The organism is Cohnella mopanensis (genome assembly GCF_022352055.1).
GTDB lineage: Bacteria > Bacillota > Bacilli > Paenibacillales > Paenibacillaceae > Cohnella > Cohnella mopanensis.
The window spans coordinates 1-57,671 of sequence record NZ_JAKRWM010000010.1; the positions used below are offsets into that span (position 1 = coordinate 1).

The following is a 57,671-nucleotide window of genomic DNA, read 5'->3' on the forward strand; positions in this document are numbered from 1 at the left end:
AGTCCTCGTCTTCATCCTAGAAATTTAAGTTTTGCCGGATACGGGATGCTGGTTCTAATCATTTTTTTCATAGTCGAGGCTATTGTTATAAGTAACCGTTAATACAGCCTACCAAAGCGTTAATTGCCTCCCGGCGTAAAAGCCTATATTCACGCCCAACTTATTAGGGCAAGCATCATGATCTTGTTTGTGTGAATAGGTTGGTATCATCAAAATTAAGGAGGAGTCAATCTTTGGCACTTGACCCCCAACATGGACCACATCAACATTTTCATCACGAACCACATCATGTAATTCACGTACACCATTTCCATCATCATTTCCATCATTCGTCTGGTTGGCAAGGAAACGGCTGGCAGGGGCAAAGATTAGATGGCATGAACTTTAATCAAGATTTGCAAAGTTACAATGGCCAAAAAATTGAAAATTTGAATCGTCATAGGTGACTGAGTAAGGAGAAAGAATGAAAATTCTTTCTCCTTCTTTCTTGTTCCCTGTACCGCTCATATGACAATCGACGACCGGCTCCAGTACAATGCTCCGGAAGATTTGCCCTGACTAATGCTTCCGAAAAGACTGGCGGAACCGAGTTTCCGCACCGCGCTATCTGGTCTGCCTTGGTGACCGGCATCGTCCCACCGCATGGCCGGGTCCGCAAAATCAAAAAGGCACAGCGGAATCGTCTGAGGTTTCCCTCTATTCATTCCACTGTACACCTATTAAACGTGCATATTAGTCGCATCATAAGTGCATTTCACGCGCAATTTACGTGCAACTTTTTAGCTGTCGAACAGTTTAATACTCTCCTCAACTGATTCAATACCATCCTTGAGCTTCCGGTCAACAGTTGATTGATCCATATTGCTAAAGCGCATTACCGTATACTTATGGCGCTCGCCCCGGATATATCGGTGTTCGACTATTTATCGGACTTCCGGATCCAGTATCAACCGAACAGCGCGCTCGATGCTTTCTCCCCCGTGCTCAAAAGTTGGACTTATCCCCCCACACAATTATGAAAAATGACCATACAATAACTATTAAGAAGAGGGGAGGTAAATTTATTGGAAGATTTACTACCCATATGCCAACGCTGTTTGAATCAGCGCGTTCGTGTTTCTACAGCAGATGGGCGGGTCCATGAAGGCGTACTCGTTAATTTTGACAGAGATAATATTTATATGGATACTTCTGCCGCCTTTATCTCTAGTAAGGCACGAATAAAAGGATTTGGATTTGGATTCGGAGGTGCCATTCTCGCTCTTGCTCTTTTCGACATATTAGCGATAGCTTTAGTTGCTGGCGGTGCATTTTGGTAATAGCTTAGTAACTTTTCACCCCTCACCTAAGAGGGGTTTTTCTCTGTTAATAAGCGTCGTGGATAACAAATAAGATTAGGTAACGTAAATCTTTCATTCCCCCTCCCCCTTAATAGGTGAGGGTGTTCGTATATGTTGCCGATGACTTCAAGCTGCCGGAATCCGTTGTGGTAACATTCGTCCAAATGGAATAACGGGATATTTTCGGTCGTATATCTCCTTGCCGTTTCGGTCGTGGTGCCATAAATCTAAACGCTACCGGATTTAATTATGAATATTGTTCCGCGGGCTTCTGCCCATTTTCCTCGTATCTCCCAAGTCTTTTCGCCTGAGTGGATTAAGTCAGCCCATTTGGGTTTTATGATCATTCCTTTCATCCTTCTATCCTTCCTATCTACCTGAAATTGGTGCTAGCTTTATGAAACCTTGTCACCAGTCAGACCGTATTCTTTATAAACATTTATTGGAGGTTATTTCCATGAATTCCGCACTTTACGGTATAGCTTCGATTTCTATTTTCATCATTTTTGTATTATTACTAGGAATTGCAATTCTTAAGAAGCTCAGTAAACTTCCCACCTCGCATTACAATTACACTCCATTTGATAACATAACAGGTCACTCATCAGTTGAGTTCCACGAAGAGAAAGAAGAACATGAAGATGAGGATGACCAGGGTGACGATAAGGATAAGTTTCGATATAAGTTAAAATAGGGTTAATTGCCTTGTTGCTCGCCGAACAATCCAATCGGTGCAGATAAAACAAAAAGAGCAGAACGGCTAATCCGGCTGCTCTTACTCTTATGAAACTTCGATAAGGCTGCCACTAACCCAAAAACGATAAATCTTTTATAAACCAAGCGTCTGTAGCATTATGCTCTGAGCCATCTAGTGGTCTTTCAAGTTGTTGGAAACCTAATTTGATGTAAAGGAGATTTGCTGCTTGAAGTTTCTTCAATGTTTCTAAGTAACAGTGTGTATAGTGCTCCTTGGCGAAGTCGAGAGCTACTTTCATAAGATCCTTCGACAGACCCATACCTTGAGCTTCGGGTGTAATGTATAGCTTTTGCAACTCACAAATTCCCGGTTCCTGCCCAAACGGTGCAATCCCCACACCGCCTACCACTTCATTTTGTTCATTCACTGCAACCCAATACTTTGAATTTGATTGTTCCTTGTAATATTGAGCCAGACTGCTGAGTTGAGGGTCAAAATATGCTGTTCCCGGAATGTTCAGGTTAAATGATTCTAAAGAGCGTTTAATAATTCGCTCTATTGTTTGATTGTCCTTTTCTTCAATTTCACGAATTTGCATTGTTTCGTTCCCCTTCGGTTAGAACTCTTCGATTATATTTTGAACTCATGTCTAAGGATAGACATTACTGAAAGTGATTCGTAATTTTGTCCATTATAATAGCTATCTCTAAGTGTGCCTTCATAAATAAAACCAACCGATTCATAAACATGCCGTGCCCTCAGATTAAAATCTTTTACATCTAACCAGACTCGATGAGTATCAGTATGTTCGAAAATCCAGTTAACAACAAGTTTCATTGCTTCTTTCCCGTATCCTTCACCCTTAAACTTGTTAGTTATACGCTTTACACAAACAACCTTGTTCCTGTCTAAGAGCCCTGTTAAGATAATGTAGCCAATCCTGCCTACCTGTTTATTCTCGATGATTAAATGGATTACGTCATTGTTTTCAAGAGCTTCTATATGTTCTTCGAAAGTCCACTGCCCAATGAAAGGGGTATTATCCGTTTCTGTTTCAGTAGCTAAAACAAAGTTAAGGTCTTCTTTTTCAGTTTTACGCAAGTTAAGCATCTCAGAATAAGCGATCAATAGTAACTCCCCTTCTTGTTAACCATGTACTCTTATTATAGTAGGCTATCATAACAAGGACTTTAAATGAATATTCTCCACACTATCCTGCTCGTTAACCTTTTTCACGAATGCGTCAGCGGTTTCCTGTTGCATTGGGGGTCAATAAGCAGCACTCAGCACATGAAAAAAGCATCCACTTGGGATGCTTTTCCTTTAACGTTTATTTTGTTACTTTGAACGCATCTACTTCATCGTCGAAAGCATCATTGTATTGCGAAAACAATCCGGTATCGAACTTCGATTCCTTGTCATTTGCAACGGGGGGCTTATCCTTTAATTGCCCGTACAAATGATCGATTTCGGCTGAAAGCTTCGTCCATACTTTCTTGACGGAATCGTATTTAGCATCTAAACCATTTATGTACTCGTCGTATTCCGCTTTCTTCTCGACAGCTTTTCCTAATCTCTCCATGGTGAAATCTATGTCAAGAGTTTCGCCCGTGCTGCTCGTTCCGCTTCCAATATACCAACTTACGTCTACGAAACCATTATTCCATAGATTCTTGGTTAAGTAATTTCGGACTTCGAATAACTTCTCTTCTGGGGATGCGCCTTTTGATCCCCCTTCTTTGTTCGAACAGGCAACAAGTAATAGAACGGCAATCAAAGCGATTAAAGATAAACTCTTATTCCATTTCATCGAAAAGCCCCTCTCTTATATCCGTACATAATACGACATATTCTATCAAGGAGCAAGAAAATATTTCCTATTATGGTGGGGCCTTAGACCAGTTACACGCAGCTCGAACAAGTATTAAGCGGCAGATTGTCCACAGCGTTAATTGTCTTACCGGCGCTACTTGTATTCCCTGAATAAAAAGTAATCTAAATGAACATGATTACGTGGTAATCAATCCCACCAAAAGGAGACTTACCCATGACCGAAAGAAACATCGATGATCTTGAGAATCATACGTACGAAGAACAAATTGCAGAGCTTGCGGCTGAAATGGCCGATGCCCCCGAGCAGTCCGACAATCTTCAAGAGATAATGGAGAATGAATTCCGAGGGCCTAACAATAGAAACCTTCCCACACCAGATGTGACTTAAAATAAAGTTGGCTATTGGTAATAACATCCATAAAAGGAGCCACTCTAAATGACTGAAAATAATCAATTCCTTGATCCGCCTATAGCTCCGCAAAACCGAAGCGACGAGCCTAAGCAAATTAATGATGATGAAGAAATTGTTGAAGATAGTGAAATATTCGACCATCAAAATGAAGGGTACAGATCAATCTGCCGAGAATAAACATTCGACAAGGAGGCGGCGTTATTTTGAGCCAAGAAAGAGATCACGAACCAACGATCGCTCCAAGTATCGACACCCATAACACCCTTGAAGCAGAAGCGACAGAAGAAGAGAAGAAAGTCGGAGATACTACTGAAGTTACCCACCTTTATCTCGACCGGACACCAGAGGACTAAACTAAGGGTAATTGCCTTGGGTAAATGGGCCATCAAGTCATCCGCCCAATCACAACTTAGGCATTCGCATATAATGCTCTAAGTTTTGAACCTTTCCCAAGGAGTGGATGAGTTGAATCAATACCAACCCAATCAGATTAGTCCCAGCCAAGTACAAATGGTGTCGCAAGTAGATCCTTATGTCGTAGCGGCGCTATGTCGTTTAGTTGGGCGATGCGTGTTATTCGAAACGACGCGGGGGGCCATTGAAGGTACGATCGTCGACGTCAAACCGGATCACGTCCTTTTGCAGTTGCACAGCCGCCAAGCATGCGTACGTATAGCCGAGATTGTTTGGACGATGCCTTTATAATGGTGCTGGAACTGCCAAGGCAGTTCTTTTTTATTATTCGAACGAAGATGCGGAACAGGTTTGAATTGGACACAACAAATAAACCTCCTGAAGTTTCAGGAAGTTTATTTGTTGTACATGCGCCCTCTCGGCTGCTAGATTTTACTTGAAGTAAACCGCCATTTTACGATCCGTCAGCATAATATGATTTGCAATGGTCTCTATTATCCAAAGCCACCTTCTCGCCGTACATTCCTCCTGATTACAGGAGCAAGGGAGCTCTCTAACCGACTATGCAATTATCCTTTCACTGCGGAACCGACTGTCATCGCTTTTTCTACCTGTTCACTGAATAGGATATAGACGAGCACGGTCGGCAAGGAAGCGATCGTCATCGCCGCGCCCATTGCGCCCCAATTCGTCGTAAATTGCCCTTGGAAAAATTGAAGGCCTAAAGGTAACGTTTTGAGCGCTTCATCCGAGATCAGCATTAGCGCGATCGGATATTCGTTCCACGCGGCGAGAAAGACGAAGATGACCATCGTCGCAATCGAAGGCTTCACAAGCGGCAGCATGATCTTGTAGAACGTCTGGTATATATTAGCGCCGTCAAGACAAGCGGATTCTTCCAGTTCGTTCGGTATCGTGCGGAAAAAGCCATAAAACACCATCGAGGAGAAGGAGATGTTAAACGCGATGTAAGGAATGATCAGTGATGAATAAGTGTTCGTCAGATTGAAATCGCGGACCAGAATGGCTAGCGGAATCATGATGACCTGTACGGGAACGAACATGCCGATCACGATGTACATCTGCGCGATGGTTTTCCCGCGCCAGCGAAGCCTCGCGGCCGAGTAGGCGAACATGACAGCCAATACGATCGTGCCAACCACCGTAATGACCGTTACAAAAACGCTATTCATGAAATACTTAGGTACGTTAAACTGCGAAATAGCCGAAGTATAATTTTCGAAGCGCAAGTTCGTCGGAAAACCGAACGGATTCGTTACGAAAATCTCGTTATTGTCTTTAAGGGAATAGAATAGCATCCACACTAATGGATATACGGAAATGATTGCGTAGATCCACAGAAACAGCTTAAAGATCGGATTGCCCTTACGAATTTTAGACCACATAACGTGACCTCCTTTCTAATACACGATGCGATCGCGGGCGATTAACTTGTTGATCGCGAACGTCACGATCAAACATTGGATGACGAGGAACGCGGCCGCGGTTGTGCCGTAACCGAATTCGCCGACCCGGAACGCCGAGCGGTACATCATGTAGGTCAACGTGTAAGTATCCGTGCCCGGTCCGCCGCCCGTCATGATTTGCATGTTGGCGAACGCGTTCAAACCTCCGGTAATCGCCAGAACGAAGCAAAACTTGTAGGTTTCGGCCATGAGCGGGATCGTCACTTTCCAATGGGCTTTCCATTTCTCGGCACCGTCGATTTTCGCGGCCTCCAAATACTGCTCGGGAATCGAATTTGCCGCCGCGAGAAGCAGCGCGAAGTGATAACCCATGTTCTGCCAAGCATTAACGGCAGCCACGGCATATATGGCCGTCTTGCCATTCGATAGCCAATCTTGGCGATAGGGAATGCCAAGCGTTTCGAATATTTTGTTGATGAGTCCGTATTCCCCGTTATACATCGCCAGCCACAGCTGGCAGACTACGGTGACCGAGAGGACGACCGGAATGAAATAACTAACCCGTAGAAACTTTCTTCCTCGGATTTTCTTGTTCGAGATCGTTAGCGCAAGTACGGTTCCGATGCCGATTTGCAGCACTGCCAGCATAATGGCGAAGATAATCCCGTTTTTCAGGGAGGTATAGAACAATCGGTCTTCGAACAACCTCTTGTAGTTGTCCAGGAAAATAAATTTGCCAGCACTCAAGCCATCCCAATCGAACATGCTTCGATAGAACACTTGCATCGTCGGCCACATCACGATAATGGTGAATAGGACAATCGTCGGTAAAGTAAATAAAAGGATTGCGGTTTTGTTCCCCAAAAACTTATTCATGAATCTCGCTCCTTGCTTGTCCGCAAAGAAAGCCACTTATACCCCTGACGTATAAATGGCTTTCTTTGGGATTAGTCTGTCATTCTCGTTGGCTTATTTCATTGCACTCTCAAGGTCGGAGACGAATTGTTCCGCGGTATACGAACCGCTGAGTAAAGCTTGCGACGCGTCTTCGATCGCGGCTTTGAATTTCGTGTTCGATAATCCCCAAGCGAATGCCGTCGTGCTAGTGATGTTTGGAAGATCTTTAGCGAGCTGCTCCATCATCGGATCGAAAGCTTTAACGACCGGTTTATCGACTTTGGTCGAAACGATTGGACTGCCCTTCTGCGTATATTTGAATTCCGCGTATTTCAAAGCCATGAAGCTTGCGACTTTTGTTGCCAGTTCTTTGTCTTTCGTGTTGGCCGATACGGCGTATCCGCCTGGATTACCGCCGCCGCTGAATGCCATTTTACCGCTTTCGTAAGTGGCTGCATCCGTTGCTGGATAGTACATATAACCAACTTTATCTCCAAGTGCCTTAGTCGAAGCTTCGATCTCCCATTGGCCGTTGACGAACATCGCCGCTTTGCCTTCATGGAATAGGGCTGCAGCTTGATCATAGTTCAAGTTGGTTACACCCTTAGGAAGCATTCCGGCTTTAACAAGGTCGATAATGTCTTGCGCTGCTTTCACGTAAGCCTCGTCGGAAGGTTTCGCTTCGCCTTTGTCTAAGGCGCTGATACCCGCAGGATTATATCGTGTCGCGAACATATCGTAAAATGCGACGTCCGGCCATTTTTCTTTCGCGAATATGGAAAGAGGAGTAATACCTTTCGCTTTGAACGTTTCGATCGCAGCTTTCATCTCTTCGAATGTTGTCGGCACTTTTACGCCGTTTTGCTCGAAAAGCTCTTTATTGTAGTACAACAGGATCATTTCGTTACCCGCGTACGGGAATGCATATACATGGTTATCGTCTGTGTAAAGCGTATTCAAGGCGCTTGGCTGCATTTTATCCTTGAATCCGAGCTTATCTACGTACTCGTCCAACTCCAGAATATTGTTGGATTGACGGAAGACGTTAATCTGGTCCAGAGCTGTATTGAAAACATCGGGCAAATTTCCAGTCGCAGCATAAGTTTTGAGCTTCTGGCCATCGTCCTGCGCTTGGATCTCGAGATCCAATTGTACGTTCGGCATCTCCTTGGCCAACTCGGCAACTGCGTAATCGTAATAACCTTTAGTATCCTCGTCGGAATATTGAGCGTAAATCCGCAATTTCGTTTTACCTTCTTGGGCATTGCTCGAGGAGCTTTCCGCTTCATTGCCCTTATTGGAACCGCATGCCGCGAGCGCCATTGTCAAGGAAAGAACCAAACCTAGCGATAGCGCTTTTTTCATCTTCTTCATCTGTTAAACCCCCCGAAAAATTGTTTAAGCTAGTATTGCTAGTCATCTCTCACTGGAGACATGTTTAGTATATCGGGGCCGCTGCATGATCTAAATGGACTAACCGCACAACAATTGGACTATCCGCGCATATTCTCGTAGTCTCTTGGCGAAGTTCCGTAATATTTCTTGAAGGCGCGACTGAAATATGCCGGATCTTGAAATCCGACCCGCTCCGCGATGTCCGAAAGCTTATACTGACCTTCCAGAAGCAAAGAGCGCGCTTCCTGCATCCGCTTTTGCGTAATGTAGTCCGTAACGGTCATTCCGTGAATTTTCTTGAATACTCCCCTTAAATAACTAGGGTTAATGTATACCTGCTGCGCGAGGACTTCCACCTTCAATTCCGAATCCATATACTGCTTGTCGATCAATTGTTTGGCCGTTTCGGCGATTTTACCCGATTTGGTCTGTTTATGGTGCTTCATGTACTCGATTGCTCGTAAATACATATCAATAATCCAGCGCTGCACTCCGTCGATGGAATGTTGTTGCATAATATCGCTATAGGGGTAAAATTCTTCTCCGAAGCAATCCTCGATCGGATGACCATTCTCTGAAACGCAGGATAGACAAATCGATACTAGTCCCATGCATATCGTATACACGTAATCGATAGATAGCCGATCTTCGCGAATCCCTTCGAATATCGTGTTGATTTTTTTGTTCACGCCATCGGAATCGCCCATTCGAAGGAAAATAAGCAACTCTTCGTTCATTTGGGAAGGGATAAATCCGCTGGCGAATCCTCTTACGCCTTCCACGCTATCGTCATATACGATCACCCGATCGCTGCCTATAACAAACTTATACCTTAATGCGTGAAGAGCTTCTAAATAGGAGGCGCGTATGCCGGAATAGCTCGTATGCAAAGTCCCTAAGCCGATCGTAATCGCGAATTTCAAATATTTCTTTATCAGAATACAAAGTTGTTCGAATCCTTCCTTAACCCTCGCAGACCCATTGTCCGATTCCTCGGGCTCATAAATGCATATGATGCGGCCTTCAGGACCGTTGAATACGATGAAATTCCCGTTCAAATGAATCGTGTCGGACAAAATATTGGCGACGGCGAATTTCCATAGCTCCCTGTCGCTTACGTTTCTCCACTTCGCATCCATGTGATCGATTTCTATGCAGGCGACTTGAAAGCAGCTTGAACCATTAGAAAAACCGAATTCCTCTAATCGATTTCGAATATCTTCGATCTTGAGATACTCGCTTTCAATCAAACTATTATAAAAACTTTCCTTAAGCATGATTTCATTAGCTTTGAGCGTTAATTGCCTGTCTTTCGTTTCTTGAATCTCGGATTGCAGTTTCAGCAGCGTAAGCAATAATTCTTCCTTAGTAAAAGGTTTAAGCAAATAGTCTTCCACTCCAAGCTTGATGGCCCGTCTTGCGTACTCGAATTCATTGTGACCGGTGACGATGATGATTCCGATATCAGGGCTCATCTCTTTTAACTTCTCCGATAGCTCAAGCCCATCCATAAAGGGCATATTAATATCCACCAAAGCAATGTCCGGCCGAATCTGCTCCGCCATCTGAAGCGCTTCGACTCCATTACGCGCTTCACCGTTTATTAAGAACCCGTATTCTTCCCACGGCAGCAAGATTTTTAAGAAATCGCGAAAAATAGCCTCGTCATCCACGATCATCACTCTAATCATTGTTTAGCCCTCCAAATGTCCCACTTGATGGCAACGTTATCGTCACGGACGTCCCTTTGTCCAATTCGCTCTCAATGGTCAGACCGTACTGCTCTCCGAATGAAAGGCGAATACGCTCATTAACGTTACGCAAGCCAAATGACATCTCATGTTTCATCGTATGGTTTGAATCCGTTCCTTCGGTTCGCGACCGAAGAAGCATCCGAATTTTCTCGGGCGACATTCCGACCCCGTTGTCCGTTACTTTGATGTAAATAAAGCCCTTCTCTAGATAACCCCGCACATGGAGATGGCCCTTACCCTGCCTAAGCTTCAATCCATGATAAATCGCGTTTTCGATCAACGGTTGAACCGTTAATTTGAGAATCGAATGGGGGAGAATCTCTTGGTCCACATCGATCGCATACGTGAACACATCCGAATAACGAATATGCTGAATGGCTAGGTAATCCTTTAAGATGCGCACCTCTTGTTCGATCGAGATGAGTTCTCTCCCTTGATTCAAGGTCAATCGATAGAAGTCGGCCAAAGCTTTGGTCGTCCTCTGCACGTCTTTAATTCTTCCCATTTCGGACAGCGCATAGATCACGTCCAGCGTATTGTAGAGGAAATGCGGCTTGATTTGCGATTGGAAAAGCGCAAGTTCATATTCCCTCTTCTGCTTCTGTTCGAACTTGATATTCGCCAGCAGACTCTTAATCCGCTTTGTCATCTCGTTGAATCCAGCCGCAAACAGACCGAGTTCGTCCTTGGACTCGATCATTAACCGTCCGTCCAGATCGCCTTCTTGGAACCCCTTCATGCTCTTGGCAAGCCTTACGATCGGATTAGCGATCCAATTCGAGAGATAAGTTACGCCGATCACGGCAAATAAAACGCATAACCCCGCTATCAACAGCAATGTGACTTTGATCTGCTTCAGATCCGTCGTGAGCGCTTTAAGCGGAGTAACGCTAACTAACTTCCAGCCTAGCTTCTGGAAACTTCGGATCGTGAGCAGCGTTTGTTCCTGATGAATATCTCTTATATCCGTAGCTTGCGCATGGCTATTCACCCATGAAAGCAAATCGGAATCTCCGATGGGAAGCAGAAGTTCATCTTGTTTGCTTGACGAAACCACGTTCCCGGAAGCATCTACGATGGAATACTGCGCGGACGGTTCGGCGTTCATCGTTTGCAGTACGGCCGATACTTCGCTTTCTTGCAGGTTCAGAAGTAAAATGCCTAACGTTTTTCCCGAGTTGATGTCGACGATTTTCTTCCCTACGGTCAATACGGGGGTTTGTACGTCGGTTACCCAATAATCCCGGTATTGCATAGGTAACCAGACATTGATTCCGTTCGTTGCCTCGATCGAATCCAACATCTCGTTGCGAATGTTCTGAGGTAAATTTTGCTCAATCTTCGGATTGGACCCGTAAATCCTCTCTTTCGTGTCTATGAACACGATCGACTCCACGTCGGGAAAGACAAGCCGAGACAGGCTAAGTTGCGTCGTAATCGCCGTATAACGAGACAAATTAAATTCGTTAGAATTATCCGGATAACTGGCGATTACCCGATTTAGATTTAATGAGAGCATATTCGCGTTGTTCTCCACGTTAGACAGCATGCCGTTCAGACGACTGATGATCAACGCCGAATTATCCGCGAATCCTTTCGCAGTCTTGTTGACGACGACCTTGGAATATACCGCGTTCCCCGTATAGCCTAATACGAGAAAAGGAATGAGAAGCAAAGGAAGATAGACGATTAAAATCTTGGTCCGTATTCTGCGATCCCTGAACCAACCGCCTAATGGTTTGTTACGGATAGTCATGTTCAATCTTCTCCTCTGTGCTGGATCGAATAATAATGATAGCTTTGAAGATAGAAGTCAAGCAGAGTGTTAGCGGAGCCAGTACTGATAAATATTTCCTTGGTATTCGACGGTAATCAATGTAAACTTGATCTCATTACTATACCAAGGAGAAGAACTCCCATGCGTAAAATCAGCCTAGTCCTACTAACGATCACAACGCTTCTGCTTAGCACCAACGTCACCACGGCTCACCCAGGACGCACGGATTCTAATGGAGGTCATACATGCCGCACGAACTGCGCGAAGTGGGGACTCAAGGACGGCGAGTATCACTATCACAATGGCAACAACTCGACAACGACGACGCCCTCTACTCCGACTCCAACTACTGAACCCGCCAAACCTACCGGAAAATCGGAGCTCACGGCAGACAAAATCAAACCGCCCGTCAAAGGAAAGCTATCGGTCTATTACTTGAACGTCGGCCAAGGCGACGCCACTTACATCAAGACTGCGGCCGGAGACGATATTCTAATCGATGGCGGTAAGAATGAGGCTGGCGCCATTGTTGTGAATTACCTCAAGCAACTAGGCGTGGACGATATTGAAGTCATGATCTCGACCCATCCGGACGAGGACCATGTCGGCGGCCTTGATGTCGTGTTGGACAATTACAAAGTTAAAGCGGTCTACGCCCCTAAAGTATCACACACGACGGAAACGTTCAAAGATTTCCTGCTCGCGGTCAAAAAACAAGGGCTAACGATCAAAGAAGCCAAAGCCGGGGTCACTATACCTCTGAAAGGCGTAACAGCATCGTTCGTTGGACCGGTCAAGCAATATGGCGACGATTTGAATAACTGGAGCGCAGTGCTTCGACTGTCTTACGGATCCAACTCCTTCCTGTTCACCGGAGATGCCGAGAAAAAATCCGAGAACGACATGATCGCGGCGAAACAATCTCTACAGGCAGACGTCTTGAAAGTCGGGCATCACGGGTCGGTTTCTTCAACGAATTCCGCGTTTCTGAAAGCTGTCTCACCTAAGTATGCGATTATAAGCGTAGGCAAAAATAGTTATGGACATCCCGCCGCAACGATTCTAAATCGACTTAAATCCGCCAAGGTCACGGCATATAGAACGGATCTAAATGGGACTGTCACCGCTGTAAGCGACGGCAAAAAAATACTATTCCTAAAGGTGAAATGATGGAACGAGGAATTGTCGACCGGTTTGAAAAAGAGATCGTAGTCATTGAGATTGGCGGAAAGACTAGGGACTTCCCTAAAGCTGTGCTTCCAAGGAACGTGAAGATAGGCGATTCAGTAATTCTGGAAAATGGGGAAATTCGAATTGATGCCATCGAAACCTCAAAGCGTAAAAAAGAGATCGAGAGTCTTATGGACGAACTGTTCGAATAAACCTTTTAAATCCAGCGCAACCTTTTCCGAATGAGCAGCGTCTAAGGGGTACCAATTGGGAAATGATGCTTAAAAATGCTGGAGGGAACAATATGATCCGTCAAATAAAGAAGCCTTTGTTGTTGCTGTTATTCATTGCGATATTTAGTACAATCGTTAGCGGTTCCGTTATTGCCAAAAATAAAACCGTTACAATCAAGGACCACTCTAAAAACAGTATGAATACAGCTACCGCCGTATCCTTGATCGTGAATGGACTGAAGCTGAACATCGATAACCTTCGTTTTATTAAAGAACCTAAAGCAAGCGATTATTATACGAAGGTGAACGACAATGCCCCCTATGCCGGAGACTTCATCATTGCGCAATTTAACGGGCTCGGGCTTTCGAAAGACGTTAACCCTAAATCCAAAGTGACGCGTGAACAATTTGCCAAATGGCTGTTCGGAGCATTGAGTCATAAGGGCGAATATGCTTGGGTCGACATTTATCAAAGTTTTGCCGATGAGAATCAAGTCACTAACGGTTACATGGAAAGCATACAGAAACTTCTCCTTGCCAAAGTCGTCACCCTGGACGGTAAACAGAAGTTTTACCCTTCTAGACTCATTACTTACGCCGAAGCGAACGCGATGATCAAACGAACGGTTAAGTACATTAAGGATGCGCCGCCAGTAGTATCTCCGAGCGACTCCGTTCTAAGCAACGCCAAGATTTCCATCGAACAAGAAACGGACGCCGTTAAGCGCGTGACGCTTACCGTATCGGCTCCTCATCCCGGATACGGGCTTGAGATTACGAGTATTGAGTTCGTAAAAGGCGAAGCTAAGATCCGCTACAGGGCCGTACAACCCGATCCGGATAAAATGTACATTCAAATGATCACGGAATTAAAAGCCGTCACCTATATCCCTTCTAACTACAAAGCGGTTCTAGGGGACGTTCAACCTACGGCTCCTTTTCCAGGCTAAGCATGAAAAAGGATGGATCTCGTCAAGAGATCCATCCTTTTTCTAATCCTATTAATAACGCAGCCTCGTCCAACTCCGGAATACGCCAATCTATTTCTTCCTGACCGTTCTCTCTGAGAAAAGCATTGCATCGCGAGAAGGGTTTGCTGCCCCAGAAGCCGCCATGCGCGGATAACGGGCTAGGATGCACCGAGTTTAACACGAAATGCTTCGTACCATCGATATGCCGACCTTTCTCTTGTGCGTGTTTGCCCCACAGGACGAAAGCAACCGGAGTCTCCCTGTCGTTCAACAAACTAATAATCTTATCCGTATATTTCTCCCACCCGAGCTTTCGATGGGAATTTGGCAAGCTCTCTTTTACCGTAAGGACACTGTTCAGAAGCAGTACTCCTTGCTTAGCCCAATGCTCTAGGAAGCCATGCTTAGGAATCGGACAACCGACATCATCTTGCAGTTCCTTATATATATTTCGTAGCGACGGAGGCAGCTTCACGCCTGGAAGTACGGAGAAGCTCAGTCCATGCGCTTGATTAGGCCCGTGGTACGGATCCTGGCCTAGAATGACGACTCTGACCTGCTCATAATCGGTTAATTCCAGCGCTCGGAAAATGTACTCGTTCGGAGGATACACCACATTTTCTCGATACTCCCCCCCTACTCTATCAAGCAGCTCGCAATAATACGGTTTATCGTGCTCTTCCTTTAACAGTGTTCCCCAATCATTATTCAATGCCGCTGTTATGTTCGTCCCCATACTCTCCACCTCTAATTCTCATTATAAAGGATAGGAATGAAACATGCTTAACGAAGGTGTCGAATAAGAGAAAAAAGATAGTGCTAGAACATCTTCCAATTATAACCAGTTAAAGGTATGATCGACTTACATCTTGTAAAATGGCGGACAGCTCAATTCGAAAGGAGGCGGCTGTTTATGGATATCTTTCAAACTCTCTCAGTCATCTTCGCTTTTGGTGTGTTCCTCATTTCATTGTTAAATTATATTGAAAAGAGGAAATAATCAGATTGGTTCATGTTGGCTGACGTGAATCCATACTGATAGAGAGCCGCCATTTACAAGATGTCGAACCGGATCACGATCGTGGTCCGGTTTTTGCTATGGTTTAAGTTGTTGTCTATTGTAAAAATATCTCTTATAGTAATGAAATACAGCATAGGAGGTCAGCCACATGAAGAAAATGATATTCTTAGTACTCGTACTAGCTCTAGCACTACCTTCTGCAGCATTGGCTGCGACAAGCACATCATATGTTGAAAAGCTTTACTTCGAGGACTATAAGTCGAAGGTTAAGGAAGTCAAAAGCGCTCAAAACAATCTAGCTAAAAACGTATGTCCGGAGGTAAACGTCTTAAATAAGGAAATAAAGACATTGTCCTCAAAGCTCAACGATCTTAAGAAACAGAAGGCAAGCAAGGCAGCCCAAGAGAAAGCCAAATCATCGCTAGATGCAAAGAAGAAAGCGTTAAACACGGCGAAAAAAGAATGTGCTGCTCAGGTGCAAGAATTTAAAGTCGCAAGTAATGCTACGCTAAAGGAAATCGCGACTCAAAAGGCGGCACTCATCCAATACATCAAAACCCACTTGGATGGTAAAGACAAGGTCAAGGAAAATGACTTCAATACTAAGGTCTACCTGGACTTAAACGAGATCAACAGATCATTCGAATACATATTGGAAATGATGAACGCTCAATAAAGGAACGAAATTGCCACCCCACCGGGTGGCAATTTTTAATCAGGGTTTCATGTTCTCGTTTTTGCTAGATCAAGCCACACCCGCGCGCTTCCGCGAACTATGTATAAGAATGCACTTGCCGGGAATCGATAATTCAGCAATTGTTCGTTCTGTGACATCATTGTACATAAAAAAAAGCCCTGATGCGGTAAATTACCACTCGGGACTCCCTGTGTACTATGTTTAGATATAACGAAACTGCATAAAACTAATGGTGCCGAGGACCGGGGTCGAACCGGTACGGTAGTCACCTACCGCAGGATTTTTAATTCCTGAAGCACTCTCAATAGAACCTATTCTACACTAAAGAAAGCTCGGATACAAATCCTTTAACCATGCGGGTTAAAGGTACTTTTTTATGTTCAGTACTTTCTGCGTTCTGGAAGTTGCATACGGAGCCATGTTAGCATAAATGTTAGCAAAAGTGCTTGGGCAGGAGCCAAGTGCTTCTGCTCCTTGCTAATCATTTTATTGAATAAATCGAGGTGCATTGAGCCGGGCGAAAAATGCAGAATAAAGAATATACATTCTTTCGATTGATTATCTACACGTGTACATCTATGTTATTAAATATTTTCATTTTTGATTTCTACTATAATATTCTCATAACTTGAATCTAATATCGCTTTGGGATTTTGATAATATCCAAGTTCTTCTTTTGTATATATAGATACACTACTAGAAAGATAGTCCTTCAATAACCTATCTGTAATATATTTATTGCTACGTAGAACTTCTAATACATCACCACTTAATGCCTTAACTAAATGATGAGTCCATATTCCATTATTCAAGATATCGCTTGAATAAGAGCTTTGTCCTGGTTGGCAAGATAGAAATGTTGCATAGTACGGAAATTCATTAGTTAGTAATATTAGCTCCTCATCATTAATATCAGTAATTTGGCTACGCTCATTTTCATCCTCAAAGCTTTGCGCACAAGCATCAATAAAAATAAGTGCATTTTCACACTTAGATTTTCGTAAAGGATCAAGTAGAATCTTGCTTAGGGAAATTGCAGTTTCTGCAATATGGTATTGATGCATGTCGTAAGTTGATAAGTAATTCGTGATACCATTATGGAAACCATGCCCAACATAATAGAACACTAAGCGATCTTCTTTTGTCAAATAATTAAATAAACCTCTCAAATCATACTCTAAACTACTTTTCAAAGCCTTTTCATCCATAAACATGTAGATATCATTTTCATCTACATTCATCGACTTAATTAATGCTTCTTTGAATTTAAGTGCATCATTAGTAGCATACTTTACCTTTGATACTTGATTCTCGTCTCTAGGAGCATAGTTTTCTATTGCTATAATAATCGCTAAAGTTTTTTGGGGCCTAGAAACATTTAATTTAGGTTTATATTCTGATTTCTTTTCTTCTAAGACACTATTAGAATCTTCTCTGATATACTTTTGGCTCTCCAACAATATATCATTTTCTGCTTTTTCTGTTTTGATCACGAAAATGGACTGTTCTCCACTTTGTATCCAGTTATAAGTTACTTCTGGGATTGGTGAAAGTAGGGAAATTGCTTTTTTTGTAATTTCAATAACCTGAAAATCAGTACTAAGTCCAACAATCTCGTTTGAAGTTGGTGAATTTTCTTTAAGTCCAAAAATCAATGTTCCACCATTTGTATTAGCAAAGGATGAAATAATTTTCGCTATTTTTTGTGGAACATATGGTACAGGATTAAAATCCAACGCTTCAGATTTAGGATCATTAAGTAATGTTTCAAGTTCATATTTTGTAATAGCAATGTTTCTTATAGGAATCCTATTAATTTCTGTTTTTTTCAGAAGTTGCCCAAATGTTATTTTTTGGGGTGCGTTGATACCATCTTCACACCAAAGTTCAGAATCTACATATTCAAGAACATCAAATTCAGAGGTTCCATAAATTAGTACTTGATCATTATCTGAAGGTCTAGCTACTACAGTTATCTCATTCCCATTTTTTGTAATACCACCAATAATACTATCTGCAATCTTATAAACGTGCGAACAGTCGTACTCCGGCAGTTCCTTTAGGTGTTCTATTACATTAGTTACCGCTCTCGGAATACGCTGTTGTATATACTGTAATCGGCTATATTCATGCTTTGTTAAATGATAGAATTCCGGAGGTAACTTTTTTTCATTGATCGCAGTCTCAATATCTGCAAAAGAATATATTTTTTGATTTTTTGCTTCACCTTCAAAATTACGACTTATTTCAAGAACTTCCTCTGGTATGTTGAACTCTTCCTGCATAAAGTACTTTTGAATCTCATCAACACTAGATCTAAGTAAAAAGTCTAATTTCTTATCGTGTCCTAGCAGATAGAAATAACGACATAAAACTTCAGACAACTTTAATAATACACTATTAGCATTCCAAGGATCCGTTACGTAAAGACTGGTTTCATTAAAATGAATATTCACGCTCTTAATAAAATCAATTTCTTTATACGTAATTTTAAGTTCTTTAGCCTGAAATATCTCTAAGGTTTCTATTTTGTCTTGTAGGTGGTTTAAGCTGTCTCTTGTATTAGCATCACTATGCTCATTTTCAACCCACACTTTAAAATATGGAATAATAATCTTTAATTGTTTTTTCAAGCTCGAACACACTTCTTCTTGAGTGTGAACTAGCTCAAATTCACTTTGTCTCAATAACTTTACTTTAAAGTGCTTTAAGAGTATTTCTAGGTTTGGATTTCTTTTATTTTCTGCACTGAGCAATATAAAACAATACTGTTCTTGAAAAATAGCCTCGTTACCATCTAAGAAATGTTTGAGAGAGCTACATTCTGTGAATTGATTTTTTGTATTTAACAAAAATCCAGTAGTAGCCCATTCTTCCACTATTTCAATATTGTCAGTACTCCAATTAACACATTGGGCTAATAATTCAGAATAGATAGATTGAATTTTTTTGTAATTATCATTCTTTATGTTTCCCTTATCATCAATATCCATCGATATTTTACTAAGCAATTCTAGGTAGTCCTGCAACTCGAACCTCGTTCTAAAATTAAAGAAGGCTTTCCAATTTGACGATAATTCGGGTCCATTGAATACGGGTAAATATTTCCCAGCTATAGCTTTTATCTCTTCTGTATTAAGAAATACAGAAGAGACAGTTTCACATTTTTCAGAAAGAGTTGGAATGCATTTTACGTTCTTAATAAACCATGGGACATAATTTTCGACTTCATTGCCTGTTATTTGTCCCGGTCTATTCTCGTTCCCCCAATATGCAATTGCTGGTGATTTGATCTCATCTGGGGAATAGGTTTCTATATAATCACACCAAAGTTTGTAAGCAAACATAGGACTATTTTCTATAAGTTGAATATAGTTCAGAGTCATCATACCTCTGAAAGAATTCGCTTTAAAAGTAGTTAGAAAGGGGGTGAATTTTTTATCATTAGTTTCAAAATATTCACTTTTAAATTCAACATTGATTAAATCTGATCCAGAAAGTTTATTTGGATATGATAATGTTGAAATTCCTTCTTGAACTCCAAGCATCTTAAAAAAACGTTTCCATTCATCCTTTTCAAGAGCATTTGCACAGTACAATTCATTGACGAAAATATCTTTTACTATTATTTTTTCAATTTCTAGTCTCGGCTTATAAAAATCTGAAAGAAAACAATCTTGAGCTGCCCTCAAAGAACCACTTTGAGTAAAAAGCTTTATTCTCGATAATTGTCTTATCAAATCGTCTTTCAGATTTCCCTTTCTATACAAACTAAATATATCTTGAATTGTCTGTAAGGCATTCTGGGAGGTTATATAACCATCGATTTTCGGGATAATATTCTGAGTTATATAGGTAATATCTGTTTTTTCTTTTACTCCTAAATTCTCTAGCCATTGTCTACTATCTGAATCTTCCAGAAGCCAGTTCTGCAATTCTTGATGCAGAAAAGATAACTCACTATTAGGGTTATCCCAGTTCTGATCATCCGCTGTAGGAAAACATACTTGATTTGGATAATTAATTTTATTCTTGTGATCCCAAATAAATGGAAGCTTCATGAGTGCTTCGTTCGAAATATCTGTAACCCTATCCGATTCACAGAGCTTCTTGAAATATTTTATAAGTTCAATATTATTAGCTGTTGAATGTGTAGAAATAAAATGTGTAGATAACAAAAATTGATGGATTTGTTTCCATTCAAAAAAAGAAGATCCCAGCTTTTTGAATTCAGAAAAAAAGCCATTATTTTTAGCAAATTGTTTAGTAGGGCCTGTCTCTTTTGCTTTGTCCTTATCAATAAATTTCTTAATAGGTTCTTCGCCAATAAAGTTCTTCTCAGATAGATATGTAAAATCAACTATTGTTTCTTCAATTTTAATTAACTGGCCTTCTCTAGAAATAACAAACGGAACATTTTTTAGAGCGTCTTTAATTCCTTCATTAAATTTTTTCCCCAACTCGTCAATGAAGGTATCTTTAGGTATTAATTGATATGCTTGAAAATGAAATTCAGTATTCACTAATTTTGAGATCCACTTAAACATCTCAATGGCAATTGTTTTAAAAAGCCATTGATTCCATTTTGAATCAGCATGAAGCGATTCACGATTAGCAGTGGTTAGAAAACTTGTATTAACAAGCACCGGAAAAGAATACTTAGTTTCATCAGTTGGTAAATATGAGTATAGAAGTTTTTCATGATTAGAAAGCTTTGTAATACTATCATCACTATCCAATTTGGCAGCTAGCGATAACTCTATAGAATCAGCATTCAGTAATTTATCAGGAATATTTCGTTCATCCTTTAAAGCAATCTTTACATCATCAGGAACTGTTAAACTTATAGTATTTATCAACCAGTCTACTTTCGAGCTTTTACCCTTCTTTAAAGATATTCTATCATTTCCTTTTCGATCGATTTCAACGGAAACTAATTCTGTTATATCAAAATTAATTTCAGAGATATTTTTAAGAAATAAGAACATGTTTAAGTTCTGAGATAGGCTTTGAGCAGCCTGACTCGTCTCATTCACATTTTTCATTTGAATTATCGTCGCAACATTTGCATTATTATCTTCAAGAAATTTATTGATAGGCTCAAAAATTTCTTTTAACTCTGTATATATCGGTATTATTTGCCAAGGAAATTGAAATTCTCGGTCATTAATTTTCTCCCAAGTTTCCTTTGGTTCTTCCCATTTCCATTCAAATGAATAGGTAGAGTCAAATCTAAAATATTCATCTTTTGTAAATATCGTTACTTTATCAGATTGTCCAAAAACCGATTTAAAACCAATGCCTTTATAGCCCGTTTTCGTTAAATCTGATTTTTTAGTTCCATTATTTACATTGCAAATTCCTTGAAGATCACGAGTAGTGAATGGTCTACCTGAATGAGCAACGACTAAGTTATCACCAAAAATTTTTATCCATACTTTTACATATTCATCCTCATTAGAAGAGTCATCTGCATTTTGTAAAAGTTCATAAATAAATCGCTTTGAATCTGTATATAAGTCACCTGATAATGCGTTAAGTGAACTAGCCTGGTTTACTGCTTGACTAGGGTTTGTATAATTAGTATTGTCCGAAAAAATTTTTTCAATATCTGTTTTTAAACTCATTTTAATTTTCCTTCCGTTCTTTTGCTTTCGGCGTTACGCCGTGTCAAGATGTTGGATCTTGTTCTTCACTACATTACCCAGCGTGCTGAGCAGAAGTCATTGTCATGCCTACTCATCAATAAGTTGCAAGAAGCTTTTTTCCACAACTAAAACATTTAAGTTATACAGTATTATCCCTCTCAAACTAGAACTGTGAAGAATTTCTTTTCTTACTTACAGAACAGTAAGAACTACATCTCTATTAAGCAGAAATTAGCCATGAACTACAGCGAGGCAGCATCTCTATTATGGTGCAGCAAAACTAATTCATTAATTACGAGAATATTGCCGATTTATTACAACCACTCTTTTGGTATTAAAGCATCGCTAGTATTATTCCTCCACCTAGCTACAATATGAATTTCTTCTTTAGGTAGTCCCCAAGCATCTTCATCAGCGTGTTCTATAACTATTATTTGTGTTGCATACTGGCGTAATTTTATATGAGTTTGTAATGCAGAAAATATCTTTTGTACTCTAATGATATCCTCCGACTTATAATCCCTTTCCTTTCCTAATTTATCTGGAAAATAAACTTGACTTGGTTGATCAAACACCAAAAACTGAGACACAGGATTCCAAAGTAATGATGTGAAATGATCATGCAGAGCAAGCATTGTGGAAACATGGAATCCCATCCAGTTTGCTCCACTTCCGATTTCCCATAAATAATCTTCTCTCTTTCCCGTATTTCGTTTTACAGTAAGATTCTTAATATCTAACTGCACTGGTATTTCAGAATCCTCTACCCCCAGCTTATCTGCATAAAAGGAAATACTTTTAGAGATTAGATTAATAATTGATTTTATTTTTGCATCGATACCTTTAGTGTCTACTTCAATTCGAAGTTTACGTATTCTTGCATCTAATTCGATTAGCTCTTGCAATAAACTATCATCTTCATGGATTAACTTATAATTCTCAAGAGAATTCTCAAGTCGTCCAATAAATCTGAATATCTCGTTTTCAGTCTGTCGAGCATTTCTTAAACTCTCCGACTGATTCTCTAATGCATCTTTTAATCTCCGTATTCGGTTTAAATTTTCCTCTAATTCCTTCAATTTGTTCCTGACTCTAACAATCTCTCTGTCCAACATATCAAATGAATTATTTGCATCATTAGATACCTCACTTAAAACTTTTGCATAATCGGATAATTTTTGGAGCTCGTCGTAAGCACTTGAATTTTGCGAACCACATAATATACAAGTTTCATTAGGCGTAACTGTATTTAAAAACCAGCCCACGGGTTCTAATCTATTTCTTTGAACACCAATTGAATCATGATATTGTTTTTCTGATTCAAATAGCTTGCGAAGCTTAGATAATTTAAGCCTTTGATTCCCAATATCTCTTGCAATAATTATTTCTTCATTGGTGATTTCTTGTAATTCATTAATAGCATTACTAGTTGCCTCTTCTTGTAATACTATTTTTCGATAATTGCTGTTATCGAATACCATTTTTAAAGCATACAAGTATTTCTCTGTAGACCATTCGTTAATATAATCTTGAGACTCCGGAATTAAGCCATACTCTCGCGCCCGCAAATAATACGATTTTAATTGATAGAACCAATTTTCGTTCATTTTTTTTATTTCATTGTATTCCCTTTCCTTTTTTGCATACTCTAGTTCAATTTCTTTAAGTTCTTGCCTTAGAAGTAAGGTTTTCTTATCAATTGCTCCAATAACAAGAGGGAAGATATTTCTTAGTCGTTCCTGGTTGTTGGCTGTGTCAGCTTTATAGAAAAGCGTATAAGGATTTGCAACAATGTGCTGTGGTTGAAACTGAAACGCGGAAAAATCGCGAAAACTTGCTCTTTTTTTTGATGAATCAGCATCTTGCTCATTTGTAAGTGTTAAATACGGCAACTGAACGATTTCATTTAATTTATTTTTTAGATATTCAACATCATTTTCAGCTGAGGGTCTTGGTAATTTCTCGATATCAAAGATACCCTCTTTAATAAACACTGCTGTACTTTGATTATTTTGACCCGGCTCTTTCCTTGCAATGAGCATCTCCGTATTTTCAATTCGTAATATAACACCAAACCATTCTGTCTTCTCTCGAATTAGACCAACAGGAATTGTACATTTTGAACTTCCCAAGCAATAATCAATTATTGGAATAATTGAAGATTTTCCTTTTTGGCTATCTCCGGTAAGTATGTTAATCTTCTTTAAGTCAAAACTTAATATTCTCTCTTTCTTTTCGTGATCTTTAGGCCATAAAATTAAGTGTTGAATTTTTATATTCATGTATTAAAACCTCACTTTTAGCAATGTACATAATTCCTGAAAAGAAGGCTGAGAAAACCATTGACCTACTCGTCTTGATGTTGAGATCATTTCTTTAATCTCACTATTATTAAATTCAGGTGATTTTGAACGTACCGGCAATATTTCGAAGTTTTCCTGATCCATTGTTAACAACTTACTTGTAAAGCCAAGGTTCAATGACCTCATTGAAACACCATGCATTTTCTCAACTCTATCTTGCAATCCCGCAAATATAGACTTATCTTCATTTATGACTTTATAAAGCCCCCCATTAAAGGCTCTCCTATGTGCGTTGCTAACGAAATTTTTATTAAAAATCAACGGTAAAACTAACATACAAAGTGCAATACTTGGTCCACGTAGTTCATCAGTTTTCTTGTAAAACTCATTAGCAAAATTGAAGATTGCAATTGCCCCTATAGCAATATTTTGTACGACATCATACTCGTGTACTAATTTAGAATCATTATTCATAATCCTCAGCCTCAATTAGAATTTTATAATCCGGATGCCAGCCAATCTCCATGGCATCGGCTAATCTATGATAACTACCTCTTGTTAGATAAAATTGTTCCGTTTGTTGTCCAGCTAAAGGCTCTCTATGATTTAAAGTTTGATGCAAAATATCTAATCCGCTTTCTTCTCCAAATGTTATGATATCACTTAGCTGTTTCTGTGCTTTTTTATATTTTTGTCTATAGACAGCATGAATCATTTTCCAACGATCTTTAAGAGCATCATCAAATTTGTCAATATCTTCTTTTGTTATATCTCCCAAAACACTCAAGCGAATGCGTTCAGAGGAACTCATTAAATAATCGTCAATTGCGTCTATTAATAAATTGTCTTCAGATTCAATTGCTAACAAATACAATTGTCTTACAAAAACAGCATTCGCTTGTTCTTGACGTTCCACATTTGTAATTGGTATAAGTGCTTTGGGTCTCTCAACAAAAGAATGTGTTTCATATCTAGATATTAGTTTGTGATAATACTCTATGAATGCATCTCTACCTAACCACGCTTGAATTCCATTTCTCCAACAACTCATCGCCGTAGAATGAACCCAGCCTAACAACGAATTATATACTTCATTGAAGGGAATATGATCTGGAATCATCAAGCGAGTTTTCATCTCACTCAATGACTTATCACCCGAGCTACCCTTTTTCCTATCACATACAACAATTTGCTTAATTAGATCACCAATTATCTGATCATTATAACTAATCACTTTATCTACATATGCTTTAATGCCCTGTGGTGTATTCTTTGCAATATTCCTTAGTTTGGAGATGCATTGCTTAATTTCATCAGGTTCTTTGGCTTTTTCAAGCTCTAAAACCAGACCTGACTCAATTTCCTTATTAGTAACCATTTGAAACTGGGTATTATTATAATTTACTTTCCCTGTAGCAACATCAGAAAGCCATATACCCAAAGTGTTCCATAAGTCTTTACTATGATCACCAAATGGGATGTTTGATGTAATGGAATGCTTAGCTTGTTCTCTAACATTTAGTTCAGCATTCTCTTTAACTTGCCTAACTATATCATCCTCAGTCTCAATACCAATTAAGGAACCATTTCCACTGCAAACCAACCAATAAAGCGCCCTCTCTGGTTGAAACAAATAACCAGCCATGCTACCAGGGGCAGAGTTCTTTGCTAATTTTATAGTCATACAGCCACCTCAATTCAATACAGACATATCTAGGTCCTCATTCGTAAGACTCACGAACTACATCTATTTACATTTCGATAAATAACAACATTTTCCTCCGAAACAAATGTTCGCCATAATTGAGTATTTTGAATGGAATGAAATATATATTATATCCCTGATACCTATGCATGATAGTTAGTCCTCGCGAGAGGCTCTACATGCATCGCATGGCCGTGCACATGCAAATGTGTAAGGCTCTTTTTGTATCCATCAAATCAACGGAGGAAAGCCAATGAACCCTTATCCACCAACAGAAAACATCCACTCTATTTGCTTAAAGTCGGATTCGCTAATCAATTGCCTTGCTTCAGGAAGCGTATAGTAATCCTCATAACCGTTTTCTTATAATAAGAAAGCAACACCTTCTCTGATAACTCTTCATTGGAAAGCTCCAGTAAAGACTTGTCATCGATCCGATAATAATGTTTCAAGTTACCTTATCGTAGAGAAGCCATAAAAGCAGAAATCCAGCGTCTTAGAATCAAGCGTGACGAAATTCTCGAACGCATCATCTGAACCAACAATTGCCGAGGACGAAGCCAGTACAACTATAATGCCGAACATGACGGAATTCTCGAACATACACACAAAAAAGAGCACCGTTAGCAGAATGTTAGCAAAACCGCTCCCCTGACACAAAAAAGGCTCCAGCTCAATGAGCTGAAACCCCTGAATGTTTGATATAAGTGGTGCCGAGGACAAGAGTCGAACCCGTACGGTGGTAACCCACCGCAGGATTTTAAGCTGGGATCTACAGTTTTGACCTACAGCTTTAAAATTTTCTGTTGATCGATAAACAAAGTAATGTCCCCGTCCTCCGAAACTTTGACTGCTATTCCACGTTTCGAGGCAAACTGGGCGGCTGTGGACCCTGTCCCGAAAGTCCCATTGTAACTCTGACCGGGCGAGACAGAAATCGTCTCACCGAAGCTGAGGATGTTTAAGTTCGAATCCAACACAACGGCACCGTCAATAGCGGACAACGATTTGATCAGATAAGGGTCCAGATCAATCAGATTGGCGTTCTTTTTGCCTTTCTTAATCGTCAGCAGACTTCTCCTTTTCCGCTCGGAATGCAGGAACCCCGTTCCCCTCAAGAGTTGAGCCGTTTTCGATTCACCTATTCCATGCAAGATATCCGGAACATCAATAAGTAAATAAACTGAGCTCTTCTGTTCCCGCGACAGATCGATGAAAGTCCTGAACAATCGAATGTATCCTTTGAAAGCCCGTGTCATATGTTTTTTAAACGACTCGGCGCCTAAAACCGCGTAGTACGGAAGCTTCGTGATCATCAGCTTCTGGAGAATGGAAGCGACGAACAGATCGTAATGCCTCATTTTCCAGATTCCATTGACGAGTGAGACGACCATCCTGCTTTGCGTATAAAAGTTCACTCTGTCGTTGTCCACCGAGATATATAGAAAGTCCGGATACTCCCTCGTTTGGTTTGCCAACTGAATAACCTCGATATTTTTGAGTAGCAGCTCCTTGTATACATTAATGACCTGGTTGACGCCTTTGCGTGTGAACTCGGGATGCTGCTTCTTCACCTTACGAAACACTTTTTGTTCAAGATCGCCCAACTTGTCGATCAAGTCCCCATAGACTTGCTCAAGCACGGCGTTCATATTATAAGTGAAAATGAGATCCTCCAACTCCGAGGAGATGCTTCTGCCGTCATTCTTTTTGCGTAGAACGCCGATCACCGCGAAGGTTTCGTTTACTACTAACGCCATCGAACGATTGTCTATTAATCTTAAGAACGCCTTTTCCCCATTAAACAGTTCCATGAACGGCTCAGCAGTGTCTAGCGGAAGGAACTCCATATTTTTGTCCGCGAAGCTCTTACGCGCCTTGTTTTCCGCCTCCTCTTGAAAATAAACAATGCCCAGGGTGACGGGGGCCGATTCATATGTCCGCGAGCTGATCTCGCTCAAATCTTCGATAAATTGAAATATTCTCCATTTGTCTGCAGGTACCGCTTTGTCATACGACTCGAAGATTAGAGATAATGATGTCTCTTTGATATGGGTCAAAAAAAGACTCTGATTGAAGATACCTTCCGAGGTCTTCAATTGGTTCTCCAGAATCCGGTTCGAAGCGTTCAGTAAGTCCCCGGCTATCTTGTCGTTCACAGCATGAATCTGGCGTGGAAAGGATGTGCTGGAATGAACGGTATATTCGTTCTCTCGATCCGTCATTTCCAGCTTCGTGACTACTTCAAAGCCCATAAACCGCGAACGCAGCTCATCCAGCCTTTTTACATTGTCGCTCAGCCATCGGATCTCATCAGTCTCTTGATCCTCCATCTTTCGTCTCTCCTTTGCAACGAATATTCCCTCTATTCTACCATATTCGACTCGAGTAGGTAGACAAATACAACTTCAGTTTGGATAACCCTAATTCATTAATGGTTTGCTGCTGCTCGCCTGACGGTAGTCCCATCAAATCAACTTAATATTAAAGTTACCACTTATACGCACATTGACATGACGATAAAAGATACGGAACATCGAATTAATGCTCTTTCTAAATCGGCTCCGAACGTACCGAAAACCTCGAACAGAAATGATAAAAGAAGCGCCGTTAGCAAACCCGCTCCCATGACACGAAAAAAGGCTCCAGCCCAATGAGCTGAAACCCTTGATATTCTTGATATTATGTGGTGCCGAGGACCGGGGTCGAACCGGTACGGTAGTCACCTACCGCAGGATTTTAAGTCCTGTGCGTCTGCCAATTCCGCCACCCCGGCATATTGAACGATGTTGACTAGAACATGTTCATAAAGTGGGTATGTATTACTTAAGGCAATTCAATTTTTCACTTGGTGGGCCTTGAGGGACTCGAACCCCCGACCAATCGGTTATGAGCCGACCGCTCTAACCAACTGAGCTAAAGGCCCCCGTCTCGGTCCAGAGAAAAGGTTGGTTGCGGGGGCAGGATTTGAACCTGCGGCCTTCGGGTTATGAGCCCGACGAGCTACCGGGCTGCTCCACCCCGCGTCATTTTTAACTTGGTACATTTATTGGCGACAAGTAATAATATACTACATCGGACAGTACTTCGTCAAGAACTTTATTCACTTTTCTTTTCTTCCGTTTCCAAATGTTTCTCGGTATCCGATGTTTGCTCCTTAGCCATCTCCGCCAACTTCTGTAGTAAGATATGCTGAGGCATATGCATGAGATGCTCAAGCGGCACCTTCATGTATTGCGCGAGCTTCACGGCTGTATCTGCCGATAAAGGCATTCTACGCATAGCTAACCCTCCATCCCCATTATTCCTAGCACTCAGCTTAGCATAGGTAATCGAGGATTGCCAATAGCTTAAGGCAAGTAACGAACGCCATACTTTCCCTTTCTCGAGCGAAACACTTCGATTTCCTGGGGAACGTCGACTCCGAACACCCAACTATCGTGCTCCATCCGCTGGACTAGGCATCCTGCCTGAAACTTGCTGTCGTATAACCTTGACCAGTATATCCATTTCATGTCGTTCCCTCCGATGTTTAGGTTGATATCTTCTGATGATGCTCATAGCATGCGCGGGATTATCATTTTTGAATCCTCCTTTCCCTAAAATCAAACAAAAGGGGCTGTCTCAAAAGATTTCGCTTTTGAGACAGCCCCTTATAACTTTAACTTTTTAATCGATAATTTGAACGGACTCTCCGGCCGCTTCCATTACCTTTCTTTTCTCTGGCGATATATCCCCATCATCGAATACCCCAGTAATCTCGCCTTTCGGATTCAACTTGATTTTCTGCAACAAGTCGTTCCCTTTAGTCTCCCATTGCGCCAACGCTTCTTTAACCGTCTTCTTGCCTTGAATGACTTCGGCATACGCTCTATTCCCTAGCTCGGATACCATTTGCAGATTCGGCTTCTCGCGGTACAACTCCTGATCCTTAAGCGTAGAGTTCAATTGCGGAGCAGGCTTCATCTTCGTGAATGCCTCCACGTTATAGCTCATGCCATCGCGTACTTTAACGAAATCCTTACGAGCGGACAATTCATAAGTGCTGCGGGATTTCAGCTTCGCCCAATCTTTTCCGTTCATGAACTTCACGAATTCCCAAGCATCGTCCGGATTAGCTGCTTTTACATTGATTCCGGATAATGAGCTTAAGTAGACGTTTCCTCCGATATCTTCCTTACCGATATGGTAAGGCATCGTAACGACATCCCAATCCAATTTCTCCATCTTCAACTTTTCGCTGTTGTCGTTCAATTGCTGGATTTCGTTGATCAGGCTATAATCGCCAACCGACATAGCCACTTTGCCGTTAAGGAACAATCTTCCTTGGAATGGGTTATAGAATGTGTTCTCGCTCTGCGGTTGATCGTATTGCATATCTTCTTGGCGCGGTGTGACGTGGTCATTATAAAGATCCGACATCGTTTTCCAGACCGATTCCCATTGCGGAGTATTTACCGTCATCGTCTCGGCTTTGTCGTCGAATACTCTCATTTGAAGCGGTGCGGCGTAAGTTTGCATATCCCAATAGCTATCGCCAGCCCCCCATTGGTTAAAGGAGAAGCCGAAAATCGCATCTTTACCGCTGCCGGATTTCAACCTTTTCGCTAACGTAAAAACTTGCTCCCAGCTCATGCCGTCCGTCGGGAAATTGACACCGGCGCTGGTGAAAATCTTCTTGTTGTAATATAACGCGGAAGGCGTAAACGTCGGCGTTAGAGCGTACAAGAAGCCATTGCCGGCGTCTTTAATGCCATCGATAACCGCAGGCACGAACTCAGTCGTATCCATTTTGTTTTCTTTAAGCATTGGATCTAGCTGCTTCAGCATGTTTTCGTTAACCAGCTGGTTAAGCATGCTCATATCGAATATCATTACGTCTACCGGATTGGAGCCCGTCATGATAGCTTTGACTTTTTCTAGCGGATCCGGCTGCTCCCGCTGCTTCGATTGATCTTCGAATTGCATTTCCGAATAATCGATAGCCGGAACGACTTCGATATCGATATTCGAATGCGTGAATTCGAATATATCGGTAAATTGCTGGCGGAACCATGTTTCGTCTTGCTTGCTTCCGTACATCGTTCCGACCCGCAACGTATGCCTGGTTTCCGAATCCTTGCCTTTGGTTGTGTTACAAGCCGCTAATGTAGGAACTAATAAAGACAATGTCAGACCGCTCAGCACCCATTTACGGATGAGTTTACGCTGTTGACTCATGCGGATTCTTCCCCCTCTAATGACTTCGGTTTAGTGATGACGATCTTATCCCCATCGAACTCCATGCTTGCTTTGTCGCCAATCGTTAATGCTTGTAAATACTCTTTAGGAATCTGCAACCGCCCTACGCGGTCAACGACGACGTACGCCTCGTGCACTTCTTCGTGGCTCTGCCCTTCGGATAACGGCAACGACAAGTCGAGGTTGGGGTTACGTTTAATGAACTCCGTACTCGTCAAACCATCTCTAATGGCGACAACCCGATCCACCTTGCCCGCTAGCGACAAGTCATGCGTAACGATAACGATCGTAAGGCCTAATTCCCTATTAAATTTTCTGAAAATGTCCATAATAATGTCCGAAGTACGGGAATCAACCGAACCCGTCGGCTCATCCGCTAGCAGAAGCTGCGGGCGATTGGACAGCGAGATCGCGATCGCGACCCGCTGCTGCTCTCCCCCTGATAGCTGCTGCAGCTTGTTATGCATCCGATCTTTCAGCCCAACCCACTCTAGCAGCTGTTTGGCGTATGGCCGATCTAACTTACCCGAGAACATCATCGGCATCTCGACATTTTCTAGCGCGGTCAAGAAGGGCAGCAAGTTGCGAGCGTTGTTCTGCCAGATAAAACCGACCGTATCGCGCTTGTATTTCACCAAATCCTCATCGTTAACCTTGAGTAAATTCCAAGGCCCAACTTGAACTTGGCCGGCAGAGGGGCGGTCGAGCCCTCCCAAAATATTCAGGAGGGTCGACTTCCCGCTGCCGCTGTTGCCGATGATGGCCATCATTTCCCCAGGTTTGACGGACAAATTAAGCCCTTGAAGAGCAACTACCTCCAAGTCATCGGCTTTGTAAATTTTGACAAGACCTTCGCAATGAATCATGGATTTATCGCTCCTCTCCTAGCTTAACAGCCTGATGAACCTTCAGACGCCTAATATGGGTAATCAGCAAAGCTACGCCGATCGTCATCATGACGGCTACGACGATATACAGCCTCATCGTGTCCGTTGCTTCGAATACGACTCGGAACGGCGGAACTTGGTTCGTAGAATTATCCGACGTCTGTAGGAACGGCAAGAATAGAATACTCGTTAGTTTACCGATGCCGATTCCTAACCCGATCGATAGACCTGCCGTGAATACTTGCTCCAATAGCAGCATTCCGGTCAATTGCTTACGCGACAATCCCATCGCGCGCAATATCCCGATCTGTACGACCCTGCGAGACAGATTGAAAAACCAGAACAGGACGTAACCGGATAGAGATACGATAATCGTAACCAGGAACCCAAGGCTCAGAATTCCGAAAACGCCGCCTCTTGCCGGATGTTTGCTCTGTGTCGCCAGCTCGCTCCGCATACTATTGATCGATGCAATCTCAATGCCTTTTTCCTGAAGTACCGGAATGATGTCGCCAACCTTCGCCTCAGGATCCATCTTCAGCCACACGTCATAAGGGATCATCGGTACTTGATCATAGATGTAATCCAGATTCGCGATCAGGAAAGGCGTTTGGTCCGGATATTGGCTCGGCCAATAAGGGATGACATCGAGAATGATGAACTCGATCGACTGCTCCTGGATGACCGTCGAAACCCGGTCTCCACGTTTGAGATCGAATTTCTTGGCCACGTTGGAGGAAATGAAAGCGCCCTCCGGTACTTGGCCTAACCACGCCAGATATTTGTATGGATTCGTATCGTACATATCTTTGCGCAACCAGCCGACACGGGCGAAATCGACGTTATCGATACCCATAATCATCGTCTGGCCCGCCGTCTTGCCGGAGATCGTCAAGCTGTTTTTCGTTTGCAGTACCCTTGCCGCATGTTCTACACCCGGCAACGTACGGAACACTTCAAACGGCGGTTCGTTATAATTGTACTTCGTCGGCGTCGGACGCGACCCTTGGCCGCCGCCGCTTCCGCCTCCGGAGCCGCCACCGCCTTGCGATTTAGTCGGCTGCTTTATTTCAGCTTGGCCTTCCCATACCGTCTGAACGACGACGTCCGCTCCGTATTTGTACATGATTCTCTCTTCGGAATTCAGTCCGATCGTGCGTGCCGCGGAAGAATTATATACGCCTAATCCGAGCGTTAAAATGAGCAAGATCATAAGCGGATAATAGGATTTCGACGAACGAGACAACTGCGTCAGCGTCAAATAGAATGGAACCGGCAAAATCCGTTTCCAGATCAAGTTGACCAGCTTCAGAATGAGCGGGAATAACCTTAGGAATACAAGTCCCGCTGCGAAAATGCTTAGCGCCGGTACGAAGAACAAGAATGGCTGGACGTTCAACTGATCAGTCGTCATGCCGGTCTTGAACGACACCATTTGGCGTTCGTTGAACAAATACCAGCCGTAGCCCGCTACGCCCAGTAGCAAGACGTCAAGGAACCATTTTTGCCAGAAAGGCTTCTGGTCTCCCCGCGCCATCTGACGCTTGTAATCGACAATCGAAGTCCGAGTGAAGATCAACGCCGGAATGACCGTCGCCGCGATAGCCACGACGACCGCCGCTACCCCAGCTAATACGCCATCCATAGAGAATCCTACCGGAATCGCTTTACGGTCCACGAATTGCAGGAACCCGCTCGCCGACCCGATACTTTTAGCCAGGAACCATCCGAAGAGCGGTCCGATCAGCAACGCTACGATGCCGAGCAAGGTCCCCTCCAGCAGGAATAACATGAAGATTTGCCTTGTGCTCGCTCCACGGCTTCGCAGCACCGCAATATCGGAGCGTTGCTTCTCGAGCGCTTGCTGCGTATTCATCGTGATGAAATAGAAAACCATCGCGATCATCGGCGCTGCCAGCGTAAATAACATCGTCTGCAATTGGATGCTATCCCGACGGAAATCGCTAAGCATATCCGCGAAGCTAATCTCCAGTCGAGTATCCTTTAACTTTTTGTATACATCGATGTCTACGCGATTAAGCTTGCTCGACAACGGGGAAAGCTGGCTTGTTTTGATCTCCCGAAGATCGAAGGCGGAATACCAACCTGCCATTTGAATCGGAATTTTCAGCTTGCCGGCCAAATCCTCTTGAAAAGCAGGTTCGGCGATATACAGATTGTTCATGAGCCCTTCCATCCCTTGGTACCAATAAGGGCTGCTCTCGTCGAGAGCTTTGAAGGAGCCGACGATCTGTACCCGGAGTGTCAGGTTCAATCCGCCGGATACCGGGTATAGCAACACGTCGCCGACATGGAGATCGCTGCGGAACATCGCTTCTTCCAACATGACCGCTTGTATCGTGCCGTCGGTCTCTACCCGGTCAGCGTACCATTTACCGCCCGCCATCTCCGTTTGTTCCTTCAATCCGCTGAATGCGGCAATCGTAAGCTTGCGAGTCCGGCTTGCATCGACTTTAGTCGGATCTTCCGGGGATACCTCGCCGCTACGCATCATTAAGCTGCGTTGGCTAACCTCGACGGGAAATCCGATACTCGTTCTTACATCTTCCTGAATATACTTATTAACGTCTTGGAAGCCTTCCATATCGGTCTTGCCATCGGTGGACTGATACCGGATGAGCATCGACCCTGCTGGTAAACCTTGGCTATTATCCTGCAACGATTGGGAAACGACTCGTTTAAGAGCGCCATCCGCATACATCGGAATACTCGTCGTAAAGGCGACTGCGACGAACAATCCAGCTAGCGTGCTGAGCGTCATCCATCGGGTGTTCCACATTTTGCGAAAGAGAAACCGAATAAGCGCGTTCATCGATTAACGACCTACGACTTTCTGTCCCGGCTTCAATCCGTTCAAGATTTCCGCGTCGGTCGACGTTTGTTGTCCGACTTCCACATCCACTTCGCGTTTGCTTCCGTCTGCTTCGACGACCTGTACGTAAGTACGAGCTCCGATCGTACGCAATGCGGCTAGCGGAATAACGACTGCATTTTCTTTACGGTTGACAATTATCGTGATGGACAACGGCGTTCCTCTGGTTATTGTATTAGGCAATTTTTCTACGTCGACCAATAAATAATCGTTTAAGCTTTCCACGGCTTTGCCTCCGGAACCATTGCCACCGTTTTGATTTTCTGTTTTAGGAATAGGCATTTGCTTCACTTTGCCCTTGATTTCATCGGTATTGTTGATGTCTACGCGAACTTCCATGCCCAAGGCGACTTTCTTTAAGTCATCCTTGGACAGTTCGGCCGCTACGACCAAACTGCTCGGATTCGCTACGACGCAGAGCGTATCGTATGCTTTGATTTGATCGCCCTCTTGAAATGATACCGAGACGACAGTACCCGAGAACGGAGCGGTTAAAGTTGCCTTATTAATATCCTCTTGCATGTCTACAAGTGCTTGGCGAGACTCCTCGAACATAAGCGTCTGCTGTTCGAACTCGATCGGATCCATCGAGTCTTTGTCGCGAAGCGTCGTTTTCATCTTCAATTCGCTCTGCTTGAACGCTAATGATTCCTTACGTAACGATTTTTTCATATCGTCGACATCTAATTCCGCGATGACTTGTCCCGCTTCGACTTTTTCGCCTGATTTTATGTATAGCTTTTTAAGCCTCTTACCTTCTAAAGTAAAATATAAGGACTTCTCTTGCGTGGACATCACTCTTCCAGATCCTTGCACCTTCGATTCCAAGGTCTTTGTCTCAACGTCGTATTTCGGCTTCTCCGAAATTTTCGGCAGCTCAATCGCCGATAAATCCTCTTCCTCCGGCTCGCTAGGAAGCATGCTGCATCCCGTGATCGCGACGGATAGTGCCAGCATGGCTAGTAGGCTCGCGCTCTTGCTTCTTCTATTCTTAATTGCTTTCCGATGATTTAACGACGAATACGCCGTCCACCATTTCATAGACATGATCTGCTACCTCCATAATTGTAGGATCGTGCGTCGTCATACAGATCGACACATTCTCAGTCGCGACGATTTCCTTGAATACTTGCATGACTTGCGCAGCCATCTGACTATCCAATTCGGCCGTCGGCTCATCAGCCAGCAAGAGGCTAGGTTTGTGGGCAATCGCCTTGGCGATGGCTACCCTCTGCTGTTCTCCCCCGGATAGTTCGTAAGGACGGTGATGCATCCTCTTGGATAATCCGACAAGATCCAGACAAGAAGTAATTCTCGATTTCCATTCCGCCCGCGGAGTGTTCGCCATTCGGAGCGACAATTCGACATTCTCGTAAGCGGACAAGAGAGGCATTAATGCATACGCTTGGAAAATGAATCCGATATCCTTGCGGCGCACTTCCGTGCGTTTATCGTCATCCCATTTATGGAAAGGGCGATCCCTGAAGAAAATTTCGCCTTCCGTAGGTGTATCCAGCCCTCCCATTAAGTTCATAAGCGTCGTTTTTCCTGAGCCCGAACGCCCTCTAAGCATGACAAGCTGAGAGGGAAACAAACTGAGGTTAATCCCTTTAAGAACGCGAATTTTCTGGCTGCCGACGTCGAAAGATCGTTCCACGTTGCGAACGGTCAGAAGCGGTTCTCCCACGGATATTTTACTTGCCGTTTCCTGTACCGGGGCTTCCGTTAGTTCGCTGTTTCTCTCTGTTGTGGAACTTCGGCCCAACCAAGACAGCATACCATTTCCTCCCTTACCAATCTCTTCATTGATTATAACGAGACGTAATACTGAAAAGTTACTGAAAAAATTAAATCTTTATCATTTTTTTAATTAAGAAATGTCCTTTCGCTTGGAATATTTTGTCGATGTCATCCGACTTTTCACCATTTTTTCGCTCAGCCCTTTATAAGCAGTGTTACTTTTGTGTATTATTAGAAGATATACTTGCTACTGTGAGGAAGGTTGGTCCGCTTGGAAACTAAGACGTCGTCATCAAACTTTATCAAAAACATCGTGGCCGAGGATCTCGCGTCCGGCAAAGTCAAGGAAGTCGTTACCCGCTTCCCGCCGGAACCGAACGGTTACCTGCATATCGGACATGCCAAATCGATTTGCCTGAACTTCGAGCTCGCCAACGAGTTCAATGGAAGAACCAACTTACGGTTCGACGATACGAATCCGGTCAAAGAAGACGTAGAGTATGTGGAGTCCATCAAGAAAGACGTCGAGTGGCTCGGCTTTAAATGGGACGGCTTATTCTTCGCTTCCGATTATTTCGGAGAAATGTACGAAAGAGCTCTTGTCCTTATTCGCAAAGGGCTGGCTTACGTCGACGATCAGACCGCGGAGCAAATCCGCGAGACAAGGGGAACGCTGACCGCACCTGGTCAAGAGAGCCCTTACCGCAATCGTGCGGTCGAGGAGAATTTGGATTTATTCCGTCGCATGAAGGATGGAGAGTTTTCCGATGGCCAGAAAGTATTGCGCGCGAAGATCGATATGGCTTCGCCCAACGTCAACTTACGCGATCCGATTCTGTATCGAGTCGTTCACGCGCATCATCATAATACGGGCGACCAATGGTGCATCTACCCGATGTATGCTTTCGCTCATCCGCTCGAGGATGCCATCGAAGGTGTCACTCACTCGATTTGCACGTTAGAGTTCGAGGATCAACGGCCGTTTTACGATTGGGTCATCCGCGAATGCGAGATGAAATGGGTTCCCCATCAATACGAATTCGCCCGCCTTAACTTAACGAACACGGTCATGAGCAAAAGAAAGCTTAAGCTGCTCGTGGACGAGAAAGCCGTAGACGGCTGGGACGATCCCCGCATGCCGACGATTTCCGGATTGCGCCGCAAAGGTTATACGCCTGAAGCGATCCGCGCTTTCTGTCGCGAGATCGGCGTAGCCAAGAGCTACGGTATCGTCGACGAACGGATGCTGGAGCATTTTATCCGCGAGGACTTGAAGCTTAAGGCACTTCGGACGATGGCCGTACTGCAACCGCTCAAAGTGGTTATCACGAATTATCCGGAAGATCAGGTAGAATGGCTGGACGCTGAGAACAATTCGGAGAATCCGGACATGGGACACCGTCAAATTCCGTTCTCCAGGGAAATCTATATCGAACGCGATGATTTCATGGATAATCCGCCACCGAAATATTTCCGTCTGTTCCCGGGTAACGAAGTTCGTTTGAAGCATGCTTACTTCATCAAGTGCGAGGAAGTCGTTCATGATGCGGAAGGCAACGCCATCGAGCTTCGCTGTACGTACGACCCCGAGACGAAGAGCGGATCCGGATTCACGGGACGTAAGGTGAAGGGCACGATCCACTGGGTTGAAGCTACCCACGCCGTTCCTGCACAGTTCCGTTTGTACGAACCGCTTATCAAGAACGAAGCGGAAGAGGAAGGCCAATCGTTCCTCGATCACCTGAATCCGAATTCCCTTGAAGTACTGGAAGGATTCGTGGAGCAAGGAATGAAAGAGTCCGCAGGCGGAGATAAATTCCAGTTTTTCCGTCACGGCTATTTCAACGTTGATCCTAAAGATTCCTCCGAAGGTCACCCTGTTTTTAACCGGATCGTATCCTTGAAAAGTTCGTTCGAGGTTTAATATTTAAATAGAGCTCCTGCCACCCTAATAAGGGAGTGCAGGAGCCTTTTACTTAGGAGATGGTTAGCTACGATGAGATCAAATGCTACACGAACGTTAGGAAGTATCGGAATAAGCATGCTTCTTATTCTTACGGTTGGCTGTGGATTTGGTACTGGCAGCGGCAATTCCGCCGAAACAACGCCCGACACTCCTTCCAACACGACTGGAGTTTCATCTCCATCCGCTAATCCGTCACCGTCTAATCCAGCCTCCTCTTCCGCATCGGCTTCTTCTTCAAGCCCTGCTAAGACCGCTGAGGATAAGGCGATTAACGACATCATCAGCCGAATGACTTTGGAACAAAAAGTCGGCCAAATGATCCTTGCCGGCATCGACGGAACAAAAATCGATTCCTCTATGAAAGCCATGATTGCTGATCAACATGTCGGAGGCATTATTTTATACAAAAATAATTTCTCCGATCTGGCAGGCTCTGTCCGTCTCGTCAACGAGCTCAAAAAAGCGAATAAGGATAATCCCGCCCCTCTCTTCATTAGCGTTGATCAAGAGGGCGGCAAAGTGAGCCGGCTACCAAAGGATTTCTTAGCTATTCCAACTGCGGAAAAGGTCGGACGAACAGGCAAACCTGAACTCGCCCAGGAAATGGGGGCAATCCTTTCCAATGAGCTCAGCCTTATGGGATTTAATGTTGACTTCGCGCCAGTGCTCGATATCAATAGCAATCCGAAAAATCCGGTTATCGGCAGCCGATCGTTCGGCAATGATGCGGAATTAGTAACGAAAATGGGCATTTCATTGATGAAAGGGTTACAAGAAGGAGGAACGATCCCCGTAGTTAAGCATTTTCCCGGTCACGGGGATACGTCCGTCGACTCACATCTTGATTTGCCCATCGTTCAGAAAACCGCCAAGCAGTTAGAAGCATTGGAGTGGATCCCCTTCCAAGCCGCTATCGAGAACGGGACGGATGCCGTCATGGTCGCTCACATCCTGTTCCCTCTCATCGATCCGGATGCTCCTGCTTCTTTCTCGAAAGTGATCATCGGCGAGCAATTGCGCGGCACTCTCGGCTTCGATGGGGTAGTCATTACGGACGACATGACGATGGGTGCAATCGCCGATCACTACGGCATCGAGGACGCCGCCTTGAAGTCAGTTCAAGCGGGAAGCGATATTCTTCTCATTGCGCACGGCTACAACACGGAGAAAAAGGTTTACGACAAGCTTATTGAATCGGTACAAAACGGACAACTCGAACAATCGAGAATTGACGAGAGTGTCCGTCGCATTCTGACTCTGAAGCACAAATATCAACTGTCCGATGACCAAGTTCCTACGCCGACCCTCGACGATCTCCCCAATGAACAAATCCGGCAATGGCTCACTCGTCTAAAATAAAAATATACATCAAACCGGTAAGATAAGGAGCATGATCTCCTTCCTTACCGGCTCTTTACCATGTGCAGCCATTATCCCTCTCACTCAGTTCGCACCAGCCTCAACAGTTTCTCCTCAGAGCGCTTCCTCCATCGAGCATCCGTATTTCCATTATCCCGTTCGCTCAGTTCGCACCAGCCTCAACAGTTCCTCCTCCGAGCCCCCTATCGAGCATCCCTATTTCCATTATCCCGTTCACTCAGTTCAAATAGATATCGAGTTACAAAGAATGTGACTATTTCAACAGATTCCTACTTAGCGACAGGGATAATGGGTAGAGTGAAAACAAACTACATACGCAAAAGTCTACCCTGAGCGAAAGGGATAATGGCCAGAGCGATACAAACAGCATACGCAAAAGCCCAACCTGAGCGAAGGGGATATTGGGCGAAGCAACAGGAAAAAGGAAAAGGAGCTGCATGAGCAGCCCCCCCTTGGCGAACGTGTAAACACTAACGTACTTCTACTTTACCTTTTCGATAAATAAGGGCACCGATACCGAAAGCGACGACTCCCCAAACTCCGAGAATCCCGATTCCCATCCAGAAGTCGCTTGTTGCGATCCCACTACCGTAGACCATACCGTCCCGGATACCATTCACGAAGTAAGTGAGAGGAAGCACCTGCGAGACCGGAACCAACCATTCAGGAAACCCGCTCGTGGGGAAAAATATTCCGCTTAAGAACATCATCAAGAAGCTAGCGATATTGGCCATACCCATATAGGCTTCGATTGATTTACTGAACGAGGAGAATAAATACCCCAAGGCATTAAAGGCTAGAGCACCGACTAAGAAGCCTACAATCAGCGTTGGAAAATCCAGATGCAGATTAGCCCCAAATCCGAGTACCCCTATCGCGGAAAGAATAATAATCTGCACGATTCCTAGAACGAACCGGACCATCATGCCAGCCACTCCGAACAGTCCCATTTTGACAGGAGTCATCCTCAACCGCTTCAGCAAGCCTTTTCGCCTCATTTCGACCATGTCCACCATTCCGAACAGGCCGCCTTGCGCAACCGCCAAAGCGATCATTCCCGTCAGCAGGAAATCTACGTAGCTCAAATCCTCGCTACCATTCGATATGGCTTTCGTCTCCAGCTTGAAAGTAGGTTGCACTTTAGAGACGGCATAATTGGATTGCACGATAATTTGATCTAGTATTCCTCTAACCGCTTGAGTAGTCGCACTCTTCTCGTTCTCCTTGTTCACGATCAATTCCAGAGTGGTTGACTCGGAAGAAGAAGGCAGAATAATAACGGCTTCAACGTCTTTATCTTTCACCCAAGCGTCGGCTTGCTCCTCGCTCACCGGCACATCCGACTTCCACTCAAATACCGGCACCTGCCGAAGGTAGCTTTCCAGCATATCCGAAGTCGCGTTCGCGCTTGTTTTTACAACGGCAACTTTTGCTTTGAATTCGCTGCTACCGCTTCCCCCAAATATAACCATGAAGATGACCATTAAGATGATGGGAAAAAAGAGATTCCAAAACCAAACCTGTTTCTCCCGGAACATCATTTTGATTTGCGCTCCGAACAGCTTGCCTAACTGTTTCCCCTTACTCACCTTAGTCCCTCCACTCTTTGCCCGTAAAGGCGATAAATACATCCTCTAAGCTCATTTCGCGAATAGATACCTGTTCTACTCGATATCCACGCTCTTTGGTAAATCCGAAAATGCCGTACAGGGTTTCCTCTGGCTGTACGGACCATAACTTGAGAGCAGACCCTTCCCTCGCCGTGCGTACGACCGTCGGTTGCTCCTTCGCTACGCCTTCCGTATCTATCGCCGCTTGTTCGCCGTCCTGAAAGAACAGCCGAACTTCCCGCTCTTTGGTTAAGCGGTCAATGAGTTTAGCCGGCGTGTCCAGCGTAACGATGCGGCCTTGGTCGACGATACATACACGATCGCTAAGCTTCTCCGCTTCTTCCATGTAGTGCGTCGTTAAAATCGTCGTTTTCCCTAGTCCCTTGAGCTTAAGCACGATATCCCAAATATTACGTCGCGCTTGAGGATCAAGACCGGTCGTTGGTTCATCCAGAAAAATAATTTGCGGATCGCTAACCATCGCTAGACCGATAGCAAGCCTTTGCCTTTGCCCCCCGGATAAGGACTTTACTCTTTTGCCGCGATGATCCGTCAAGTTAATCATTTCAAGCACTTCTGCTGCTTGTTTGGAGTTCGGATAGAAGGAAGCGAACAATTCCAAGTTTTCTTGCACGGTCAACAACTCGAACAAAGCGCTGGATTGTGGCTGAACCCCGATTATGTATTTGATTTGCTCCGCATTTTTGTCCCACGTCAATCCGTTAATGACGATCGTCCCGGAATCCGGCTCTAACATGCCCTCGATCATTTCCAGAGTCGTAGTTTTGCCTGCCCCGTTCGGTCCAATAATCGTAAACACTTCTCCGGCATCGACGGAAAAGCTGATTTCCTCGACGGCTTTTACCGTGCCGAACGATTTCCGTAACCCTTTCACCTCTAAAATGGACATGAATTCCTCTCCTTCATTTTCCAATTCCGCTTGGTTAGCCTTATTGTACCTCAGACTACAGTCTTACTCGACAGTCTGCGGTACGCTTTTGCTATCGGTCTTAAGACTGAGAAAACATATATCTAATCGACAGAAAAAAAATTGTCCCCTATCGCATATCTAGAGGACAACCTTAATATCGTTTCAATCCATATCCAGTTAATTCTTAATAATATAACTATGCGCACCACGCATACGCTCTTTCATTTTCTGCTCCCGATCCAATGTACGGGCAATATCGTCTTTAATCTTCATTGAGCATGACGTGCACAGGTGTCCTCTCCGAATCGGCGAGGCGCACAGATCGCATTGATCCATCATATTGGGGTAGTCAAACGTTGTGAGTCTTCCTTTTCTGATCCACGATCTGATTCTTTGAGGAGGAAGCTTAGTCGCATTCGCGAGGTCCTCCGTTGATGCCAAGCGATTACGCAATAAATATCGTTGTATAGACACCATTTGCTCATCCACGAGAGCCGCGCAACTAGTACAAAGATTTCTCAAGTTTTTCTGATATACTCTTCCACATTCTGGGCAATGGGCAACCATTAGTTCATTCGGCATATGAATACCCCATTTGTTGGTTCTATTGAACCAATAGTAGCATAGGTCTACGCTTTTTTCATCTCTTTTTATATATAAAAAAAACTACTCCCAATTAAGAGAGCAGTTTCGTCATTTCTGTTTTATTTACCGAACCCTTGAGGGTCACTGCGCCAGGATTGAAGCAAGCTTACATCCGATTCGCTGATCGTTCCGCGACGGCGCGCCTCTTCAACTAAGGCAGTATAGTTCGACAATGTCTGCAATTCGATACCTTCTTCACGGAACGCTTCTTCCGCGAGCGCGAATTGGTAAGTGAATATCGCAAGGACGCTTTGTACATCTCCACCAGCTTCAATTACGGCCAGCGCGGCTTTCAGCGAACTGCCGCCAGTCGAAATTAAATCCTCGATGACGACGACCTTTTGTCCTTCTTTGATGATGCCTTCGATCTGATTTTGCTTCCCGTGGCCTTTGGCTTTATCGCGAATATAAGCCATAGGAAGATTCAGCTTCTGAGCAACCCAGGCAGCATGCGGAATTCCCGCGGTAGCGGTTCCCGCAATAACCTCGGTATCCGGGTAATGGGCACGGATCAATTGTGCGAAGCCTTCCGCAATCGATTCGCGAATGGCCGGGTAGCTCATCGTCAGCCGATTATCGCAATAAATCGGTGATATGATTCCGGATGTCCATGTAAAAGGTTCGTTGGGCCGAAGATTAACCGCCCCTATGTCCAATAGATTTCCCGCAATCGATGCTGGTAATTGTTCCAATGAAACATCGCTCATGCTTCGGTCATCTCCTTCAAAATGTTGTCCAGCGCTTCGGCTGGGTTGTTGGCGGACGTAATCGGACGTCCGATTACGAGATAGTCGGTACCGCCGATTACGGCGTCGCGAGGCGTTGTAATTCTGGATTGGTCGCCCGTATCCGAGCCCCTTGGACGAATACCCGGAGTAACCGTAAGGAATCCGGTTCCGCAAGCTTTTTTAATCGCAGCAACCTCAAGCGGTGAAGCAACTACACCGTGAAGTCCAGCTTCGCGGGCTAACTTAGCATACCTTACTACGGCATCTTCTACTTGCCCCGCTATGCCGATCTCGTCATTTAGTACAGCTTGACTAGTACTCGTAAGCTGAGTCACCGCGATGATGATCGGAGCCTGATGCGTATCTCCTGCGGCTATCACATCTTGTACCCCTTCGGCTGCGGCAGCCATCATAGCCAAACCACCGGCTCCGTGGACGTTAAACAAATCCACGCCAAGCCTGGCAATGCTTCTCGCTCCGCCTCGAACCGTATTCGGAATGTCATGCATTTTCAAATCGAGGAAAACACGAAATCCACGCGACTTCAGTTCACGGACGACGGATGGTCCAGCCGCATAGAACAGCTCCATTCCAACCTTCATCCAGCAACCCGCACCCCGCAACTGATCGGCTAACGCCAAAGCCGCAGCGGCATCCGGCTTGTCGAGCGCTACCATGATCTTGCTCGCTGCCTCTTCCCGAGTAAGATTTGCCATTGTTAAGCCCCCTTGTCGATTTGAATTTCATACAGAAGCCCGATCCCCTAGCTGTTAGAGGACCGGGCGGCTAACTGTTATTATGATTGGAATGCTGGCATAGGCTCGCTCGAGAACCGTAGTGCTTGCAACATATTGAGCAGCGCGCTAACCGTATCTAGCGAGGTTAAGCACACAACCCCGTTCTCGACCGCTTCACGGCGAATCCGGAAGCCGTCCCGCTCCGGAGTTTTCCCCTTCGTCAGCGTATTGACAACGAATTGAGCTTGACCGGTACGGATCAAATCCAGGATGTTAGGAGAACCGTCGGAAAGCTTGTTCACGCGGCGAACTTTCAACCCCGCAGCTTCCAACGCATCCGCGGTCCCACCAGTGGCGAGCAGCTTGTAACCAAGGTTGTAGAAGCCTTTCAGAATCTGAATTGCTTCGTCTTTATCCTTGTCGGCAACCGTCGCGATGATCGCACCCGAATTCGGGATTTTCATGCCGGAACCGACCAAGCCCTTGTACAATGCTTTAGCATAATAACGGTCGCGTCCCATAACTTCGCCGGTCGATTTCATCTCAGGCGTCAAAGTTGGATCAACTCTGCGAAGCTTCGCGAAGGAGAATACCGGAACTTTAACCGAGACGAAATCGTCTTCCGGCCAGAGACCTTCTTGATAGCCAAGTTCGGTTAGCTTCTTGCCAAGGATAGCTTGGGTAGCCAAGTTAGCCATTGGGATTTTCGTTACTTTGCTCAAGAACGGAACGGTACGGGAAGAACGAGGGTTAACCTCGATCACGTACACTTTGTCTTGCCAAACAACGAATTGGATATTGACGAGTCCGATAGTTTTGAGCTCTTTGGCAATCTTAATCGTAATATCGATCGCTTGTTGCTTAATATCGTCCGACAGAGATTGCGGAGGATATACCGCAATGGAGTCGCCGGAGTGAACGCCCGCGCGCTCTACATGCTCCATGATCCCTGGAATCAAAACCGTTTCGCCGTCGCAAATCGCGTCGACTTCGATTTCTTTGCCGAGCATGTAACGGTCGATCAGAACCGGATGCTCCGGATTGATCGTTACGGCAATTTCCATGTAGGAAAGCAGCTCTTCGTCGGAATACACGATTTCCATTGCGCGTCCGCCAAGTACGTAAGATGGGCGTACAAGAACCGGATAGCCCAGCTCTTGGGCAGCGCCAACCGCCTCTCCAACCGAAGTTACCGTAGTTCCTTTCGGTTGCGGAACGTTCAGCTTGCTAAGCAATGCTTCGAATTTCTTGCGGTTCTCGGCTTCGTCGATGCTTTCCAAGGATGTACCGAGAATACGTACGCCTGCATTCGCAAGAGGTGCAGCCAAGTTAATCGCCGTTTGTCCGCCGAATTGCACGATGACGCCGATCGGCTTCTCTTGCTCGATTACGTTCATAACGTCTTCGAAGAAAAGAGGCTCGAAGTAGAGGCGGTCGGACGTGCTGAAGTCGGTCGAAACCGTCTCCGGATTATTATTGATGATGACCGCTTCATAGCCGGCATTGCGGATTGCCCATACGGCATGAACGGTGGAGTAGTCGAATTCGATCCCTTGACCGATCCGAATCGGCCCGGAGCCCAGAACGATAATTTTCTCCTTAGCGCTCGGAATGACTTCGTTCTCTGTCTCGTAAGTCGAGTAGTAATAAGGAGTCGTCGCTTCGAATTCCGCTGCGCAAGTATCAACCATTTTGTACACCGGTTTGAGACCTTGGCTAAGACGGTGAGAGCGAACGTCCGCTTCTTTAGTTAGAGCGCTGTTCGGATGGCCTTCGTTGCGAAGCTCGGCGATTGCACGATCCGTAAAGCCGTTTCTTTTCGCTTTATATAGCGTTTCTGGCGTCAGTGCCGGTTCGCGGCGGATAACATCCTCGAATTGAACGATGCGCTCGATTTTATCAAGGAACCACCAATCGATGTTCGTCAAATCTTGGATATGTTGCAATGTCCAACCGCGGCGGAACGCTTCTGCGACTAGGAACAGCCGCTCGTCGTCCGGTTTGACAAGGCGTGTCGTCAGAACTTCGTCTGTTAACTCGTCCGCGCCTTTAAGATAGATGCGGTGTACGCCGATCTCAAGCGAACGGACTGCTTTATGGATAGATTCTTCGAACGTGCGGCCGATGGCCATCACTTCTCCGGTCGCTTTCATCTGCGTACCGAGTTTACGGTTTGCAGAAGTGAACTTGTCGAACGGCCAACGCGGAATCTTAGCCACGATGTAATCAAGCGTCGGTTCAAAGCAAGCGTAGGTTTGTCCGGTAACCGGGTTAACGATTTCGTCCAATGTATATCCTACGGCGATTTTTGCGGCCATCTTCGCGATCGGATATCCGGTCGCTTTGGAAGCGAGCGCCGAGGAACGGCTTACGCGAGGGTTAACCTCGATGACGTAGTATTGATAGCTTTGCGGATCGAGCGCGAACTGAACGTTACATCCGCCTTCGATGTTAAGCGCGCGAATGATTTTCAGGGAAGCGGAACGCAGCATTTGGTATTCACGGTCGGAAAGCGTCTGGCTAGGCGCTACGACGATACTATCTCCGGTGTGAACGCCAACCGGATCGAAGTTCTCCATGTTACAGACGACGATACAGTTGTCGTTCGCGTCACGCATAACTTCGTATTCGACTTCTTTCATGCCCGCGATCGATTTCTCGATCAAACATTGTCCGATTGGGCTATAACGGATTCCGCTCGCAACCGTCTCGCGCAATTCTTCCTCGTTCGCGACGATACCGCCACCGGTTCCGCCAAGCGTATAAGCCGGACGAACGATAACCGGATATCCTAATCCATTAGCAAAATCTACGGCAGCTTCAACCGTCGTTACGATTACACTCTCCGGTACAGGTTGTTCCAACTCGCGCATCAATTCGCGGAACAGATCACGGTCTTCCGCACGCTCGATAGCGTTGAGCTGCGTACCGAGCAACTTGACGTTCTCTTGCTCGAGCACGCCTGCGCGCGCCAATTCAACGGCCATGTTAAGGCCCGTTTGTCCGCCGAGCGTCGGCAGCAAGCCGTCAGGTCGTTCTTGGCGGATAATCTGGGAAACGAATTCCAGATTAATAGGCTCGATATAGACTTTGTCGGCGATGTTCGTATCGGTCATGATCGTAGCTGGATTGCTATTGATCAGAACGACCTCGATGCCTTCTTCCTTTAAGGCTTGGCAAGCTTGTGTGCCGGCATAATCGAATTCCGCCGCTTGCCCGATGACGATTGGGCCGGAGCCGATAACGAGAATTTTCTTGAGGTCATTATTTCTGGGCATACAGCAGCTCTCCTCTCAGTGTCTCCGACAGTTGCGCTTGACGCGGACGTTCTGGGTTTGCGATCTTGTTATCGCGAATCATTTGCAAGAAACGGTCGAATAAATAGCTGTTATCGTAAGGTCCTGGTGCTGCTTCTGGATGGTATTGAACCGTGAAAGCAGGGTAACGTTTATGCTTCAAGCCTTCGATCGTTTTATCATTATTGTTGATATGCGTAACTTCAAGCTCAGTGCCGACGACGGACTCTTCCTTCACCGTGTAGCCATGGTTCTGGGACGTAATGAAGCAACGGCCGGATTCAAGTTCTTTCACCGGGTGATTACCGCCGCGGTGGCCGAATTTGAGCTTATCCGTATCAGCACCGCAAGCGAGCGCGAACAGTTGATGGCCAAGACAGATTCCGAAGATCGGGAATTCGCCCAATAGTTCTCGAATCGTATTCACCGCATGGGGAACGTCCTTCGGATCTCCAGGACCGTTAGACAATTGAATGCCGTCCGGATGCAAGCGGCGAATCTCGTCCGCTGTCGCATCTTGCGGTACGACGACGACATCGCATCCGCGTTTGGTTAACTCGCGGAGAATTCCGCTTTTCGCACCGTAATCGATAAGTACGATACGTTCTTTCTCGCCCGGGCTAGAGAACAAGCTTTTCGTCGAAGTACGAGCGACTTGATCACGCAGCAGAGCCGTAGCTCCGAGACGCTCCTTCAGTTCTTCGATACGCTCGTTGCCGGTCGTGATAATCCCTTTCATGGTTCCGTGCTGGCGAAGGATACGCGTAAGCATACGGGTATCGATGTCGCTAATTCCGGGGATGCCATACTCTTGCAACAATTGGCTGATTGTATATTGCGCCCTCCAGTTGCTTGGCACATCCTCATGCCGGCGAACCACGAAACCGTGGATAAAGGGGCGAATGCTTTCGAAATCATCGCGGTTAATGCCATAGTTTCCGACAAGCGGGAAAGTCATCGTGACGATTTGTCCGCAATAGGACGGATCGGAAATGACTTCTTGGTATCCCGTAATTCCGGTGTTGAACACCACTTCTCCTACGGATCCGCCCTCAGCACCGAAACTTTGTCCTGTGAACAACGTGCCGTCTTCCAACAATAATCTAGCTTGCATCCCAATCACTCCTTAGCGGTTAATGCCGTTCTCTTCTGTCCAGACAACCTTGCCATTAACCATCGTTAATGTTGGCCAGCCGTATAATTTCCAACCCGTGAACGGGGTATTGCGGCCTTTCGTGAGGAACTTCGCAGGATCGACTTCGCGTTCGTTCTCGAGGTCGATAAGTATGAGATCCGCAGGCGCGCCTACCTTCAACGTACCGTATGGCAACCGGAATACCCGGGCCGGATCGCTAGTCATTCTGCGGAGCAGAAAATCAAGGCTCCAGCGTCCCGTGCGGACAAATTTCGTATATAGAAGCGGAAAAGCCGTTTCAAATCCGACGATTCCGAACGGTGCTCTTTCCATGCCGCGCGCTTTTTCCTCTTCGCTATGGGGCGCGTGATCGGTAACGATAATATCGATCGTTCCATCCTCGATCCCTTGAATGCAAGCCTCTACGTCTTTAGGCGTGCGAAGCGGAGGATTCATTTTCCAATTGGCATCCATACTGTCAGGAATGTGCTCATCGGACAGTAGCAAGTGATGCGGGCAAACTTCAGCGGTTACCCTCACTCCGACCGACTTACCTAACCTGATCAGCCGTACCGACTGTTCCGTGCTGACGTGGCAGATGTGATAATGCACGCCTGTAGCTTCGGATAATAAGATATCACGGCCTACATGAATCGCTTCAGATTCATTCGGAATGCCTTTTAATCCATGCTTGCGGGCGAATGCGCCTTCGGATACAGCGGCTCCCTCAACAAGCGTATCGTCCTCGCAGTGCGCGATAATCGGCATATCGAGCGACTGGGCTAGCGCCATGGCGTTCTTCATCATTTGCGCGTTCTGTACGCCAACGCCATCATCGGTGAACCCGATTGCTCCAGCTTCCTTAAGCGCAGCGAAATCCGTCAATTCGCGTCCAAGCTCATTCTTCGTAATCGCCGCGTAAGGAAGCACGCGCACGACGCCTTCCGTTTCCGCCTTATCCAATACCGAACGAATCGTCTCCGGCGTGTCCATTACAGGCCGCGTGTTAGGCATTGGAGCAATAACTGTAAATCCGCCTTTGGCTGCGGACTCCGTACCGCTAGCGATCGTCTCCTTGTATTCAAAGCCCGGTTCGCGTAAATGGACATGCATATCGATTAATCCCGGCGAGATTAGCTTGCCCTGAGCATCGATGACTTCTGCGCCCGTTGTGTCAGGCAATGCCGAGCCTTCCTTCCATTCCGCGATAAGGCCATTGTCTACGCGTACGTGCTTGATTTCATGATCACCGGTTTCTGGGTTAAGCATCTTTACGTTAATAATCCAAGTTGACATGATCTTTTGCGCCTCCTCTGCTGTTGTGGGTTGGTGACGTTATCGACCGATCTCCGCTTCCTTTGGATGCAAGATCGTTACGCAATCAAGTTCGTCGATCTCGCTTAACAAAACGTCAATCTGCTCGTGCCGAGAGGTCGGCACATTTTTCCCTACGTAGTCGGGTCGAATCGGCAGCTCGCGATGGCCCCGGTCGACTAGGACAGCCAGTTGAATCGACTGTGGTCTTCCGCAGTCCATTAATGCATCCAAAGCCGCTCGGATCGTTCGTCCGGTATAGAGCACATCATCGATAAGTATGATTCTCTTATCTTTAACCAGTAGCTTCAGTTCCTCATCCGGGGAGATGCTGCTCGTTTCGGCCGAATAAGGCCGATCGTCGCGATATCGAGTAATGTCGAGCTCTCCGACCGCCACTGGTTGGCCTTCAATATCCAGAATTCGTTCAGCTACGCGTTTGGCCAGGTAAATGCCTCTTGTACGTATGCCGATGAGCACGCAGCCTTGAATGCCTTTATTTTTCTCGACCATCTCATGGGCAATCCGGGTAAGCGCCCGCCGTATAGCCGATTCATCCATGATGACGCGGGAGTCTGACATATCGATCCCTCCTCCTTTACGCAGTAATTGCACATAAAAAAACTCCTTGCGTCTTACGCAAGGAGGAATCAGTCAGATGAGGATATCGGTAGGCTCGCACACAGAACATGTCCATTCCGCAGAATCACTGCAGGAAGAAGCCATGTCTAGTCACGTCACCTAAGATATGTGTCAACGCTGCGCCACCTTGCCAGCCTCTCAGGACTGAGTTAAAGGTACCCGTTACATTAACAATAATTATCCCACGTTCGACATGAAGTGTCAAGGAAATCAGCCCGATTAAAATTCAAATTTCACGTCGGTTAACCGGCGTTTAATTTCATCGATTACACGCGCTTCTTCCGCTTCGCCTTGTGCGATGAACGTAACGGAAAATCGGATAAAATGGCCCGCGTCATCCCAAGGAACGGTTGAGATAAGCTTCTCGCGAATCAAATATTGGGAAAAGTCTTCCGCCGATTCGAAACGTTGTCCGCCCACGATACCTTTAGGCGCTTCAACATATAAGAAGAAGGAACCTTTCGGCTTCTCGGCGCGGAAACCGATCTCGTTCAAAGCTGCTACAAGCATATTGTGCCGACGGGAATATTTTGCGGAGATCGCTTCCGTAATTTGCGGATTGCTAAGTCCGTAAGCCGCAGCTTTCTGGATCGCGATGAATTGGCCGGAATCGTTGTTGTCTTTCACGTCTCCGAAAGCTTTGACGATTAGAGGGTTACCGGCGATAAATCCGATCCGCCAACCCGTCATGTTATAGGATTTGGACAAGGAGTGCAATTCCACCCCAACGTCTTTCGCTCCCGGAACGGACAGGAAGCTGAACGGCTTAACTCCGTCATAGGTCAACGCAGCGTATGGCGCGTCATGTACGACTACGACATTGTATTCTTTCGCCCAGGCGATGACTTTCTCGAAAAATTCAACCGTTGCCGTGGCGCCGGTCGGATTGTTCGGGTAATTCAGATACAGCAACTTAGCTCGTCGTGCGATATCCACCGGAATGGCATCGATATCTGGAAGGAAGTTGTTTTCTTTCGTCAGTTGGATGTTGTACACTTCGCCGCCGAGATATTTCGTATGCGTCCCCATGACCGGATAACCAGGCACCGTCATAATCGTAACATCGCCCGGATTAATGAATACCGTTGGCAACATGGCTAGCGCCGGCTTTGCGCCGATCGTATGAAGTACTTCCGTCTCTGCGTCGATGCCATCGACAGAAAAGACCTCTTTCAAGTATTTCGCGGCCGCGGCTTTGAATTCGGCAATTCCGTTATCCGCATATCCGCGGTTCTCGGATTTGGACGCTTCTTCTGCCAGTTTCGCGACGATGCCCGCATCGGCCATCTCGTCCGGCTCGCCAACGCCCATATCGATCAATTCCACGTCAGGTTGAGCTTTTTTGGCTGCCGCTTTCGCTCTTTTGATTTTCTCGAATTTATAAATATTCGTGTCCTTACCGTAGTTAGCCCCGCCAATGCGGCTTGCGAATAGTTCCTGAATAAAAGTCGACTGGTATTTTTCCACTCTCAAGTCACGACACTCCTTATAAGTCCATTAGTTTGCTACATTCTATGCTACAAACTATGACTTATTAAGTCGTGAACCTCCATGGATTTTTGCGCAGATCATTTGCAGAAATCTCCGTGCTCGCCCTCTGCCCCGTATATTACTAACGAGTTCTTAGAATGCTCAGAGCTTCTTCCATGTCCTCCGGAATCGGTACCGAAAATTCCAAATACTGTCCGGAGCGCGGGTGTTGAAAACCGAGAACTCCCGCATGCAACGCTTGTCCTACCATGCCGAGCGTTCGGCCGCTTTTGCCGCCGTATACCGGATCTCCGACCAGCGGGAACCCAATATATTTCATATGAACCCGAATTTGATGCGTCCGTCCGGTTTCCAGCTTCAACTCGAGAAGCGTATATTCATCGAAACGCTCGTCTACCGCGAAATGCGTAATCGCATGTTTGCTGTTCTTGTCCGTTACGACGTACAGCTTGCGGTCGTGATTCGCCCGACCGATCGGAGCGTCTATCGTCCCTTTGTCATGCTGCATTACTCCGTATACGAGAGCAAAATATTTGCGGGTTACGCTATGTTCTTTAAGCTGCTCCGCAAGCGATGCATGCGCCAAGTCGTTCTTGGCGACCATGAGCAAGCCGGACGTGTCTTTATCGATCCGATGTACGATACCGGGCCTCATCACGCCGTTAATTCCGGAAAGATCCTTGCAATGATGCAGCAGCGCATTCACTACCGTACCGCTTGGGTGCCCCGCCGCCGGATGTACAACCATTCCGCGAGGCTTATTAATGACGATAACGTCGCTATCTTCGTAAATGACATCTAAAGGAATATCTTCGGGAAACGCTTCCAGCGGTTCAGGTTCGGGCAAAGTCACGTGGATTTGGTCTCCGGCACTGACTTTGGCGTTCGCTTTCACCGATTGACCGTTTACGGAAACCGCTCCCGTACGGATCCAATCTTGAACTTGCGAACGAGAAATAGACTTGTCCGCCATCGCTTCCGTAATATGCTTGTCTATCCGTTCTCCGGAATTTTCCTCTTCGACTTGCCATTCAAACTGATTATCTTCAGACAGGTTGTTGCTCTTGGGGTTGTTCTCCATTGCCATTCGATTTATTCTCCTGTTTCATCGTCAGTAACGAATCCAAGATCACTAATGCTACACCGACGCAAATCGCGGAGTCGGCGAGATTAAAGATCGGGAACGTATACGAGCCAAAGTTAAATTGCAGAAAATCAACGACTTCGCCAAATAGCGCACGGTCCAGAAAATTACCGACCGCTCCGCCAAGAATCATAGCGAGTGCAAACAACAACATCACGCTGCCCGTCCGGAACGAACGGTGCAAATACCACAGGATTCCTACAACGACAATAATGGTAATGCTCAAGAAAAACACTCGTTGTTCCTGCAGCATTCCGAATGCGGCGCCTCTGTTACGGATATGAGAAATGATGAAAAAGTCTCCGATTACCGAGATTTTTTCGGTATTCTCTTCCACGTTAGCACTAATAATTTTTTTGCTAGCGTAATCGATTAGAAACACAACAACTGCGATGACATAATAAGACCAAATAGGCCAAATTCGACGTTGCATTCTTTTTCCGCCCTTCATCTGTTTCTCCTGCGTGTTGATTTTATCACATTGCCATAAGGAGCGTCCATGAAGTGCAAGTAAAAAACGACAGAGCCTCCATACTTACCCGACGATTGTCACACGTAAAACAACTCCATCTCGAGAAAACTATAGGCAGTCAGAAGATGAAGGGAGTGGACATCTTGACGAATCCGATTGATCAAGAACGACTTCATACGCTTAAAAGGCGATTACTTCAAGAACGCGGCGACTTGGAAAAGCGAGTGCATGGCAATAGCCATTTCGGCTTAGCTGCATCTTTACGCGATTCGACGGGAGAGCTTTCCGGAATCGATAACCACCCTGCCGATGTGGGCACGGAAATGTTCGAGCGAAGCAAAGATATCGCTTTGCTGGAGAAAGAAGCTTTCCGGTTGGAGCGTGTCGATGCCGCATTAAGCAGAATGGAATCCGGGGAGTATGGTCACTGTGTAACTTGCGGTAAATTCATCCCTATCGAAAGGCTTGAAGCTCTTCCGACCTCGATTTACTGCGTTGAGCATGAGCCAAGACAGGAACCTTCGGATAATCGTCCAGCGGAGGAAATGTTTCTCACCCCGCCTTTCGGACGCAGTAGCGTAGACGAAAGGGACGAAACCGGATTTGACGGCGAGGACGCCTGGCAAATCGTCGAATCTTGGGGCAGCTCTAACAGTCCGGCCATGGCCGAAAACAGCAACATATACGATTACGGATCCATGAGCATCGAAGCGGATGAGAACGACGGCTTCGTCGAATCTTTCGAAAGCTTTCTGGCCACCGACATTACCGGGCACAACTTGATGGTCATACGTAACCGCGCTTACCGCCAATACATGGACGCCAACGAAGGCGACCATCTTCTTGAACCCGACGAGTGGTTAGATAAATAAAAAAATGTCGCAGCTTGGGATAAAACTTAAATAAGAATAGGCGTGAGTGTCGGAACAAATATATTCTTCGTAAGAGTTTACGTCCGCCTCTTGAAGCCCATTGCCACGAGTAAATCTCATCAAGGCAATGGGCGGAGAGGAAGCGGCTGGAGAGAGATACATCTACGAAGGCTTGGCACTGAAAACTTCCCAACTAACCTAATAAGGATTAATCTCAAGCTGACGTTGAACGATGCGAACAATATCCGCAATATAATCCCCGACAATTGGCAAATTGAGCGCCCCGAGGAATTGCAGCAAGTATACGATCGTCGCGGCAAAGAACGTAAACCCGAGCGCAATTCCCACACCCCGCGATATTCCCGAGATAAAATTTCTCCATATCAATTGCCACGGTCGTTGCATTAAATTAACGTATTCCTTTAATTGCGCTTTCTCCATATCGATAGCTAAACGATCGAGCTTCTTGGATAAATACCCAAGCGTTCCTCGTAAATCTTTCGCTTCATGCGCCAACTTCTCCGTCGATTCCAAAGTCGCTTCTGGCGTTGTCTTCACTTTGATCTGATTCGGTTTCCCGTCTTTGGAATTTTCGCCCATGACCACACATCCCTTCAGGCGTCCTTTCCCTCTCTTACCCATTACCCGCCGAATGCAAAACGAGCTCTCCCGACTGCCTCAGGCTTGTAGCCTGAACAGCAGTCGGAGAAATGAGCTCGTCCTAAAATGTCTTCTTTATTATATTAGCTTCTTACTTAACTAATTATGCTCAAGAGACGATGGCGATTCCGATCGTTTTTTCGCCGGCTTGAACCGTCTCCGTGCTTGCCGTTTTTCCGAAAGACACTTCGTTAACAAGTACGTTCTCTTTCAGCACATGATCGAACGCGCGAAGAGCAGTTTCGAGATCCTCATCGACTTCTAATACAAGATCGATTCTTTTCTCGATTGGGAGATCTAGCTTCTTCCGGGTATCCTGCACCGCGCGGATCACTTCGCGAACCCAGCCCTCTTGCTCTAATTCAGGCGTGATTTCGGTATTCAGCGCTACGGTTAGGCCACCACCGGATGCGGAAGCGAATCCCGTCTTCGCTTCTTTCTCAACCAAGATTTCCTCGAGTTCAACCGTCAGAGACTCTCCATCCGGAGTAACGAAATCGAATTTGCCGGACTGGACAATATGGCGCGTCTCGTCGCTGGTCAAGCCCTTAAACGCATTTTGAATGGGTCCTACGTTTTTACCGTACTTTTTGCCCGCGACCTTCAAATTAAGCTTCAGGTTGAAGTTAACGAACCCGCTATCATCGTTCACGATCGTAATCGTTTTGACGTTAATCTCGTCCTTGATGATCTCTTCATAACCCGATAGATCGAATTCGCCGCTTAAGGAAACGAGCAACTCGGACAGCGGTTGACGCGTTTTCAGGCTCGATTCGTTACGGATGTTGCGAGCTAATTCGACCATATTCCGTACCGCCGCCATTTCGTGTTCTAATTTGGCGTCGATAACCGAAGGATCTGCTTGCGGATAATCCGCGAGATGAACGCTGCCTTTACCGCCAAGATTTCCGTAAATATCTTCGGAAACGAACGGCGCGTAAGGCGCGATCAGCTTGGACAAGGTCAAGAGCACTTCTCCGAGCGTCTGGTAAGCGGCAAGCTTGTTATCCGTCAGACCACTCCCCCAGAAGCGATCGCGGGAACGGCGTACGTACCAATTAGACAACTCGTCGATGAAAACTTCAATTCCTTTGGCCGGATTTAGGAAATCATTCACTTCCAAGCCCTTGGCAACATCGGCGATCAAGGAGTTCAAGCGCGAAATAATCCAACGGTCAAGCTTGTTATCCGACTTAACCTTCGCATGATCAGCAGCCACATATCCGTCGATCGAAGCATATAGCGCGTAAAAAGCATGTGTATTAACAAGCGTATCCACCACTTTGGATTTGGCTTCCGCCACGATCCCTTTGGAGAAGCGTTTACTGTTCCACGGAGCGCTATCCGCGAGCAATGACCAACGGAAGGCATCCGTTCCGAACTCGTCGATGATTTCCCAAGGATCGATTACGTTCCCTTTGGATTTACTCATCTTCTGGCCGCTTTCGTCCAAGACGTGGCCGGTCGAGATTACCGATTTGTATGGCGCTTTACCGTTATATAGCGTCGATACGGCCAACAAGCTGAAAAACCAACCGCGCGTTTGGTCGATCCCTTCGCAAATAAAGTCTGCAGGATACTGTTCTTGGAATTTTTTCTCGTCGCCGAAAGGATGGAAATACTGCGCGAACGGCATAGAACCGCTATCGAACCAGACATCAATAACCTCTGAAGCACGATTCATAGTTCCGCCGCATTCGCAACGCAATTGAATCGCATCCACGTAAGGCTTGTGGAGCTCGATATTTTCCGAGACATCGCCGATGGCAAGCGCGCGAAGCTCGGCAATGCTATGAGGCGCCTTCTCTTTTCCGCAGGATTCGCACGTCCATACGTTAAGAGGCGTTCCCCAATACCGGTTCCGGCTAATGTTCCAATCGACCAAATCTTCCAGGAATTTGCCGAATCGACCATCCCGCAGATGCTCCGGATACCACTGGATCGACTTGTTGTTCTCGATCAATTGATCTTTAACGGCAGTCGTCTTAATAAACCAGCTTTCCGTCGCGTAGTATAGCAACGGCGTTTTGCAGCGCCAGCAGAACGGATAGCTATGCTCCATTCTTTCTTTGTGGTGCAGCAAGCCGCGTTCGGACAGCATTTTCACAATGTCGATGTCGCAATCCTTAACGAAACGGCCGGCCAAATCCGTCACTTCGTTAATGTATTTGCCTTCATTGTTCACGACCATCA

The 57,671-nt window shown here is 45.2% G+C and carries 50 protein-coding genes, 3 tRNA genes and 1 pseudogene (1 of these 54 running past the window's edge); 15 read left to right on the forward strand and 39 right to left on the reverse strand.

Annotated features, from left to right (window positions below):
• Positions 1 to 233 precede the first annotated feature (233 nt).
• Entirely contained in the window at positions 234 to 446 is a 213-nt protein-coding gene (locus L3D05_RS15925; RefSeq protein WP_239617678.1) for a hypothetical protein, read from the forward strand.
• Here L3D05_RS15925 and L3D05_RS15930 read toward each other — a convergent pair.
• A pseudogene (locus L3D05_RS15930) lies at positions 437 to 619 on the reverse strand (hypothetical protein); the annotation flags it as partial. The gene L3D05_RS15925 and the pseudogene L3D05_RS15930 sit on opposite strands and share 10 nt — an antisense overlap.
• A 445-nt stretch (positions 620 to 1,064) precedes the next feature.
• Between L3D05_RS15930 and L3D05_RS15935 the strand changes: the two are divergent.
• On the forward strand, positions 1,065 to 1,319 hold the full coding sequence (locus tag L3D05_RS15935; protein WP_239617305.1) for an LSm family protein: 255 nt from the start codon (positions 1,065 to 1,067) through the stop codon (positions 1,317 to 1,319).
• Between the two features lie 248 nt (positions 1,320 to 1,567).
• On the opposite strand, the gene L3D05_RS26920 is transcribed toward L3D05_RS15935, so the two are convergent.
• Positions 1,568 to 1,696, reverse strand: coding sequence for an ASCH domain-containing protein (locus L3D05_RS26920; protein WP_369417983.1), 129 nt, complete (start codon positions 1,694 to 1,696; stop codon positions 1,568 to 1,570).
• Between the two features lie 101 nt (positions 1,697 to 1,797).
• Between L3D05_RS26920 and L3D05_RS15945 the strand changes: the two genes are divergently transcribed.
• Positions 1,798 to 2,034 (forward strand): DUF3951 domain-containing protein, encoded by a 237-nt coding sequence (locus L3D05_RS15945; RefSeq protein ID WP_239617306.1) that lies wholly within the window; start codon positions 1,798 to 1,800, stop codon positions 2,032 to 2,034.
• 112 nt (positions 2,035 to 2,146) lie between these two features.
• Here L3D05_RS15945 and L3D05_RS15950 read toward each other — a convergent pair whose 3' ends face one another.
• The 3 genes from L3D05_RS15950 to L3D05_RS15960 form a co-directional block, all read right to left on the reverse strand.
• Complete coding sequence (locus L3D05_RS15950) at positions 2,147 to 2,635, reverse strand: GNAT family N-acetyltransferase (protein ID WP_239617307.1); 489 nt, start codon at positions 2,633 to 2,635, stop codon at positions 2,147 to 2,149.
• Positions 2,636 to 2,667: 32 nt separating this feature from the next.
• Entirely contained in the window at positions 2,668 to 3,165 is a 498-nt protein-coding gene (locus L3D05_RS15955; RefSeq protein WP_239617308.1) for a GNAT family N-acetyltransferase, read from the reverse strand.
• A 202-nt stretch (positions 3,166 to 3,367) separates the two neighbouring features.
• Positions 3,368 to 3,847, reverse strand: coding sequence for a hypothetical protein (locus L3D05_RS15960; RefSeq protein WP_239617309.1), 480 nt, complete (start codon positions 3,845 to 3,847; stop codon positions 3,368 to 3,370).
• Positions 3,848 to 4,084: 237 nt separating this feature from the next.
• On the opposite strand from L3D05_RS15960, the gene L3D05_RS15965 reads away from it, so the two are divergent.
• From L3D05_RS15965 to L3D05_RS15980, 4 genes are all read left to right on the forward strand, one after another.
• A complete protein-coding gene (locus tag L3D05_RS15965; RefSeq protein WP_239617310.1) occupies positions 4,085 to 4,258 on the forward strand; it encodes a hypothetical protein in 174 nt (57 codons plus the stop codon).
• A gap of 48 nt (positions 4,259 to 4,306) precedes the next feature.
• Positions 4,307 to 4,459 (forward strand): hypothetical protein, encoded by a 153-nt coding sequence (locus L3D05_RS15970; protein ID WP_239617311.1) that lies wholly within the window; start codon positions 4,307 to 4,309, stop codon positions 4,457 to 4,459.
• 26 nt (positions 4,460 to 4,485) lie between these two features.
• Positions 4,486 to 4,635, forward strand: coding sequence for a hypothetical protein (locus L3D05_RS15975; RefSeq protein ID WP_239617312.1), 150 nt, complete (start codon positions 4,486 to 4,488; stop codon positions 4,633 to 4,635).
• A 112-nt stretch (positions 4,636 to 4,747) separates the two neighbouring features.
• Positions 4,748 to 4,987: a DUF2642 domain-containing protein gene (locus tag L3D05_RS15980; protein ID WP_239617313.1), complete on the forward strand. Its 240-nt coding sequence runs from the start codon at positions 4,748 to 4,750 to the stop codon at positions 4,985 to 4,987.
• 278 nt (positions 4,988 to 5,265) lie between these two features.
• Here L3D05_RS15980 and L3D05_RS15985 read toward each other — a convergent pair whose 3' ends face one another.
• The 5 genes from L3D05_RS15985 to L3D05_RS16005 all read right to left on the reverse strand — a co-directional run bounded on the left by L3D05_RS15985 (position 5,266) and on the right by L3D05_RS16005 (position 11,925).
• Positions 5,266 to 6,102 (reverse strand): carbohydrate ABC transporter permease, encoded by an 837-nt coding sequence (locus L3D05_RS15985; RefSeq protein WP_239617314.1) that lies wholly within the window; start codon positions 6,100 to 6,102, stop codon positions 5,266 to 5,268.
• A gap of 15 nt (positions 6,103 to 6,117) precedes the next feature.
• Positions 6,118 to 6,999: a carbohydrate ABC transporter permease gene (locus L3D05_RS15990; protein ID WP_239617315.1), complete on the reverse strand. Its 882-nt coding sequence runs from the start codon at positions 6,997 to 6,999 to the stop codon at positions 6,118 to 6,120.
• Positions 7,000 to 7,092: 93 nt separating this feature from the next.
• Positions 7,093 to 8,394, reverse strand: coding sequence for an ABC transporter substrate-binding protein (locus L3D05_RS15995; protein ID WP_239617316.1), 1,302 nt, complete (start codon positions 8,392 to 8,394; stop codon positions 7,093 to 7,095).
• Positions 8,395 to 8,513: 119 nt separating this feature from the next.
• Positions 8,514 to 10,106: a response regulator gene (locus L3D05_RS16000; protein ID WP_239617317.1), complete on the reverse strand. Its 1,593-nt coding sequence runs from the start codon at positions 10,104 to 10,106 to the stop codon at positions 8,514 to 8,516.
• Positions 10,099 to 11,925 (reverse strand): sensor histidine kinase, encoded by a 1,827-nt coding sequence (locus L3D05_RS16005; protein WP_239617318.1) that lies wholly within the window; start codon positions 11,923 to 11,925, stop codon positions 10,099 to 10,101. Before L3D05_RS16005 ends, L3D05_RS16000 begins: the two co-directional genes overlap by 8 nt.
• A gap of 162 nt (positions 11,926 to 12,087) precedes the next feature.
• Here L3D05_RS16005 and L3D05_RS16010 point away from each other — a divergent pair, with 162 nt between their 5' ends.
• From L3D05_RS16010 to L3D05_RS16020, 3 genes are all read left to right on the forward strand, one after another.
• Positions 12,088 to 13,116, forward strand: a complete 1,029-nt coding sequence (locus L3D05_RS16010) for an MBL fold metallo-hydrolase (protein ID WP_239617319.1) — start codon at positions 12,088 to 12,090, stop codon at positions 13,114 to 13,116.
• Positions 13,113 to 13,328 carry a DUF3006 domain-containing protein gene (locus tag L3D05_RS16015; protein WP_239617320.1) on the forward strand — a complete coding sequence of 72 codons (216 nt, stop codon included), beginning with the start codon at positions 13,113 to 13,115 and terminating at the stop codon, positions 13,326 to 13,328. The genes L3D05_RS16010 and L3D05_RS16015 overlap by 4 nt, the downstream gene beginning before the upstream one ends.
• A gap of 92 nt (positions 13,329 to 13,420) precedes the next feature.
• The gene (locus L3D05_RS16020) at positions 13,421 to 14,299 is read left to right on the forward strand and encodes an S-layer homology domain-containing protein (RefSeq protein ID WP_239617321.1); all 879 of its coding nucleotides are present in this window, start codon (positions 13,421 to 13,423) and stop codon (positions 14,297 to 14,299) included.
• Between the two features lie 22 nt (positions 14,300 to 14,321).
• Here the strand turns inward: L3D05_RS16020 and L3D05_RS16025 are convergent, their stop codons facing one another.
• Positions 14,322 to 15,056 carry a uracil-DNA glycosylase gene (locus L3D05_RS16025; RefSeq protein ID WP_239617322.1) on the reverse strand — a complete coding sequence of 245 codons (735 nt, stop codon included), beginning with the start codon at positions 15,054 to 15,056 and terminating at the stop codon, positions 14,322 to 14,324.
• A 177-nt stretch (positions 15,057 to 15,233) separates the two neighbouring features.
• Here L3D05_RS16025 and L3D05_RS26775 point away from each other — a divergent pair, with 177 nt between their 5' ends.
• The gene (locus L3D05_RS26775; protein ID WP_369417989.1) at positions 15,234 to 15,320 is read left to right on the forward strand and encodes a putative holin-like toxin; all 87 of its coding nucleotides are present in this window, start codon (positions 15,234 to 15,236) and stop codon (positions 15,318 to 15,320) included.
• 169 nt (positions 15,321 to 15,489) lie between these two features.
• The gene (locus tag L3D05_RS16030) at positions 15,490 to 16,017 is read left to right on the forward strand and encodes a hypothetical protein (RefSeq protein WP_239617323.1); all 528 of its coding nucleotides are present in this window, start codon (positions 15,490 to 15,492) and stop codon (positions 16,015 to 16,017) included.
• A 605-nt stretch (positions 16,018 to 16,622) separates the two neighbouring features.
• Here L3D05_RS16030 and L3D05_RS16035 read toward each other — a convergent pair.
• The 15 genes from L3D05_RS16035 to L3D05_RS16105 form a co-directional block, all read right to left on the reverse strand.
• Positions 16,623 to 21,665 (reverse strand): ATP-binding protein, encoded by a 5,043-nt coding sequence (locus L3D05_RS16035; protein WP_239617324.1) that lies wholly within the window; start codon positions 21,663 to 21,665, stop codon positions 16,623 to 16,625.
• Between the two features lie 335 nt (positions 21,666 to 22,000).
• Positions 22,001 to 23,968: a DUF3732 domain-containing protein gene (locus tag L3D05_RS16040; protein WP_239617325.1), complete on the reverse strand. Its 1,968-nt coding sequence runs from the start codon at positions 23,966 to 23,968 to the stop codon at positions 22,001 to 22,003.
• A 3-nt stretch (positions 23,969 to 23,971) separates the two neighbouring features.
• On the reverse strand, positions 23,972 to 24,463 hold the full coding sequence (locus L3D05_RS16045) for a three component ABC system middle component (RefSeq protein ID WP_239617326.1): 492 nt from the start codon (positions 24,461 to 24,463) through the stop codon (positions 23,972 to 23,974).
• Positions 24,456 to 25,673, reverse strand: a complete 1,218-nt coding sequence (locus tag L3D05_RS16050; protein ID WP_239617327.1) for an ABC-three component system protein — start codon at positions 25,671 to 25,673, stop codon at positions 24,456 to 24,458. Before L3D05_RS16050 ends, L3D05_RS16045 begins: the two co-directional genes overlap by 8 nt.
• An 806-nt stretch (positions 25,674 to 26,479) precedes the next feature.
• Positions 26,480 to 28,027: a hypothetical protein gene (locus L3D05_RS16055; RefSeq protein ID WP_239617328.1), complete on the reverse strand. Its 1,548-nt coding sequence runs from the start codon at positions 28,025 to 28,027 to the stop codon at positions 26,480 to 26,482.
• Between the two features lie 354 nt (positions 28,028 to 28,381).
• Positions 28,382 to 28,470 (reverse strand) — tRNA-Leu (locus L3D05_RS16060).
• A 73-nt stretch (positions 28,471 to 28,543) separates the two neighbouring features.
• Positions 28,544 to 28,620: transfer RNA gene (locus tag L3D05_RS16065), tRNA-Ile, on the reverse strand.
• A gap of 23 nt (positions 28,621 to 28,643) precedes the next feature.
• Positions 28,644 to 28,720, reverse strand: a tRNA-Met gene (locus L3D05_RS16070).
• 73 nt (positions 28,721 to 28,793) lie between these two features.
• On the reverse strand, positions 28,794 to 28,976 hold the full coding sequence (locus L3D05_RS16075; RefSeq protein WP_239617329.1) for a YycC family protein: 183 nt from the start codon (positions 28,974 to 28,976) through the stop codon (positions 28,794 to 28,796).
• Positions 28,977 to 29,044: 68 nt separating this feature from the next.
• A complete protein-coding gene (locus tag L3D05_RS16080) occupies positions 29,045 to 29,209 on the reverse strand; it encodes a hypothetical protein (RefSeq protein ID WP_169279842.1) in 165 nt (54 codons plus the stop codon).
• Between the two features lie 154 nt (positions 29,210 to 29,363).
• A complete protein-coding gene (locus L3D05_RS16085) occupies positions 29,364 to 30,914 on the reverse strand; it encodes an ABC transporter substrate-binding protein (RefSeq protein ID WP_239617330.1) in 1,551 nt (516 codons plus the stop codon).
• Positions 30,911 to 31,801, reverse strand: a complete 891-nt coding sequence (locus L3D05_RS16090) for an ABC transporter ATP-binding protein (protein WP_239617331.1) — start codon at positions 31,799 to 31,801, stop codon at positions 30,911 to 30,913. The genes L3D05_RS16085 and L3D05_RS16090 overlap by 4 nt, the downstream gene beginning before the upstream one ends.
• A gap of 4 nt (positions 31,802 to 31,805) precedes the next feature.
• Entirely contained in the window at positions 31,806 to 34,655 is a 2,850-nt protein-coding gene (locus L3D05_RS16095; RefSeq protein ID WP_239617332.1) for an ABC transporter permease, read from the reverse strand.
• 3 nt (positions 34,656 to 34,658) lie between these two features.
• Entirely contained in the window at positions 34,659 to 35,762 is a 1,104-nt protein-coding gene (locus tag L3D05_RS16100; protein WP_239617333.1) for an efflux RND transporter periplasmic adaptor subunit, read from the reverse strand.
• The gene (locus L3D05_RS16105; protein WP_239617334.1) at positions 35,707 to 36,492 is read right to left on the reverse strand and encodes an ABC transporter ATP-binding protein; all 786 of its coding nucleotides are present in this window, start codon (positions 36,490 to 36,492) and stop codon (positions 35,707 to 35,709) included. The genes L3D05_RS16100 and L3D05_RS16105 overlap by 56 nt, the downstream gene beginning before the upstream one ends.
• Positions 36,493 to 36,726: 234 nt before the next feature.
• On the opposite strand from L3D05_RS16105, the gene L3D05_RS16110 reads away from it, so the two are divergent.
• Both L3D05_RS16110 and nagZ read left to right on the forward strand, forming a co-directional pair.
• Positions 36,727 to 38,379, forward strand: coding sequence for a glutamine--tRNA ligase/YqeY domain fusion protein (locus L3D05_RS16110; RefSeq protein WP_239617335.1), 1,653 nt, complete (start codon positions 36,727 to 36,729; stop codon positions 38,377 to 38,379).
• A 72-nt stretch (positions 38,380 to 38,451) separates the two neighbouring features.
• Positions 38,452 to 39,780 (forward strand): beta-N-acetylhexosaminidase, encoded by a 1,329-nt coding sequence (nagZ, locus tag L3D05_RS16115; RefSeq protein ID WP_239617336.1) that lies wholly within the window; start codon positions 38,452 to 38,454, stop codon positions 39,778 to 39,780.
• Positions 39,781 to 40,271: 491 nt separating this feature from the next.
• Here the strand turns inward: nagZ and L3D05_RS16120 are convergent, their stop codons facing one another.
• The 11 genes from L3D05_RS16120 to lspA form a co-directional block, all read right to left on the reverse strand.
• Positions 40,272 to 41,390 (reverse strand): ABC transporter permease, encoded by a 1,119-nt coding sequence (locus L3D05_RS16120; RefSeq protein WP_239617337.1) that lies wholly within the window; start codon positions 41,388 to 41,390, stop codon positions 40,272 to 40,274.
• Between the two features lies 1 nt (position 41,391).
• Positions 41,392 to 42,321: an ABC transporter ATP-binding protein gene (locus L3D05_RS16125; protein ID WP_239617338.1), complete on the reverse strand. Its 930-nt coding sequence runs from the start codon at positions 42,319 to 42,321 to the stop codon at positions 41,392 to 41,394.
• Between the two features lie 725 nt (positions 42,322 to 43,046).
• Positions 43,047 to 43,694 (reverse strand): orotate phosphoribosyltransferase, encoded by a 648-nt coding sequence (gene pyrE, locus L3D05_RS16130; protein WP_239617339.1) that lies wholly within the window; start codon positions 43,692 to 43,694, stop codon positions 43,047 to 43,049.
• Positions 43,691 to 44,431 carry an orotidine-5'-phosphate decarboxylase gene (pyrF, locus tag L3D05_RS16135; protein WP_239617340.1) on the reverse strand — a complete coding sequence of 247 codons (741 nt, stop codon included), beginning with the start codon at positions 44,429 to 44,431 and terminating at the stop codon, positions 43,691 to 43,693. The genes pyrE and pyrF overlap by 4 nt, the downstream gene beginning before the upstream one ends.
• Positions 44,432 to 44,511: 80 nt before the next feature.
• Positions 44,512 to 47,730 (reverse strand): carbamoyl-phosphate synthase large subunit, encoded by a 3,219-nt coding sequence (carB, locus tag L3D05_RS16140; RefSeq protein WP_239617341.1) that lies wholly within the window; start codon positions 47,728 to 47,730, stop codon positions 44,512 to 44,514.
• Positions 47,717 to 48,862 (reverse strand): carbamoyl phosphate synthase small subunit, encoded by a 1,146-nt coding sequence (locus L3D05_RS16145; RefSeq protein ID WP_239617342.1) that lies wholly within the window; start codon positions 48,860 to 48,862, stop codon positions 47,717 to 47,719. The genes carB and L3D05_RS16145 overlap by 14 nt, the downstream gene beginning before the upstream one ends.
• Positions 48,863 to 48,874: 12 nt before the next feature.
• The gene (pyrC, locus tag L3D05_RS16150; protein WP_239617343.1) at positions 48,875 to 50,179 is read right to left on the reverse strand and encodes a dihydroorotase; all 1,305 of its coding nucleotides are present in this window, start codon (positions 50,177 to 50,179) and stop codon (positions 48,875 to 48,877) included.
• A 39-nt stretch (positions 50,180 to 50,218) separates the two neighbouring features.
• A complete protein-coding gene (gene pyrR / locus L3D05_RS16155) occupies positions 50,219 to 50,779 on the reverse strand; it encodes a bifunctional pyr operon transcriptional regulator/uracil phosphoribosyltransferase PyrR (RefSeq protein ID WP_239617344.1) in 561 nt (186 codons plus the stop codon).
• A 279-nt stretch (positions 50,780 to 51,058) separates the two neighbouring features.
• The gene (locus L3D05_RS16160; protein ID WP_239617345.1) at positions 51,059 to 52,312 is read right to left on the reverse strand and encodes an LL-diaminopimelate aminotransferase; all 1,254 of its coding nucleotides are present in this window, start codon (positions 52,310 to 52,312) and stop codon (positions 51,059 to 51,061) included.
• A gap of 139 nt (positions 52,313 to 52,451) precedes the next feature.
• Positions 52,452 to 53,417 (reverse strand): RluA family pseudouridine synthase, encoded by a 966-nt coding sequence (locus tag L3D05_RS16165; protein WP_239617346.1) that lies wholly within the window; start codon positions 53,415 to 53,417, stop codon positions 52,452 to 52,454.
• Positions 53,377 to 53,907, reverse strand: coding sequence for a signal peptidase II (lspA, locus tag L3D05_RS16170; RefSeq protein WP_239617347.1), 531 nt, complete (start codon positions 53,905 to 53,907; stop codon positions 53,377 to 53,379). The genes L3D05_RS16165 and lspA overlap by 41 nt, the downstream gene beginning before the upstream one ends.
• A gap of 164 nt (positions 53,908 to 54,071) precedes the next feature.
• Here lspA and L3D05_RS16175 point away from each other — a divergent pair, with 164 nt between their 5' ends.
• The gene (locus L3D05_RS16175) at positions 54,072 to 54,818 is read left to right on the forward strand and encodes a TraR/DksA C4-type zinc finger protein (protein WP_439647958.1); all 747 of its coding nucleotides are present in this window, start codon (positions 54,072 to 54,074) and stop codon (positions 54,816 to 54,818) included.
• 198 nt (positions 54,819 to 55,016) lie between these two features.
• On the opposite strand, the gene L3D05_RS16180 is transcribed toward L3D05_RS16175, so the two are convergent.
• Together L3D05_RS16180 and ileS are read right to left on the reverse strand one after the other, a co-directional pair.
• Positions 55,017 to 55,418, reverse strand: coding sequence for a DUF5665 domain-containing protein (locus tag L3D05_RS16180; protein WP_239617349.1), 402 nt, complete (start codon positions 55,416 to 55,418; stop codon positions 55,017 to 55,019).
• Positions 55,419 to 55,587: 169 nt separating this feature from the next.
• Positions 55,588 to 57,671: the 3' portion of an isoleucine--tRNA ligase gene (gene ileS / locus L3D05_RS16185; RefSeq protein WP_239617350.1), read on the reverse strand. The gene runs 1,003 nt beyond the window's last position; 2,084 of the gene's 3,087 nt are visible here — the last part of the coding sequence; its start codon lies beyond the right edge, outside the window — the gene reads right to left on this strand; its stop codon occupies positions 55,588 to 55,590.

Coding starts and splice junctions, on each gene's coding strand:
- L3D05_RS16025 (WP_239617322.1), bottom strand. CDS start 15,056: ATGGGGACGAACATAACAGCGGCATTGAATAATGATTGGGGAACACTG.
- L3D05_RS16090 (WP_239617331.1), bottom strand. CDS start 31,801: ATGATTCATTGCGAAGGTCTTGTCAAAATTTACAAAGCCGATGACTTG.
- L3D05_RS15985 (WP_239617314.1), bottom strand. CDS start 6,102: ATGTGGTCTAAAATTCGTAAGGGCAATCCGATCTTTAAGCTGTTTCTG.
- L3D05_RS16125 (WP_239617338.1), bottom strand. CDS start 42,321: ATGTCCATTTTAGAGGTGAAAGGGTTACGGAAATCGTTCGGCACGGTA.
- L3D05_RS15995 (WP_239617316.1), bottom strand. CDS start 8,394: ATGAAGAAGATGAAAAAAGCGCTATCGCTAGGTTTGGTTCTTTCCTTG.
- L3D05_RS16180 (WP_239617349.1), bottom strand. CDS start 55,418: ATGGGCGAAAATTCCAAAGACGGGAAACCGAATCAGATCAAAGTGAAG.
- pyrR (WP_239617344.1), bottom strand. CDS start 50,779: ATGTCAGACTCCCGCGTCATCATGGATGAATCGGCTATACGGCGGGCG.
- L3D05_RS16175 (WP_439647958.1), top strand. CDS start 54,072: ATGAAGGGAGTGGACATCTTGACGAATCCGATTGATCAAGAACGACTT.
- L3D05_RS16145 (WP_239617342.1), bottom strand. CDS start 48,862: ATGCAAGCTAGATTATTGTTGGAAGACGGCACGTTGTTCACAGGACAA.
- L3D05_RS16105 (WP_239617334.1), bottom strand. CDS start 36,492: ATGCTGTCTTGGTTGGGCCGAAGTTCCACAACAGAGAGAAACAGCGAA.
- L3D05_RS26775 (WP_369417989.1), top strand. CDS start 15,234: ATGGATATCTTTCAAACTCTCTCAGTCATCTTCGCTTTTGGTGTGTTC.
- L3D05_RS16165 (WP_239617346.1), bottom strand. CDS start 53,417: ATGGCAATGGAGAACAACCCCAAGAGCAACAACCTGTCTGAAGATAAT.
- L3D05_RS16040 (WP_239617325.1), bottom strand. CDS start 23,968: ATGAATATAAAAATTCAACACTTAATTTTATGGCCTAAAGATCACGAA.
- L3D05_RS16005 (WP_239617318.1), bottom strand. CDS start 11,925: ATGACTATCCGTAACAAACCATTAGGCGGTTGGTTCAGGGATCGCAGA.
- L3D05_RS15965 (WP_239617310.1), top strand. CDS start 4,085: ATGACCGAAAGAAACATCGATGATCTTGAGAATCATACGTACGAAGAA.
- L3D05_RS15950 (WP_239617307.1), bottom strand. CDS start 2,635: ATGCAAATTCGTGAAATTGAAGAAAAGGACAATCAAACAATAGAGCGA.
- pyrE (WP_239617339.1), bottom strand. CDS start 43,694: ATGAGCGATGTTTCATTGGAACAATTACCAGCATCGATTGCGGGAAAT.
- L3D05_RS16080 (WP_169279842.1), bottom strand. CDS start 29,209: ATGAAATGGATATACTGGTCAAGGTTATACGACAGCAAGTTTCAGGCA.
- L3D05_RS16085 (WP_239617330.1), bottom strand. CDS start 30,914: ATGAGTCAACAGCGTAAACTCATCCGTAAATGGGTGCTGAGCGGTCTG.
- L3D05_RS16045 (WP_239617326.1), bottom strand. CDS start 24,463: ATGAATAATGATTCTAAATTAGTACACGAGTATGATGTCGTACAAAAT.
- carB (WP_239617341.1), bottom strand. CDS start 47,730: ATGCCCAGAAATAATGACCTCAAGAAAATTCTCGTTATCGGCTCCGGC.
- L3D05_RS16055 (WP_239617328.1), bottom strand. CDS start 28,027: ATGGAGGATCAAGAGACTGATGAGATCCGATGGCTGAGCGACAATGTA.
- L3D05_RS16010 (WP_239617319.1), top strand. CDS start 12,088: ATGCGTAAAATCAGCCTAGTCCTACTAACGATCACAACGCTTCTGCTT.
- L3D05_RS16100 (WP_239617333.1), bottom strand. CDS start 35,762: ATGTCTATGAAATGGTGGACGGCGTATTCGTCGTTAAATCATCGGAAA.
- L3D05_RS15960 (WP_239617309.1), bottom strand. CDS start 3,847: ATGAAATGGAATAAGAGTTTATCTTTAATCGCTTTGATTGCCGTTCTA.
- L3D05_RS15970 (WP_239617311.1), top strand. CDS start 4,307: ATGACTGAAAATAATCAATTCCTTGATCCGCCTATAGCTCCGCAAAAC.
- L3D05_RS16035 (WP_239617324.1), bottom strand. CDS start 21,665: ATGAGTTTAAAAACAGATATTGAAAAAATTTTTTCGGACAATACTAAT.
- L3D05_RS16000 (WP_239617317.1), bottom strand. CDS start 10,106: ATGATTAGAGTGATGATCGTGGATGACGAGGCTATTTTTCGCGATTTC.
- lspA (WP_239617347.1), bottom strand. CDS start 53,907: ATGCAACGTCGAATTTGGCCTATTTGGTCTTATTATGTCATCGCAGTT.
- L3D05_RS16015 (WP_239617320.1), top strand. CDS start 13,113: ATGATGGAACGAGGAATTGTCGACCGGTTTGAAAAAGAGATCGTAGTC.
- L3D05_RS15990 (WP_239617315.1), bottom strand. CDS start 6,999: ATGAATAAGTTTTTGGGGAACAAAACCGCAATCCTTTTATTTACTTTA.
- pyrF (WP_239617340.1), bottom strand. CDS start 44,431: ATGGCAAATCTTACTCGGGAAGAGGCAGCGAGCAAGATCATGGTAGCG.
- L3D05_RS16020 (WP_239617321.1), top strand. CDS start 13,421: ATGATCCGTCAAATAAAGAAGCCTTTGTTGTTGCTGTTATTCATTGCG.
- L3D05_RS16095 (WP_239617332.1), bottom strand. CDS start 34,655: ATGAACGCGCTTATTCGGTTTCTCTTTCGCAAAATGTGGAACACCCGA.
- nagZ (WP_239617336.1), top strand. CDS start 38,452: ATGAGATCAAATGCTACACGAACGTTAGGAAGTATCGGAATAAGCATG.
- pyrC (WP_239617343.1), bottom strand. CDS start 50,179: ATGTCAACTTGGATTATTAACGTAAAGATGCTTAACCCAGAAACCGGT.
- L3D05_RS26920 (WP_369417983.1), bottom strand. CDS start 1,696: ATGAAAGGAATGATCATAAAACCCAAATGGGCTGACTTAATCCACTCA.
- L3D05_RS16030 (WP_239617323.1), top strand. CDS start 15,490: ATGAAGAAAATGATATTCTTAGTACTCGTACTAGCTCTAGCACTACCT.
- L3D05_RS15945 (WP_239617306.1), top strand. CDS start 1,798: ATGAATTCCGCACTTTACGGTATAGCTTCGATTTCTATTTTCATCATT.
- L3D05_RS16075 (WP_239617329.1), bottom strand. CDS start 28,976: ATGCGTAGAATGCCTTTATCGGCAGATACAGCCGTGAAGCTCGCGCAA.
- L3D05_RS16050 (WP_239617327.1), bottom strand. CDS start 25,673: ATGACTATAAAATTAGCAAAGAACTCTGCCCCTGGTAGCATGGCTGGT.